At 71.5% G+C, this 57121-nt stretch carries 52 protein-coding genes (2 of these 52 running past the window's edge); 14 read left to right on the forward strand and 38 right to left on the reverse strand.

Features of this window, described 5'->3' with window-relative positions:
• From OG381_RS48680 to OG381_RS48745, 14 genes are all read right to left on the reverse strand, one after another.
• On the reverse strand, positions 1–727 hold the 5' portion of the coding sequence (locus OG381_RS48680; protein ID WP_327722840.1) for a cation:proton antiporter. Its footprint begins 620 nt before the window's first position; the window shows 727 of its 1347 coding nt (coding positions 1–727); its start codon is at positions 725–727; the stop codon falls past the left edge of the window.
• A 26-nt stretch (positions 728–753) separates the two neighbouring features.
• Positions 754–1170 carry a nitroreductase/quinone reductase family protein gene (locus tag OG381_RS48685; protein WP_327722841.1) on the reverse strand — a complete coding sequence of 139 codons (417 nt, stop codon included), beginning with the start codon at positions 1168–1170 and terminating at the stop codon, positions 754–756.
• Positions 1171–1194: 24 nt separating this feature from the next.
• Complete coding sequence (locus OG381_RS48690) at positions 1195–1749, reverse strand: flavin reductase family protein (RefSeq protein WP_327722842.1); 555 nt, start codon at positions 1747–1749, stop codon at positions 1195–1197.
• Positions 1750–1786: 37 nt separating this feature from the next.
• Positions 1787–3286, reverse strand: a complete 1500-nt coding sequence (locus OG381_RS48695; protein WP_327722843.1) for an FAD-binding oxidoreductase — start codon at positions 3284–3286, stop codon at positions 1787–1789.
• A gap of 62 nt (positions 3287–3348) precedes the next feature.
• Entirely contained in the window at positions 3349–4983 is a 1635-nt protein-coding gene (locus tag OG381_RS48700) for an MFS transporter (protein ID WP_327722844.1), read from the reverse strand.
• A gap of 114 nt (positions 4984–5097) precedes the next feature.
• Positions 5098–5913, reverse strand: a complete 816-nt coding sequence (locus tag OG381_RS48705) for a dienelactone hydrolase family protein (RefSeq protein ID WP_327722845.1) — start codon at positions 5911–5913, stop codon at positions 5098–5100.
• A 92-nt stretch (positions 5914–6005) separates the two neighbouring features.
• On the reverse strand, positions 6006–6371 hold the full coding sequence (locus OG381_RS48710; protein WP_327722846.1) for an antibiotic biosynthesis monooxygenase family protein: 366 nt from the start codon (positions 6369–6371) through the stop codon (positions 6006–6008).
• Positions 6372–6398: 27 nt separating this feature from the next.
• Positions 6399–7004, reverse strand: coding sequence for a nitroreductase/quinone reductase family protein (locus OG381_RS48715; protein WP_327722847.1), 606 nt, complete (start codon positions 7002–7004; stop codon positions 6399–6401).
• A gap of 12 nt (positions 7005–7016) precedes the next feature.
• Complete coding sequence (locus tag OG381_RS48720; RefSeq protein ID WP_327722848.1) at positions 7017–8711, reverse strand: NAD(P)/FAD-dependent oxidoreductase; 1695 nt, start codon at positions 8709–8711, stop codon at positions 7017–7019.
• 59 nt (positions 8712–8770) lie between these two features.
• Positions 8771–10033 (reverse strand): ketosynthase chain-length factor, encoded by a 1263-nt coding sequence (locus OG381_RS48725; RefSeq protein ID WP_327722850.1) that lies wholly within the window; start codon positions 10031–10033, stop codon positions 8771–8773.
• A complete protein-coding gene (locus OG381_RS48730; RefSeq protein WP_327722989.1) occupies positions 10030–11289 on the reverse strand; it encodes a beta-ketoacyl-[acyl-carrier-protein] synthase family protein in 1260 nt (419 codons plus the stop codon). The genes OG381_RS48725 and OG381_RS48730 overlap by 4 nt, the downstream gene beginning before the upstream one ends.
• Positions 11286–11609 (reverse strand): TcmI family type II polyketide cyclase, encoded by a 324-nt coding sequence (locus OG381_RS48735; RefSeq protein ID WP_327722851.1) that lies wholly within the window; start codon positions 11607–11609, stop codon positions 11286–11288. The genes OG381_RS48730 and OG381_RS48735 overlap by 4 nt, the downstream gene beginning before the upstream one ends.
• A 234-nt stretch (positions 11610–11843) precedes the next feature.
• The gene (locus tag OG381_RS48740; protein ID WP_327722852.1) at positions 11844–12695 is read right to left on the reverse strand and encodes a hypothetical protein; all 852 of its coding nucleotides are present in this window, start codon (positions 12693–12695) and stop codon (positions 11844–11846) included.
• Between the two features lie 175 nt (positions 12696–12870).
• On the reverse strand, positions 12871–13626 hold the full coding sequence (locus OG381_RS48745) for a response regulator transcription factor (RefSeq protein WP_327722853.1): 756 nt from the start codon (positions 13624–13626) through the stop codon (positions 12871–12873).
• 282 nt (positions 13627–13908) lie between these two features.
• On the opposite strand from OG381_RS48745, the gene OG381_RS48750 reads away from it, so the two are divergent.
• The 6 genes from OG381_RS48750 (at position 13909) to OG381_RS48775 (ending at position 22149) form a co-directional block, all read left to right on the forward strand.
• Positions 13909–15339 (forward strand): hypothetical protein, encoded by a 1431-nt coding sequence (locus OG381_RS48750; RefSeq protein ID WP_327722854.1) that lies wholly within the window; start codon positions 13909–13911, stop codon positions 15337–15339.
• 239 nt (positions 15340–15578) lie between these two features.
• A complete protein-coding gene (locus tag OG381_RS48755) occupies positions 15579–16364 on the forward strand; it encodes a response regulator transcription factor (RefSeq protein ID WP_327722855.1) in 786 nt (261 codons plus the stop codon).
• Positions 16361–17131, forward strand: coding sequence for a sensor histidine kinase (locus tag OG381_RS48760; RefSeq protein ID WP_327722856.1), 771 nt, complete (start codon positions 16361–16363; stop codon positions 17129–17131). Before OG381_RS48755 ends, OG381_RS48760 begins: the two co-directional genes overlap by 4 nt.
• A gap of 133 nt (positions 17132–17264) precedes the next feature.
• Positions 17265–17930, forward strand: a complete 666-nt coding sequence (locus tag OG381_RS48765) for a response regulator transcription factor (RefSeq protein WP_327722857.1) — start codon at positions 17265–17267, stop codon at positions 17928–17930.
• Between the two features lie 263 nt (positions 17931–18193).
• Complete coding sequence (locus tag OG381_RS48770; protein ID WP_327722858.1) at positions 18194–20557, forward strand: ATP-binding protein; 2364 nt, start codon at positions 18194–18196, stop codon at positions 20555–20557.
• Entirely contained in the window at positions 20557–22149 is a 1593-nt protein-coding gene (locus OG381_RS48775) for an AMP-binding protein (protein WP_327722859.1), read from the forward strand. Before OG381_RS48770 ends, OG381_RS48775 begins: the two co-directional genes overlap by 1 nt.
• Before the next feature lie 178 nt (positions 22150–22327).
• On the opposite strand, the gene OG381_RS48780 is transcribed toward OG381_RS48775, so the two are convergent.
• The 18 genes from OG381_RS48780 to OG381_RS48865 all read right to left on the reverse strand — a co-directional run bounded on the left by OG381_RS48780 (position 22328) and on the right by OG381_RS48865 (position 39854).
• Positions 22328–23242, reverse strand: coding sequence for an RNA polymerase sigma-70 factor (locus OG381_RS48780; RefSeq protein WP_327722860.1), 915 nt, complete (start codon positions 23240–23242; stop codon positions 22328–22330).
• A gap of 59 nt (positions 23243–23301) precedes the next feature.
• The gene (locus tag OG381_RS48785) at positions 23302–24057 is read right to left on the reverse strand and encodes a sigma factor-like helix-turn-helix DNA-binding protein (RefSeq protein WP_327722861.1); all 756 of its coding nucleotides are present in this window, start codon (positions 24055–24057) and stop codon (positions 23302–23304) included.
• 398 nt (positions 24058–24455) lie between these two features.
• On the reverse strand, positions 24456–24722 hold the full coding sequence (locus tag OG381_RS48790; RefSeq protein ID WP_327722862.1) for a hypothetical protein: 267 nt from the start codon (positions 24720–24722) through the stop codon (positions 24456–24458).
• A gap of 556 nt (positions 24723–25278) precedes the next feature.
• Entirely contained in the window at positions 25279–26508 is a 1230-nt protein-coding gene (locus tag OG381_RS48795) for a cytochrome P450 (protein WP_327722863.1), read from the reverse strand.
• Between the two features lie 34 nt (positions 26509–26542).
• On the reverse strand, positions 26543–27457 hold the full coding sequence (locus OG381_RS48800; protein ID WP_327722864.1) for an aromatic prenyltransferase: 915 nt from the start codon (positions 27455–27457) through the stop codon (positions 26543–26545).
• A 29-nt stretch (positions 27458–27486) separates the two neighbouring features.
• Positions 27487–28560 (reverse strand): polyprenyl synthetase family protein, encoded by a 1074-nt coding sequence (locus OG381_RS48805; RefSeq protein ID WP_327722865.1) that lies wholly within the window; start codon positions 28558–28560, stop codon positions 27487–27489.
• Positions 28561–28746: 186 nt separating this feature from the next.
• On the reverse strand, positions 28747–29211 hold the full coding sequence (locus tag OG381_RS48810) for a TetR/AcrR family transcriptional regulator (protein WP_327722866.1): 465 nt from the start codon (positions 29209–29211) through the stop codon (positions 28747–28749).
• A gap of 14 nt (positions 29212–29225) precedes the next feature.
• On the reverse strand, positions 29226–29699 hold the full coding sequence (locus OG381_RS48815) for a TetR/AcrR family transcriptional regulator (RefSeq protein WP_327722867.1): 474 nt from the start codon (positions 29697–29699) through the stop codon (positions 29226–29228).
• A 33-nt stretch (positions 29700–29732) separates the two neighbouring features.
• The gene (locus tag OG381_RS48820; RefSeq protein ID WP_327722868.1) at positions 29733–30662 is read right to left on the reverse strand and encodes an aromatic prenyltransferase; all 930 of its coding nucleotides are present in this window, start codon (positions 30660–30662) and stop codon (positions 29733–29735) included.
• Positions 30663–30709: 47 nt separating this feature from the next.
• Entirely contained in the window at positions 30710–31780 is a 1071-nt protein-coding gene (locus OG381_RS48825) for a methyltransferase (RefSeq protein WP_327722869.1), read from the reverse strand.
• Positions 31781–31843: 63 nt separating this feature from the next.
• Positions 31844–32977, reverse strand: coding sequence for a methyltransferase (locus OG381_RS48830; RefSeq protein ID WP_443062079.1), 1134 nt, complete (start codon positions 32975–32977; stop codon positions 31844–31846).
• Positions 32974–34548 carry a class I adenylate-forming enzyme family protein gene (locus tag OG381_RS48835; RefSeq protein ID WP_327722870.1) on the reverse strand — a complete coding sequence of 525 codons (1575 nt, stop codon included), beginning with the start codon at positions 34546–34548 and terminating at the stop codon, positions 32974–32976. Before OG381_RS48835 ends, OG381_RS48830 begins: the two co-directional genes overlap by 4 nt.
• Before the next feature lie 84 nt (positions 34549–34632).
• Positions 34633–35007, reverse strand: a complete 375-nt coding sequence (locus tag OG381_RS48840; RefSeq protein ID WP_327722871.1) for a DoxX family protein — start codon at positions 35005–35007, stop codon at positions 34633–34635.
• 53 nt (positions 35008–35060) lie between these two features.
• Positions 35061–35960, reverse strand: coding sequence for an aromatic prenyltransferase (locus OG381_RS48845; protein WP_327722872.1), 900 nt, complete (start codon positions 35958–35960; stop codon positions 35061–35063).
• Between the two features lie 41 nt (positions 35961–36001).
• Positions 36002–36997, reverse strand: coding sequence for a class I SAM-dependent methyltransferase (locus OG381_RS48850; RefSeq protein WP_327722873.1), 996 nt, complete (start codon positions 36995–36997; stop codon positions 36002–36004).
• Complete coding sequence (locus OG381_RS48855) at positions 36994–38160, reverse strand: DegT/DnrJ/EryC1/StrS family aminotransferase (protein ID WP_327722874.1); 1167 nt, start codon at positions 38158–38160, stop codon at positions 36994–36996. The genes OG381_RS48850 and OG381_RS48855 overlap by 4 nt, the downstream gene beginning before the upstream one ends.
• 6 nt (positions 38161–38166) lie before the next feature.
• Positions 38167–38721, reverse strand: coding sequence for a cupin domain-containing protein (locus OG381_RS48860; RefSeq protein WP_327722875.1), 555 nt, complete (start codon positions 38719–38721; stop codon positions 38167–38169).
• 65 nt (positions 38722–38786) lie between these two features.
• On the reverse strand, positions 38787–39854 hold the full coding sequence (locus OG381_RS48865; protein ID WP_327722876.1) for a type III polyketide synthase: 1068 nt from the start codon (positions 39852–39854) through the stop codon (positions 38787–38789).
• A 450-nt stretch (positions 39855–40304) separates the two neighbouring features.
• Here OG381_RS48865 and OG381_RS48870 point away from each other — a divergent pair, with 450 nt between their 5' ends.
• Positions 40305–41624, forward strand: a complete 1320-nt coding sequence (locus OG381_RS48870) for a multidrug effflux MFS transporter (RefSeq protein ID WP_327722877.1) — start codon at positions 40305–40307, stop codon at positions 41622–41624.
• Positions 41625–41726: 102 nt separating this feature from the next.
• Here OG381_RS48870 and OG381_RS48875 read toward each other — a convergent pair whose 3' ends face one another.
• The 6 genes from OG381_RS48875 to OG381_RS48900 form a co-directional block, all read right to left on the reverse strand.
• Entirely contained in the window at positions 41727–42392 is a 666-nt protein-coding gene (locus OG381_RS48875; RefSeq protein ID WP_327722878.1) for a DUF4097 family beta strand repeat-containing protein, read from the reverse strand.
• Between the two features lie 184 nt (positions 42393–42576).
• A complete protein-coding gene (locus OG381_RS48880) occupies positions 42577–42927 on the reverse strand; it encodes a DUF3099 domain-containing protein (protein WP_307038208.1) in 351 nt (116 codons plus the stop codon).
• A gap of 137 nt (positions 42928–43064) precedes the next feature.
• Positions 43065–44840 (reverse strand): cytochrome bc1 complex cytochrome b subunit, encoded by a 1776-nt coding sequence (gene qcrB / locus OG381_RS48885; RefSeq protein ID WP_327722879.1) that lies wholly within the window; start codon positions 44838–44840, stop codon positions 43065–43067.
• 319 nt (positions 44841–45159) lie between these two features.
• Positions 45160–46686 (reverse strand): FAD-dependent oxidoreductase, encoded by a 1527-nt coding sequence (locus OG381_RS48890; RefSeq protein ID WP_327722880.1) that lies wholly within the window; start codon positions 46684–46686, stop codon positions 45160–45162.
• Between the two features lie 689 nt (positions 46687–47375).
• Positions 47376–48815 carry a 3-carboxy-cis,cis-muconate cycloisomerase gene (pcaB, locus tag OG381_RS48895; RefSeq protein WP_327722881.1) on the reverse strand — a complete coding sequence of 480 codons (1440 nt, stop codon included), beginning with the start codon at positions 48813–48815 and terminating at the stop codon, positions 47376–47378.
• Complete coding sequence (locus OG381_RS48900; RefSeq protein ID WP_327722883.1) at positions 48812–50866, reverse strand: FAD/NAD(P)-binding protein; 2055 nt, start codon at positions 50864–50866, stop codon at positions 48812–48814. Before OG381_RS48900 ends, pcaB begins: the two co-directional genes overlap by 4 nt.
• 456 nt (positions 50867–51322) lie before the next feature.
• On the opposite strand from OG381_RS48900, the gene OG381_RS48905 reads away from it, so the two are divergent.
• The 7 genes from OG381_RS48905 to OG381_RS48935 all read left to right on the forward strand — a co-directional run.
• Positions 51323–51865 (forward strand): hypothetical protein, encoded by a 543-nt coding sequence (locus OG381_RS48905; protein ID WP_327722884.1) that lies wholly within the window; start codon positions 51323–51325, stop codon positions 51863–51865.
• A complete protein-coding gene (locus OG381_RS48910; RefSeq protein WP_307038220.1) occupies positions 51862–52056 on the forward strand; it encodes a hypothetical protein in 195 nt (64 codons plus the stop codon). Before OG381_RS48905 ends, OG381_RS48910 begins: the two co-directional genes overlap by 4 nt.
• A gap of 112 nt (positions 52057–52168) precedes the next feature.
• A complete protein-coding gene (gene mvk, locus OG381_RS48915) occupies positions 52169–53158 on the forward strand; it encodes a mevalonate kinase (RefSeq protein WP_327722885.1) in 990 nt (329 codons plus the stop codon).
• On the forward strand, positions 53148–54176 hold the full coding sequence (gene mvaD, locus OG381_RS48920) for a diphosphomevalonate decarboxylase (protein ID WP_327722886.1): 1029 nt from the start codon (positions 53148–53150) through the stop codon (positions 54174–54176). Before mvk ends, mvaD begins: the two co-directional genes overlap by 11 nt.
• Complete coding sequence (locus OG381_RS48925; protein WP_327722888.1) at positions 54173–55264, forward strand: phosphomevalonate kinase; 1092 nt, start codon at positions 54173–54175, stop codon at positions 55262–55264. Before mvaD ends, OG381_RS48925 begins: the two co-directional genes overlap by 4 nt.
• A complete protein-coding gene (fni, locus tag OG381_RS48930; RefSeq protein ID WP_327722889.1) occupies positions 55261–56355 on the forward strand; it encodes a type 2 isopentenyl-diphosphate Delta-isomerase in 1095 nt (364 codons plus the stop codon). The genes OG381_RS48925 and fni overlap by 4 nt, the downstream gene beginning before the upstream one ends.
• Positions 56352–57121, forward strand: the 5' portion of a protein-coding gene (locus OG381_RS48935) for a hydroxymethylglutaryl-CoA reductase (RefSeq protein WP_327722890.1). Its footprint extends 292 nt past the window's final position; 770 of the gene's 1062 nt are visible here — the first part of the coding sequence; the start codon lies at positions 56352–56354; its stop codon lies beyond the right edge, outside the window. Before fni ends, OG381_RS48935 begins: the two co-directional genes overlap by 4 nt.

Raw genomic sequence — 57121 nt, forward strand, 5'->3', positions numbered from 1 at the left:
CGTACTGCGTGTGCGTGACGCGCAGCCGGTCGCTGATCGTGGCGAGGACGGGGCGTACCAGCCACAGCATGACGACCAGGTAGACCGCCGACCAGGCCATCACCGTCAGGAATCCGGCGGTGCCGGTGGCGGTGGTCAGGGCGACCACGACGGCCAGCATGCACCAGGCGAGCACGTCGTCCGCGGCCGCGAGGCCGAGGGCCAGGGTGCCGGCGCGGGTCTTCTGCAGACCCTGCTCGGCGATGATCCGGGCCAGGACCGGGAAGGCGGTGATGGACATCGCGACGCCGAGGTAGAGCGCGAACTCGGTGAACGGCACGGTCTTTCCGTTGACCACGTCGTGCGAGCCGTAGATCAGCCAGGCGAGCCCGACGCCGAGCGCCATGGGCAGCGCCAGCGAGCTGATCCAGATGGTGCCGGTGGAGCGGAAGCGGCCTTTGAGGGCGCCGCCGTTGAACTCCCAGCCGATGATGAACATGAACAGGAGCAGGCCCACCTGGGAGACGACGCCCAGATGGGGGCGTATCTCGGCGGGGAAGAGCCGGTCGGGCAGGTCGCCGGGGAACAGTCCGAGCAGGCTCGGTCCCAGGCAGATGCCGACGGTGATCTCACCGATGACGGCGGGCTGTTTGATACGGCGGCACAGGGCGGTGACAGCGGCCGCCAGGGCGAGGATCAGGGCGATGCCGCCGATCGCCGTGACGGTGATCCACTCGGAGTGGGGCACAGCGCTCTCCTGTCAGGGGGCGGCGGTCATGGCCGGACCGGCGCGGTCGTGGATGTGGCGGCATCGACGGGGCGCAGTTCGATGAAGTCGAAGGCCTTGAAACGGCGCAGCAGGGGCCGCAGCGGCGCCGGTACGACGGACTGCTGCGGGTCGGTGAAGACCTGCGGCCGGTCCAGGCGGATCAGCTTGCCCCGGGTGTGCAGTTCGCAGCCGCCGCCGGCGATGGTGTTGCGCACCCAGTCGGACTGGGGGCCGTACGGCAGCGACATGACGTAGTTCCCGTCGCGCTTGAAGACCTTGACCGGGGTGCGGTAGACGCGCCCGGACTTGCGTCCCACGTGCAGGACGGCGCCGAACCCGGGCATGCGGGTCAGGACGGGGCCGACGAAGCGGTTGGCGAAGGTGCGGTTGAAGCGGGCCAGTCGCCGTTGGATGGCGGACATCCGGAACTCCTTAAGCGTGCGGGGTCAGACGTCGAACATGGGGTGGGTACCGCGCTGTTCGGCCTCCAGGGAGCCCATGGAGCCGCGGAAGAAGATCAGTGGTTCGGACTCGCCATTGGACACGCCCAGTTCGGCGACCTTACCGATGAAGATCGTGTGGTCGCCGCCCTCGACGGCGTTGACCAGGCGGCAGGACAGGAACGCCATGGCGCCGCTGAGGACGGGCACGCCGGCGGTGGAGTAGTGGTGGTCGACGCCGTCCAGGTTCGCGGTGTGCCTGCCGGCGAACGCCCAGGCCAGCGGCTCTTGCCGGCCGGCGAGGAAGTTCACCGTGTAGGCGCCGGACTCCTCCACCACCGCGCGCAGGCGGGACGCCTTGTGGAGGCAGAACAGCACCAGCGGCGGGTCGAGGGAGACCGAGGTGAAGGAGTTGACGGTGGTGCCGGCCGCCTGTGAACCGCTGCCGCTGGTGATCACGGTCACGCCGGTCACGAACATGCCGCACACATTGCGCAGCACCTTCCCGTCGATGGGACCGTCGGCCCGCTGTTGCAGGATGCCTGGCTGTGTCGTGGTCATGGGCGCCCCCTGGGGGAAGAAGGCCCCGGCGAGGGGCTCAGCGGATGCTCTGGGCGTACTTGAACAGGCCGTACGGGTCGTAGAGGGCCTTGGTCGCGGCGAGCCGCGGGTAGTTCTCGGCGTAGTAGGACCGCTTCCAGTCCTTCAGGGCCGGGTCGATGAAGTTCTGGTAGGTCTCGCCGCTGGAGTAGGCGTCGATCGCGGCGAACCCGCGGTCCACCCACAGCCGGGCGGCCGCCCGGCCCTCGTCGGTCGGTGAACTGGGGATGGTGGCCAGGTAGTTGGTGGTGTAGAGGCTGTCGCGGTGCACGTAGGCGGTCGCCGTGCGGGCGAGGTCGGAGGCGGCTCCGCCCACCGGGAGGACCTGGAGCTGGTGGATCTGGCCGGCCTGGCGGTCCGCGTCGAACACGGCGAGGGCCGCCGCCCACCCGTTGCGGGCCATGGGGGTCTTGAACATGCGGCTGCGTTCGAGGCCGAACGCGGGCCGGGTCAGCTGCCCTTCGGGGTGCAGGTCGGCGGCCCGGTGGCACTGCTCGGTGGTTTTGGTGGCGCAGCCGTAGACGCCCGTCATCAGCGAGCGGTGCGGCATGACGGCGTCCACCCGGGAGGCGGGCGGCCCGGTCAGGGTGAGCAACCGGCCCACCTCGTCAGCGAGTTGGGCGGCCGTGCCGGTGGAGACCAGCCGGATCGCGGGCACCGGGGCGGCGCCGGGCGCCGCGTCGGGGAGCGTGATCACGCACGCGCCGCCGATGGCGCGGGGGGCGTCCACCAGCCAGCGGGCGTATCCGTCGAGCATGTCGAGCGCCTTGTCGTAGGCGAAGACGAGCGTCGCGGTGGCCACGTCGGTGACGGCGGAGGCGGTGGCGGTGTACGAGGTGACGACGCCGAAGTTGCCGCCGCCACCGCCGCGTATCGCCCAGAACAGATCGCCGTGCCGCTTCGGTGCGGCGGTCACGATCCGGCCGTCGGCCAGGACGACGGTCGCGGAGGTCAGGGCGTCGCAGGCCACGCCGAGCGGGCGGGTCAGAAAGCCGAGGCCGCCGCCCTGGAAGAAGCCGCCGGCCGCGACGGTGGGGCCGGCGCCGCCGACCACGGCGAGCCCCGCGGGGGCCAGCGCGTTCAGCAGGTCGACGTTCTGGGCGCCGGGCCCGAACGTCGCCGTGGTGCCGGTGAGGCTGATGGAGTTCAGCCGGGACACGTCGACGACCAGGCCGGTGGTGGTGGAGTAGCCGCCCAGGCTGTGGCCGCCGCTGCGGATGGCGACGGGCAGGTCGTTGTCCTGCACGAACGTCAGGCACAGGGCGACGTCGGCCGCGCTCGCGCAGTACGCGACGGCCTGCGGGTCGATGGTGTCGAACTGCTGGAGTTCGAGTTGTTTGGCGGTGGCGTAGGAGGCTTCGCCGGGCAGCACGAGGGTGCCCGAAAGACGGCCGCGCAGCTGCTCCCAGGGAGCGGCCGCGCGGGCTGGGGAGGGGTGGAGGGCGGCGAGCGCGAGGGCTCCGCCGGAGGCTCCGAGGAGTGTTCTTCGACTGATCATGTCCGGTCCCAATACAAGCGCCCCCGGCCCTTGAGGGGCCGGGGGCGCGGACGGTGGTGCGGTCAGTGCGCGGCGGTGGCGTCCTTGGCGGGCGCCGTCTCCGGCTGCGCGGGCGGCACGCCGTGGCCCATGCCCGAGGGGGTCGGCCCGCCCTTGAGGGCGAGGCACAGGGCCGCGCCGGCGAACATCGTCAGGGCGGGCACCAGCATGGTGGGCTGGAGCGCGTCGACGAATCCCTGGTGGAAGACCTTGCCGGCCAGTTCCTGAATGGTGTTGGCGACGTCCTGCGGTACGTCCGCCGGCAGCGAGGCACTCTGCCGGGTGCCGACCTCGACCTGCTGGGCGCCGTCGGCGAACCCGGAGACGAAGTCGGCCCGGTAGTCCTGGGGCAGCGACTGGGCGGCGGTGGCGGCCTCCTCGCGCAGCGCGGAGACCAGCTTGGCCTGGAGCACCGCGCCGATGACGGCGCCGGCGAGCACGGAGCCGACCTGGCGCAGCGCGTTGTTGACGCCGGAGGCGGCGCCGGTCAGGTGCGGCGGCACGTTGCGCATCACCTCGGCGCCCATCGGGGCGAAGGTGCAGCCGGCGCCGAGCCCGGCGACGAAGAGCGGGCCGACGAACGCGGTCCAGGAGCTGTCGGTGTCGGCGACCATGAAGATCCAGGTGATGCCGATGCCGAACATCGACAGGCCCGCCGTCAGGATGTACTTGCCGCCGAACTTCTCCGACAGGATGCCGGCCGGGCCGGCCGTGAACATCGAGCCGAGCGCGAGGGGCACCAGGACCAGGCCGGTCTTGATCGGGCTGAAGCCCAGCACGGACTGCAGGTAGATCGTGGTCGGCAGGAGGATGCCGAGGACACCGAAGGACACCGCGATGCCGACGAGGTTGACGACGGAGAAGTTGCGGTCCTTGAACAGGGAGAACGGCAGCAGCGGCTCGTTGTCCTGCTGGCCGCGCTCGTACATCAGGAACGCGCCGATCAGGACGGCGGCGGAGACGAGCAGCGCCCAGATGAAGCCGTTCCACTCGTAGCGCTCACCCTCGATGAGGCCGAAGGCCAGGCAGAACAGCGCACCCGAGGCGATGATCACGCCCATCAGGTCGAAGCGGTGCTTGACCACCCGCACGTTCTTGGGGATGAGCTTGAAACCGAGCACCAGCACCAGCAGGCCGACCGGGATGTTGACGAAGAACACCCACCGCCAGTCCAGGTGCGTGACCAGCAGACCGCCGAGCGTCGGGCCGATCGCCCCGGAGACACCCGCGACCGCGCCCCACACGCCGTAGGCGGCGCCGCGCTTCTCGGGCGGGAACACGTCGGTGATGATCGACAGGGTCTGCGGCATCAGCATCGCGGCGCCCACCCCCTGCAGCGCGCGGAACGCGATCAGCTGGGAGGGGTCCTGGGCCAGACCGCAGGCCAGGGAGGCGAGGGTGAACAGGGCCACGCCGGACAGGAAGAGGTTGCCCTTGCCCCGGATGTCACCCAGCCGCCCCGCGGTGATGATCAGCGTGGCGAGGACCAGGGTGTAGGCGTTGACGACCCACAGGATCTTGTCGAGCGAGGCACCGAGGTCGTCGGTCATGTCCGGGATGGCGATGTTCACGATCGTCAGGTCGACCAGGGTCATCACGAACCCCAGGCACAGGACGCTCAGAACCGCCCACGGGTTGGTCTGCCGTTCTTGAGTCATGTTCCTCTCCTTGTCGCGGCGTCTAAGGCGCTCACGTTGTGTGGCGGTGCACCCAAGAGGGCGGTGCCGGTCCGGGTGTGACATGCACGAGCGACGGTGAGACGCACGTCACATTCAGGCCGTGGGGGTGAGGCGTTCCCGCAGGAAGGCGACGACCCGGGTGCGGGCGGCAAGGGCCTGGTGGCCCGGTGCCTCGCGCACCTCGACGGTCAGCACGGAGTGGGCGCTCTTGGCGAAACCGCCCGTGTTGCCGGGAGCGGAGTCGAGTTCGATGACCTCGAAGGCGTCCCCGAGCCGGGCACGGAGCGTGGCGAACCGCGCGGCCGGGGAGATGCCGTCCTTGCTGAAACGCAGACCCAGCACGCACAGTCCCTCGCCGCGCGTGCGGGCCACGACGGCGTCGAGCTCCTCGGCGGCGAGCCCGGCATCGGCCTTGCGGGTGCGGCTCGTCGGGAACGGCACCGAGGGCTGGCTGACGACGGGCGCGAGGACGGCGGGATCGACGGCGGCGGCCAGCGCGAACCCGCCGGTGAAGCACATGCCGATGACGCCGACGCCGGGGCCCGGGGTGCGCGCGGCCAGGTCGCGGGCGAGCGCCCGCAGATAGTCCGCGACGGGGCGGCGGGCGTTCGTGGCGAAGGCCCGGAACTCGGCCGACACGCACAGCCGGGCCACCACCCCCAGGGTGTAGGGCGGGGAGTCCGCGCGGCCGGGGGTCCCGAACAGGGAGGGGACCGTGACCGTGAACCCCTCCTTGACCAGGTGCTCGGCCAGGCCCAGCACCTCGGGCGTGATGCCGGGGATCTCCGGGACGAGGATCACCCCGGGCCCGGCCCCCTTCTCGTACACGTCGTGGGTGACGGAGCCGGCGGTGAAGGAGCGCCGGCTCCATCCGGTCAGGTCAGAGGTCGGTGCGGTGCCGGTCGTCACGGCGAACTCCTAGTGAGGCAGGCGCGGTTGGTGGCCGCGCTCTGGTCGTCGTACGACGTGGGCCGTACGACGACCAGGGCGGTGCCGGCCGGTCAGGCGACGCAGATGCCCTCGACGGCGATCTTCTCGTAGACGTGCGGGTAGGCCGTGATGCCGTCGGGGTACTTGGCCGCCGACTGCTGGAACTCCGGCTTGCTGAACGCGGCGAACAGGGCCTCGGTGGACTCCCACACGGCCACGTTCACCAGCAGGCGGCTGCCGGCGATGCCCTTGTGCAGCTGGGTCTGGATGCAGCCTGGGCTGCCCTTCATGTACGCGGCGTCCTCCTGCCAGATCTTGAGGAACTCGTCGTACAACTCGGTCGGCACGTCGAAGACGTTGACGAGTGTGATCGGCCCGCTCTTCTCCTGGAACTGCTTGATGAGGGGGGTGGCCGGGTCCAGCGCCTCGATCTTCATCTGTTTCCTTCCTGGTGGCGGGGGTGCTCAGAGCTCTTGCGGGTCGAGGTCGTCGGGGGTGATCTCCAGGACCGGGATGGGGCGGGCGGCGCGCTTCTGGAACTCGGCGATGAACGGGAAGACCTCGCAGAACTCGCGCCACCTGCGGTCGCGTTCGTCGCCGGCGAGGATCCGCACGGTGGCCGGGAACTGCTCGGGGCCGATGTCCACGGTCACCTGCGGGGTGGCGCGCACGTTGTGGAACCAGGCGGGGTGGCTGGCCTGCGGGCCGCCGGGCACGTCGAAGTGGCCGGGGGCGGCGCACACGATGTAGCGGCCGTTGTCGTAGACGTAGCCGACCGGCAGGGTGCGTGCCAGGCCGGTCTTGCGGCCGGTGGTGGTCAGCAGCATCGCGTCGAGGCGCCCGAAGTGCCCCATGATCTTTCCGCGGGACTTGCGGTACAGGAACAGATGCAGGTGCAGGAAGGACTTGTTGACCTTCTTGACGTACTTGTTCGGCGGCTTGGAGTACAGGTAGACGTTGAAGCGGGTGAACGCCTGCACCAGCGGGTTGGTGTCCTCCATCTGGGGGCGGGTGGCGGACCAGGAGGACAGCGCCGCCTCGTCCTCGGGTCGTGCGGTGGTCTGGGACATGGCCGTCCTTCCTTAGAGCGCCTTCTTGCCCTGAAGTGCCGAGCGCAGGCCGCTCCTCACCAGGGAGCGGGCGATGTCGCGCATCTCGCCCTCGGGGGCCTTGCGCAGCGACCAGTTCATGAACTTGGCGACCATCGCGGTGGTCGGGTACACGAACCGCGTGGAGTCGTCGTCCTTCCAGCCGAACACCGGGTTCAGGCCCTCGCACTCACGCAGCGCCGTGAAGATCGTGTCCGCCGCGGTGTCCCCGTCCAGCTCGCCGATCTCGTACTTCTCGCAGACCTCGGCGGTCAGTTCGAGGATCTTCTTGAACTCGTCGTGCGGCCACCACAGGCCCGGGTACGGGGTGTTCTCCAGCTCCTTGAGGTGCTGTTCGTTCCCGTCGAGTTCGTACTGCGCGCGGGCCCGGTGCAGCCGCATCACGCCCGGCGTGAGGAACCCACCCCACACCCGGAACACCGCGTTCCACAGACGGAAGTGGGAGAAGGAGATGTAGGAGGCGTTGACGAGGTCGTCGTTGTACTGGAGCAGACCGCGCTCCAGCTGCTCGACGTACTCGAACCGCTCCACCGACCAGTCGTCGTCCTTGACCGACTCCAGGATGCGCGTGCACAGCGAGTACACCACCTCGAAGGTGTTGGACAGGCCGCGCGAGTACAGCGGGTCCAGGAAGCCGGCCGCGTGCGACATCAGGCACCAGCGCGGGCCGATGGACCGGCTGGAGGAGTACTGCAGGCGGTCCGTGGAGATCCACTCACGCACCCGCTTGGCGCCCACGAACTGCCGCTTGACCGCCGGGTACTTGTCGAGGAATCCCTGCCACTCCTGCTCGGGGGTGAGGTCGGTGGGCTTGGGGTAGGTGCGCTCGTCCATGGTGATGCCGACCGAGCACATCGGGTTCTTGGAGCCCTTGACGTTGTCGAAGGGGATGATCCAGAACCAGCCGCGCTCGATGAGGTGGTGCAGGGTGCCGCCGTGCCACTGGGCGGGCGGCCGCTTGCTGACCGGGTGGTGCGAGACGTCGTCGAACGGCTTGACGCCGATGTAGTGCGTGAACATCGAGCGGGCGTGGTGCTTGAAGCGGGCGGGCTGCTCGCGCAGGGCGAACTTCTCCGCCAACGGGGAGCGGAAGCCGCTCGCGTCGATGAGGTACTTGGCCCGGAACACCTCGCCGTTGCGGCCGGTGATGGTGACGCCGTCGTCGTCGAAGTCGAGGTCGGTGGCGAACCAGTTCTGCCGGGTGACGCAGCCGTACTTGGCGGCGACGTTGAAGTAGTACTGGTCGCTGTCCTGGCGGAACAGATGGCTGGCGTCGGTGAGGACCTTGGGGATGACGAACATCGTCGCCTGCTCCGGGTCCGGCTCCCGGCCCTCCTCGTGCTTGATGAACCCGAAGCTCTGCTTCTTGCCGTGGTGCGGGCCGATGTTGTCGGCGACCGCCTTGGCGCTGAGCAGATGGCCGAGCTCGGGGACGTCGAAGCGCGACTTGAGAATGTGCAGCCACTCGATGAGCTGCGGCGTCATCGACTCGCCGACCGCGAACCGCGGATGCTGCCCGGCGTCGACGAGGACCACCTTGGTGCCCTGGCGGGCCAGGATCGCCCCGGCGACCGAGCCGGCCAGGCCCGATCCCAGGATGAAGACATCGCAGTGCTGGACGTTGTCGGACCTCTTGGCCTGGCCCTTGGCCATCACCTTGCTGGCCATACGCGCCACCCTCTCTTCTGACGTTGTCTGAGCCGTGTGTGTCGGGGCGCGGCCGGCGTTCACGAGGTGCTCCGGCGCACGACCATCGCGGAGTTGAAGCCGCCGTAGCCGCGGGCGAGGACCAGCGCGGTGTCCACCCGGGCCCGGCGCGCCTCGCCGGTGACCAGGTCCAGGCGGTAGGCCGGGTCGGGGGTGACGTGGGCGGTGGGCGGGATCACGCCGTCCCGGACGGACAGCAGGGCCGCGGCCACGTCCAGGGAGGCGGCGCCGGACAGCAGACGTCCGGTCATCGTCTTGGGCGCGGTCACCGGGACCCCTTCGGGGCCGAAAACCCGGGTCACCGCGTCCGCCTCGGCCCGGTCGAGCTCGGGGATCGCGGCGGCGTCCGCGAACACCACGTCGACGTCACCGGCATCGGCGTGGGCGTCCGCGAGTGCCTGGCGGATCGCCCGCTCCAGGCCCGGCTCGCGGCCGGTGCCGGGCGGCGGGTCGAAGGTGGCCGCGTATCCGGCGATCTCGCCGTACACGCGGGCCCCGCGCTCCCGGGCCGCCTCGGCGTCCTCGAGGATAAGCAGGGCGCCGCCCTCGCCCGGCACATGGCCGGCCGCCTCGATGTCGAAGGGCAGATAGGCGCGGCCGGGGTCGTCGCTGGTGGACAGGCGGCCGGCGGCGAGCTGCGCGACATGCCCCCACGGGCAGATCGAGCCGTCGACGCCACCGGAGACGATCAGCTTGCTGCCCTTGCGGATCATCCGCCGGCCCTGCGCGAGGGCATCGAGGCCCCCGGCCTGGTCGGAGACGACGACGCCGCTGGGGCCGCGCATGCCGTGCCGGATGGAGATCTGGCCGGTGTTGACGGCGTAGAACCAGGCGAAGGACTGGTACGCGCTGACGTACTGGCCGCCCTTGCTCCACAGCGCCTGCAGTTCGCGCTGGCCGAACTCGAAGCCGCCCGAGGAGCTGGCGGTGACCACGCCCATGTCGAAGGGCGCCCAGTCGCCGGGCGTGACGCCCGCGTCGGCGAGGGCCCAGTCGGCGGCGACCAGCGCGAGGCGGGTCATGTGGTCGGTCTGCGGCAGCAGCCGGCCCGGCAGATGGTCCTCGGCGACGAAGCCGGGGACCTCGCCGGCCAGGCGGGCCGGGTAGCCGGAGGCGTCGAAACGTCCGATCGGGCCGATGCCGCTGCGGCCCTCGACGGTGGCGCTCCAGAAGTCGTCGGTGCCCAGGCCGTTGGGGGCGGTGACGCCCAGTCCGGTGACGACGACGCGGGTGGTCGTGGCCGGGCCGGCGGTGGCCGTGCTCAGGGCCTCGGTCGTCTTCATGCCGCCCTCCGCAACACCATCGCGCTCTGGAACCCGCCGAATCCGCTGCCGACGCTCAGGACCGTGTCGGTGCGCTGTTCACGGGCGTGCACCGGCACGTAGTCCAGGTCGCAGTCGGGGTCGGGTTCGTGGAGGTTGGCCGTCGGCGGCACCACGTTGTTCTCGATCGCGAGGACCGAGGCGGCGATCTCCAGGGAGCCGATCGCGCCGAGCGAGTGCCCGACCATGGACTTGATGGAGCTGACCGGGGTTTCGTAGGCGTGCGCGCCCAGGCTGTGCTTGAACGCCGCGGTCTCGTGCCGGTCGTTCTGCTTGGTGCCCGAGCCGTGGGCGTTGATGTAGTCGACCTGCTCGGGGTTGATGCGCGCCTCGTCCATCGCGAGCCGGATCGCCTCGGCCATCTCCAGTCCGTCGGGCCGCAGCCCGGTCATGTGGAAGGCGTTGCAGCGGGTCGCGAAGCCGGCGATCTCGGCGTAGATGTACGCCCCGCGCCGCTCGGCCCGCTCGCGCTCCTCCAGGACGAACATGGCGGCGCCCTCGCCGAGGACGAAGCCGTTGCGGGTCCGGTCGAAGGGGCGGGAGGCGTGCTCGGGGTCGTCGTTGCGGGGGGTGGTCGCCTTGATGGCGTCGAAGCAGGCCACCGTGATGGGGGAGATGGGGGCGGCCGCGGCGCCGGCGAACATGACGTCGGCGCTGCCCTCGCGGATCAGTTCAGTGGCGTATCCCACCGAGTCCAGGCCCGAGGTGCAGCCCGTGGAGACGACGGCGGCGGGGCCCTCGGCGCCGACCTTCCAGGCCACTTCGCTGGCGAAGGAGCTCGGGACGAAGTAGTCGTACAGGTGCGGCACCGCGTAGCGGTGGTCGACCAGGTCGAGGCGGCCGCCGTCGGAGACGATGCGGTACTCGCGGTCCAGGGCCATGGTCGCGCCGACGCCGCTGCCCACGGTGACGCCCGTGCGGTGCGGGTCGAGGTCGCTCAGGGCCAGGCCGCTGTCGGTGAGGGCCTCGGCGGTGGTGACGACCGCGAACTGGGCGGCGCGGTCCATGCGCCGGACCTCCTGCGGGCTCAGGCCGTGCAGTTCGGGGTCGAAGTCGACCTCGGCGGCCACCCGTGAGCGGAACGGTGTCGCGTCGAAGGAGGTGATGGTGCGGGTGGCGGTGCGGCCGGTGCTGAGCAGGTTCCAGAAGTCCTTGGTCCCGACCCCGCCGGGGGCCACCACACCGATGCCGGTGATCACTACCTGGCGCGCCATCAGGAGGCCCAGTGGTAGAAGCGGGTGGCCATCGCGTCGGCCGGCGAGCGCCAGGTCGCCGGGTCGTAGGCCTCGATGTACGGCTTCAGGTCGTCGCTGACCTGCACGAACCGCGGGTGGGTCTTGGCCTGTTCGATGTTCTTGCCGCCCTGGTCGTCGTCGAAGTCCTGGAGGTGGAAGTACAGGCCGCGGTAGGCGAACAGCTCACGGCGCCGTGTGCCCATCAGGTGCGGCATCTCGGTGCCGTCGAACTCCTGGAAGATCCGGGCGACCTCACCGATGGACGCCGGGTCCATCCGCGCCACGATCAATGTGCTGTGCATGGGCTCTCTCCCTGGGGGAAATTCCGGATGCGTTTCCGAACAAGAACTCCGCGATCTCGTGGACTGCGCGGAAAGGGAATCGGGAGCGCACTGGGCGGGAATTTCTTGAATTCGCATCGCCGTGCGGACAGTTCACCGGATCCTCACTTACAGCTTCTTCGGTCCCCGACCGAATAACAACGCGTATCCGTGCAGATCCATGTCAGAAATTCTTCAAGGGACTGCGGCGGACCGTCAGATTCCGGCGTCGCTGCCGGCGGCGCGACGGCGCGCGAAGCACGCGTGGACGTCCGACTCCGCGTAGTACGTCCGCCCGGCCGTGGACCGCCTGCGCCAGCGCTGTTCGCTGGCCAGCCGGTAGACGGTGCCGGTCGGCGTGGACCACAGCCGGGCCACGTCCGAGGCGGTCAGCCAGCGCTCCTGCGCAGGGCCGTCGCCCGCCCGCCGCATGGCACGGCGCAGCTCGGTCCACAGTCGGCCCGGCCAGATGTGCGCCCCGTCGGCGTCGCACCGGATACCGGGGCCGGACTCCACGTCACGGCCCCGCAGTTCGGTGACCAGGCGGCCCGGACAGCCCGGCATCACACAGGGGCCCAGGCTCACCCGGCGCGGCGGTTCGCTGTGCGCCACCCGGTCCGCGGCCCGGACCAGGCGGGCGACCTCGCGGGTGGCGTCGGCGACGGCGGGGTGGGCGGCGAGCCAGGCGGCGTGCCGCACCAGGAGGGCGGCGAGGGCGGTGACCGTGCGCTGCGGGGTCGGTGCGCCGCGCTCGGCGACGACGAGGCCGCTCCACGAGCTGAGGGTGGCGGTGATGTCCGCCCGCACATCGGCGGCCGCGGCGTTGAACGGCAGCCCCGAGGGCACCGGCCCGCCGCTGGTGCGCTCCTGTCCCTCACCGGTGGCGCGGCCGCCCAGGACCTCCTCCAGTTCGGCGTGCAGGGCGGGCAGCCGACGCAGCCGCGCCACGAACAGGTGCAGACACTCCCGGCACAGGCGCAGCCGCGGCGCCGCGGGCTCGGTCTCCTGGACGGCCTTTTTGCGGCAGTCGTCGCCCTCGCAGCGGATGCGCGGTGTGGTGGACGTCATTTCTGGTCGGTTCATTGGGTTCATTCGAATCCCCCGTGGACGGTGGACGAGACATGTCACCTTTGCTGCCCTGCACCCGGAAAGGCGTACGTCAGGGACGTACGCCTTCGGGCACAGGCGATGAACGCGTGAATGGGAAGTGCCGAATGCGAAAAAGTGCGAGGAACGCCGGCGTTCAGGCCCGGCCGATCCGGAAACCCACCCCGTGGACGGTGATGATCCAGTCCCGGGAGCCGAGCTTGGTGCGCAGGCTGCTCACATGCGTGTCGACGGTGCGCCGGGACCAGGAGTCGGCCCACACCTCGCGCAGCAGCTGCTCGCGGGTGACGACCGTCTCGGGCCGTGCGGCCAGCAGGTACAGCAGGTCGAACTCCTTGCGGGTCACCGCGATGGTGCGGCCGCCGAGGCGGACCTCGCGCAGCGCCGCGTCGATGCGCAGCGCCCCGATCGACAGCACCCGGCGTTCGATGCGGGGCTGCACGCGGCGCATCACGGCCTCGATACGGGCCAGGAGTTCTCTGAGCCCGCAGGGTTTGACCAGGTAGTCGTCAGCGCCGGCCTGGAGGCCGAGCACGACGTCGAGTTCACTGCCGCGGTCGCTGAGCACGACGACCGCGGTGCGGCCGGCCGCGGTCAGCTGACGGCACACCTGAAGGCCGTCGACGTCGGGCAGGTCGGGATCGAGGAGCACGATGTCGACGTCGGCCTCGCCGTAGGTCTCGAGCGCGGCATAGCCGTTGCGGGCACGCTCCACGTGGTGCCCGTGCCGGCGCAGTGCCTCCGCCAGCGGTGCCGCGTCCTCGGCGCGGGCGTCGACGATCAGGACACGCCAAGCCGTGTGCGCCGCCGGAGCGGCGCGGGCCTCTGCTTCGAACACCTCGCGGCGCGGTGGTGCCTGTGGGTTCAGCAGGTCGGCTGACGCCTGACGCATGACTCACCTCCACATCAGCCGGAATCGGAGCCTCGTACGGTTTCAGCCACCGTAAGCAACGTCGTGCCAGCTGCCGGTCAGCTCAACCACAGGAGAGGCTCAACGGCAGGCATGGGGTTGGCCAGCCCTGCGGCGGGGCCACGGCGTGCGGGCTTGCAGAAGGTTGACGTAGCGGTGCGGTGCAGCTGACACAGCCGTGCGGTCGGGCTGTCATGGCACCGCCGATGCTGACACCAGTACCGGTGTGATCACCGGCCACGACCACGACGACGGGGTGGAGCCATGGACGCGAGCACGCCGGCGGTACGCCGGCCGACCCGGAACGGCGCCCCGGACGCGCCGCGGCACTTCGCCGTGTGGGCGCCGGCCGCCACGCATCCGCGCACTCCCCCGCTGTTCCCGGTGGAACGGCTGCTGCACGCCGTCGACGGCCGGGACAACGGCCGCGCCTGGGTGCCCGGTTCGGTGCGCACGGTCCGTATCGGCCGCGATGTCACGGGCAGCGCCATGTCCTGGTCGACGTACCTGGGCGAGCTGCGCGACGCCGGGCGCTCCCCGCGCGGCATCGTCGTCGATCTGCCCGCCGCCACCACCAGCGTCGAGCGCGCCGCCGACCTGGTCCTGCCGCTGCTGCGCGCCCTGTGCACCTCGACCGGCCCCGACCCGCTGCACCTCGCGTTCCTCGTCACCGGCCGGGCCCGCCCCGAACTGGCCGCCGCGTTCGGTGCGGTGGCGCAGATCGCCGGTGTCGAGGACGGGCGGCTGAACGCGGTGTCGGTACGGGTGGAGACGCCGCCCGGCTGGGCCCGGGACCCCTTCCATGTCGCCCGCGCCGAACTCGCCCTGCCCCGGCCGGGGTTGGCGGAGGTCCGCTACACGGACACCGGGCGCGAGGTCCGGGTCCTGCGGGCCCGCCCGGCACCCGGCGGCCCGGCCGCACCGGTGGGGCCGCGGCGGGGCGGGCGCTATCTGGTCGGGGGCGGCGGCGACGGTGGGGGTGAGCGGCTGGCGGTGCGCCTGGTGCGGGAACTGGACGCCCGGGTCGTGCTGTTCGGCGGCGGGGACGGTCCCGGACAGGGCGACGGTGCCCTCGCGGGCGTACGGGGAGACAGCGGACGGGACGTAGCCGGGGCGCGCACACCCGGGCGCCCGAGCCCCTGCACGGACAGGGGCGGGCGCGGCGACGGGGCGCTCGTACGGGTGCCCGGGCAGCCGGGTCCGTACGGGAACGGCGCCCGCGCCGGGCGGGGTGGCGGGGTTCTCGTACGGGCGCCGGGGCGGCCGGGGCGGTACGCGGACGTCCGCGGGGCCGTGCATGCCGCGCTGCGGGAATTCGGCGGGCTGGACGGGGTGGTGCACTGTCCCGGCGGGGGCGAGGCGCGGCTGCTGGGCGGGCTGTCCGCCGGGGCGGCCCGGGAGACGGTCGCCGACGCCGTCAGCGGCGCCACCCACCTCGACCGGGCCACCGCGGGGCTGCCGCTGGAGTTCTTCGCGCTCGCCGTCGACACCGACCCCTATCAGGCCCTCGCGGGCGCCTCGGTGCCCGCCGCGATCGCCCGCGCGTTCGGCTCGGTCGCCGCCGCCCGCGCCCGGCTCGCCGCCACCGGCGCCCGCCACGGAGCCTCGTTCGCCGTCTGCCGGCCCGGGGACCTCGCCCACCTGCTCGGCCGCGGCCGCGACGCGTGGTCGGGACCCGCTCCGCGGGCCGCCTGACCGGCCGCTGCGACGCCGATCTTCCCAGTGGCATGACAAGGTGCCGGACCGGGCCGCACGTCCCCTGGCAACAGGCCCGCTCCCGCCGTCCGCCATGACAGGGCTCAGCCACGAAACTTCCGGTCACGCGCACGGTTTCGCCCCACCGTGTGGCGGAATGTTGACGTCCGTCGCGCCCGCTCAGCAACCTCAAGGACTCCGGTCATGCGTACGAATTCCTTGAGAGGAGCGTGAGCGCAATGGACGTACTGGTTGTCGAGGACGATGACGGAATGGCCGAGGCACTTCAACAGATGCTGCATCTGCACGGCCACGACACCCGCCGCAGCGACACCGGTACCGACGCCCTGGCGAGCCTGCCGGGCACCAAACTCGTCCTGCTCGACCTGAGCCTGCCCGACCTGGCCGGACACGAGGTGTGCCGGCGGATCCGGGAGAACTCCTGTGTGCCCATCGTCGTCCTCAGCGGCAGCGACCACGAACTGGACCGGGTGACGGCCCTGTACGCCGGGGCCGACGACTTCGTGCCCAAGCCCTTCAGCCGGCATGAACTGCTCGCCCGTATCGAGGCGGTGCTGCGCCGCAGTACCTGCTGCTGCGGACGGCCCCAGGAGGACGCGGCCGCCGACCTGGCGCCGCTCCCCGTACCGGTGCCGCGTCCGCGCCGTACCCCGCCGGAGCCGGCAGGGGAGCCGGCCGTGGCCCCGGACCAGCTGCGCGCGGGACCGCTGTGGCTCGACACGCGCACCCGCCGGGTGTTCCTCGACGACAACGAGGTCCGGGTCACCCGCAAGGAGTTCGACCTGCTCGCCATGCTGCTGGAGGAGCCGGGCACGGTCATGCAGCGCGAGGACATCATGGCCCGGGTGTGGGACGAGAACTGGTTCGGCTCAACCCGCACCCTCGACGTCCATGTCGGGTCCCTGCGCGGGAAACTCGGCAGCACGCGGTGGATCGAGACGGTACGGGGGGTGGGGTACCGGCTGACGGTGCCGGCGGCCATCGGCTCCGGGGCCGAACGATGAACGCCGGCGGCTACGGTGCGACCGTCCTGCCGCACGACACGACCGGCCGTCCGGACGACGCGGGGGTGCGTCCGTACGGCGTGGAGGCGCTTGCACAGGACTCGGCTGAGGTGGCCGGTGGCCCGTACGGTCTCGCGGCGGCCGCCGCGCATCAGCTGCGCGGGCCGTTGTCGTCGATCCGGCTGCGGTTGCAGATGCTGGGCGAGCGCCGGCCCGATGTCGCCGAACTCCCGGGTGTGCTGGGCGAGGTGGACCGGCTGGCCGCGCTGCTGAACCAGATCCTCGACTGGGGCGCCGCGGGGCAGGGGCCGCCGCCCGAGCCCGTCGAGGTGCTCGACGTCGCCGCCGCCCGGGCGGACGCCTGGGGTGTGCTCGCCGACGCGCGGGACGTCCGTATCGACCTCACCGGGACCGCCGCGACGGCCCTGCAGACGCACGGCGCGCTGGAACACGCCCTGGACGTCCTGCTCGACAACGCGGTGCGGGCGGCCCCGCCCGGCACCACCGTCACCTGCTCCGTACGCGTCGCCGGGCAGCACGTCCACGTCAGCGTCACGGACGAGGGCCCCGGCATGACGGACGCCGAACTCGCCCACGTGGGGCACCCCTTCCGGCGCGGGACGTCCGGAGCCACGCGTGAGGGCAGCGGGCTCGGACTGGCGATCGCCGCGTCCCTGCTGCGGGCCTCCGGCGGCCTCCTCGGCCTGGGCCGTGCCGTGTCGGGGGGCCTGACCGCCACGGCGGTCCTGCCGTTGGCACCCGACTGAGGCCGCGCTGATCCGCCGAGGGCGGCGAGATGCGCCGACGCACACATGCGGCGCAGCCCCAACTCAGCCTTGGCAAAAGGTAGTTGCCCCCCACGCGCGCCGACCCACGGCGCCCTGCCCCTGGAGCCCGGACATGGCCATCGAGGTACTCCTCGCCCACCCTCACCCCTCCGTACGGGTCGCGCTCGCCGGGCTGCTCGGCGGGGAGTCCGACATCGAGGTCGTGGGTGAGTGCGGCGACGGCAGGCGGGCGCAGGACCTTGCCGGGCGGCTGCTGCCCGACGTCCTTGTGACGGGGCTTCGGTTACCGGGGCTGGACGGTGTGGAGCTCACGCGCCGGCTCGTCGGGCGGGCCGGACCGCACGGGGTCCGTGTCGTCGTCCTCGCCGACGTCGCCGCCGGCTCCCTCGCCTTCGAGGCGCTCGGGGCGGGTGCCCGCGGACTGCTGTGCCAGGACACCGACACCGGCGAACTGCCGCGCGCGCTGCGGCTGGTCAGCGAGGGCGGGGCGCTGGTCTCCCCGCGGCTGACCCGCCCCCTGATCGACGCGTGTCTGCGCGGTCCCGGCCTCCCCGACGTGCCCGCCCTGGACCACCTCACCGCACGCGAACGCGAGGTGCTGTCCCTGGTCGGCACCGGGCTCTCCACCCAGGAGATCGCCGACCGGCTCGTCGTCGCCGAGGTCACGGCCAAGACCCATGTCCGCCGCACCATGGTCAAACTGGGCGCCCGCACCCGCACCCAGCTCGTCGCCATCGCCTACGAGAGCGGCATGCTCCGCCCCCGCGTCCGGTCGTAGGGCCCACCGGTCCGACGGGTCAGGCCCGCCCAAGCCCACGCCCGCTCGGCGCCCAGGCACGACCGGCCTGTTTCCGGCATCCCCGCGCGACGTCGTCTCAGCCCCGTCTTGAGTCGTGTTCAAGCGCGTCCAGCGATTCTCGAAGCACGGCTCGGCGGGACGGGGCACGGGAAGGGGCCCCGGGGAACCGGGCGCGCACACCGCGGGATGTCCTGAATCCGGCGCTGCGCTACGCGGCGCCGGGCGGCTGTACGGGGGAACGTATGTCAACGGATCTGTGGACGTACCGACCGGCGGCCGAGATGGTGGGCCGGGAGTTCGATCTGATCGGCGTCCAGGGCAGGCTCGAGGACCCTTCCGTAAGGCTGATCACCCTGACCGGACCCGGCGGAGTGGGCAAGAGCCGGCTGGCGGCCGAGGCCGCTGCCGGGGTCGCGGAGCTGTTCCCGGGCGGGATCCACAGCGTCGATCTGCCGGCCTGTCTGGACCTGGAGTCGGTGCTCGAGAACATCGACAAGACCGTACGGGACATCACGGAACGCACGTTGCTGCTGCTCGACGGCGTCGAGCACATCGCGGGCGGGCTCGCGGTGCCGCTCGCCCGGCATCTCGCCGGCACACCCCTGCTCACCGTCCTCGCCACCGGTCAGGAGATCCTGCGGACCTCCGGCGAGTGCGTCCTGCCGGTGCCCCCGCTGCCGCCCCCGGGAGAGCTCCTGGAAGCCGATGTCGCCGACGTCCAGGACAATCCGGCCGTCCAGCTCCTCGTCCGCTGCGGCCGGCAGGCCAACCCCGCCTTCGCGCTCACGCCCGAGAACGTCGGCGCCGTCGTCGGCATCTGCAACCTGCTCGAGGGCGTCCCGCTGGTCCTGGAGCTCGCCGCACGCCGACTGCGCCTGTACCCGCCGCAGGAACTGCTCGGCTGGCTGCGGCGGGGCGGCGACAGTCATCTGCCGGGGCCTGTCGACGTACCGGAGCGGCAGCGTTCCACCCTCGCGATCGCCGAGTGGAGCTGCCGCGGCCTGAGCGCGCCGCAGCGGTCGCTGCTGGCCCGACTCGCCCTGTTCCAGGGGGGTGTCACCCTCCCCACCGCCGAGAAGGTGTCGCCACTGGGGGCGGCGGAGACCACCGTCGCGCTGGAGACCATGCTCGACCGCGGACTGCTCACCCTCGAGGAACAGCCGCGCGCCGACAGCCGCCTGACGATGCCGCGCACCGTCCGCGCCTACGGTCTCGCCCTGCTGGAGGAGGCGGGCCCGGAGCGGGCCCTGGCCGCCCGGCAGGCGCACGCCCACCACTACCGGCGCCTGCTGCCCGCTCTGGAGGGCCGCTTCCAGGGCTCGGAGCAGCAGCGCTGGCTGCGGGTCGCGGTCGCCGAGCACGACAACGTGCTCGCCGCACTGCGCCACCTCGAGGACGAGGACGGCACCGGCACCGGCACGTCCGAAGGACACGAGAAGGGGAGGGAGGAAGGAGGCGGGGGCCGCGTGCGTCCCGAACGGGCGGCGGCGCTGCTGGCAAGGGCGGGACTGGTCACCGCCTGTCTGCAACCCTGGCTCGTCCGCGGCGAGTTGAGGGAGGGGCTGCGCTGGTTCGACGCCACCGGGCAGGCCCTGAAGGGTGCCGAGTGGGGCGAACGGGCCGAGGACGAGGAGTGGCTGCGCACCCGCGCCCGCCTGTACTGCGGCGCGGGCGTACTCGCCGCGGCCCTCGGCGACCACGACGGGGCGGCGCACCGCCACCGCCGGGCCGTCGCCCTGTACAAGCGGCTGCGTGATCCGCAGGCCGCCGCCCTGCCCTCCGCCCGCCTGGGACACGCGCTGTTCCGGTGCGGCGAGCGGCCCGAGGGCCGGGCCCTGCTGTCCGCGTCCCTCACCGCCCTCGACGCCCACGGCGACACCGCCGGATCCGCCGAGGCGGCCGCCGCGCTCGCCGAGGTGCTGCTCGCGTCCGGCGAGACGCAGCAGGCGGGTGCCCTGCTGGAACGGGTCGCCCGTGTCCAGCGGCAGAACGGCGCCGTCCGCGATCTGGCCCGCACCCTCCACCTCGGCGCCCGGCTGTCCCTGTGCGAGGGGGACGACGACAGCGCCCGGGTGGCGTTGCGGGAGAGCATCGGCCTGTACGAGTCGATCGGCGAGCGCACCGAACTGCCCGCCGTCCTGGAGATGTTCGCCCTGCTGATCCTTCAGCGGGCGGGCCGGCCCCAGCCCGCCGCCCGGCTGCTCGCGGCGGCCGGAGCGCTGCGGTCCCGTACCGGGGCGGGCGTGGAGCGGGAGCGTGCGGACCGGCTGCGGGCCGCCGTCGACGAGCTGCGCCGCCGGCTGGGCGGGGCGGTGTTCGCCACCGCGTGGGCCGAGGGGCTGCGGCTGCGTCCGGAGGCGATGGCCGCCGAGGCGCTCGGCACGGCCGAGCCGGGCCGGGCCGAGGACGGCGGGGAGAGTGTCGCGCTCACGCCGCGCCAGTTGCAGGTGGCGCTGCTGGTGGCCGACGGCATGACGAACCGGCAGATCGCACAGCACCTGGACATCGCCGAGTGGACGGTGGTCAACCATGTCCGCAACGTGATGCGGAAACTGAGCTGCACCTCCCGGGTCCAGGTCGCCTGGGCCGTGGGCAGGAGCCGGTGATGGCGGACTGCGGGCAGGAGACCATGACGGCGACACTCGGCGGGTCGCCGGGCGCGCTGCCCGACGGCGACGGACCGCTCGCGGACCTCCTCGGGTACCTGGAGCCGCCCGCCGAGGTCGCGCGGGCCTTCGTCGAGCGGGGCTGGTGGCGCACCGAGACCGTGCTGCACGACGTGCACCGCGGTGCGGCACGCCATCCGCACCGCACCGCGATCGTCTCCCACCAGGCGCACCGTCCCGCCCCGAGCCGCGTGACACGCATCTCCTACGGTCAACTCGCCGCCTGCACCGCCCGTTTCGCGCACGCCCTGGACGCGCTCGGGGTGCGCCCCGGCGACCCGGTCGCCTTCCAGCTGCCGAACCGCTGGGAGACGGTGGCGCTGCTGCTGGCCTGTCTGCGCACCGGCGCGGTGGCGGTGCCGGTGATGACCGGGTACGGGATCCGGGATCTGGAGGCGGTGCTCGCCGCGGCCGAGCCGCGGCTGTGCGTCGTGACGGATCTGTGGGAGGGCGCCGCGCCGGCCCGGGTCCTCGCCGACCTCGCGCCCGGGCTGCCGTGGCTGCGTCACCGGGCCGTGCTCGGGGACGCCGTGGACGCGGGCGCGATCGATTTCGTACGACACTTCGTGCACACCCCGCACGAGCGGTACCGGTCCGCAGGGTGGCTGCGGCTGCCGTCGCGGCCCGCGGACCGGGTCGCTCTCGCGGTCACCTCGCTCGGTCTGCGGGCCGCGCACAGCATGGCGCTGCACACGCCCAACTCACTGCACGCGGGCCTGCCTTCGGTGACGGGAGCGGCCGAGGCCGCGTTCTCCGCGGTGCCGCTGGCGTCGTTGCCGTCGCTGCTGCACGCGGTGATCGGTCCGCTCACGTGCGGGGGGACGGTCGTACTGCAGGACGTGTGGGATGCGGAGACCGCGCTCGGGCTGATGGCCGCGGCGGAGGTGAGCCGGGTGTACGCGACGCCCGCGCAGTGGGAGGAGCTCGTCGCCGCGCGGGAACACCGGCCGCGGGAGGGGTCTGAGCTGCACGGCGCGTTCACCTCCGACGAGGCCGGCGCCTCCACCGCGCTCGGCCGGCGGGTCCACGCCGCGCTGGGGGTGCCGCTGCGGGCGCTGCCGCGGCCTGCCTCCGACGCCGGGCGGCCCTCGCCCCGCGGGCCCGCCTCGCCGCTCGCGGTGTGGCGGCGCGGCAGCGGAGTCGGCCTGACCTGGCAGGAGGACGGCGAGGTGGTGGACCTGGACGAGGCGGGGCATCCGCGGCTGCGCACCGAGGAGGTGGGCGGAGTGTTCCTCGTGCCGGTCACCGAGATCGAGGCGCTGCTACTGGGGCATCCCCGGGTGGCCGAGGCCGCGGTCGTCGCCCGCGCCGACCCTCGCCACGGCGAACTGGCCTGCGCCGTCGTGGTCCCCGACGGCACCCCGCCCACCCTCCTGGACCTGCGCACCCATCTGTCCGCCCAGGGCGTCCCACCCGCGCACCTGCCCGCCGAACTCATCCTCCTGGGCGGCCTGCCCCGCACCGACACCGGCGAACTGCGCCGCCGCCACCTCCAGGACACGCTCGCCCACCGACCGGCTCGGGCGGCGTGAGGGGGGCGCGCGACGTAGCCGGCCGGGCCCGGCGGCGCGGTGACCGGGCCGGCCCCGGGCCGGAACCGACACGGCGGTGCAGGCCGGTTCGGCGCATGTGCAGGTGCCTGCCCAGGCCCGGTGGGGTGGGTCTCGGCCGTGGTGGCCGGGGTGGGTGGCGGGTGGTCCGGTGGGGTGGTCAGTTCGTTGTGCGGCGGGCCTCTCGGTTGATCGCCCAGGCGTCGGCCACCGGGCCCAGGTGGCCGAGCTTGTCGGGGTTGGTGACCGAGCGGATGGTCCGGATGCGGCCGTCGACGATGTCCAGCGTCCAGGTGTTGAGGACCTTGTTGTCCCGGTCGCGCAGGATCGCACCGGGCTGGCCGTTGAGCTCGCGGGCCTCCACGACGCCGTCCACCCGGGCGAGCGTGGTGACCAGGGAGGCGAGCAGCCGTGCCACGTGGTCGTCGCCGACGACGGTCCTGGCCAGCTGCGGGCCCTTGCCACCGCCGTCCCCGACCAGCTCCACGTCGGCGGCGAGCAGTTTGCGCAGACTGTCGACGTCGCCTTCCTTCAGGGCGTCGAAGAACCGCCCGGCGAGCGCCTCGCACTCCTTGCGGTCGGCCTCGAACCGGGGCCGGCCCTCGTCCATGTGCCGACGCGCCCGCACCGCCAACTGGCGGCACGCCGCCTCCGAACGCCCCACCGCGTCCGCGATCTCCGGGAAGCCGAACGCGAACACCTCCCGCAGCACGAACACCGCCCGCTCCAGCGGAGAGAGCCGTTCCAGCAGCAACAGGGCCGCCATGGACAGCGATTCGGCGAGCTCCGCGGAGCGTGCCGGGTCCTCGTAGGAGTCGGTGAGCAGGGGTTCGGGCAGCCAGGTCCCGGCGTAGGTCTCGCGCCGGACGCGGGCCGAGCGCAGCACGTCCATCGAGATCCGGGTCACCGTGGTCGACAGGTAGGCCTTCGCCGACCTGGGCACGGTCGAGGAGGCGTCCCAGCGCAGCCAGGTGTCCTGAACGGCGTCCTCGGCCTCGCTCACGCTGCCCAGGATGCGGTAGGCGATCGCGAACAGCAGCGGACGCAGTTCCTCGAACTCCTCGGTCCGTGTCACGCGGGCTCCTCCTTTTCTACGGTCCTACGGTCCCGTCCGGCCTGGCGGCTCTTGTCGGGTCAGGTCGGCGCGGGGGTGTCCGCGGTGGACGGGTCCGAGTCCCTCACCCAGCGGATGGTCTGGATCCGCCCGTCGAGGATGTCGAGGGCGAGGGCGCTGAGGACCGTGCCGTTGCGGTCGCGGAAGACGGCGCCGGGACGGTGGTCCACCTGCCGCGGCTCCAGGGTGACGCCGACCTTGACCAGTGCCGGGACGATCGTGGCGAGGACCCGGGCGACGTGTTCCGCGCCGGCGATGCGCCGCGGCCAGGCCGGGGCCGTCCCGCCGGCGGCGCTCGCCCTCGACACGGCGGCGGACAGCTGGTGGCACGCCGCTTCCGAGCAGCCCACGGCGGACGCGATCTGGGCGGGGCCGCATCCGAAGACCTCCCGCAGCACGAACACGGCGCGCTCCAGCGGGTTCAGCCGTTCCAGCAGCGACAGGGCGACCGTCGGCGGCGCTTCGGCCGGCTCCGGCGGCCGCGGGGGGTCCTGGCGGGAGCGGTGGTGGGGGTTGGCGCCCGGTGAGGGTTCGGGCAGCCACGGCCCGGGGTGGCGGTCCCGCCGCGGGCGGGGCCGGCGCAGGGCGTCGAGGCAGATCCGGGTGATCGTGGCGGTGAGGAACTCGCGGTCCGAGGCGGGCTGTTGGGGGGTGGCCTCGTAGTACAGCCAGGCCTGGTGCACCGCGTCCTCGGCCCGGCCCGCGCTGCCCAGCATCCGGTGGGCGATCGAGAACAACAGGGGCCGCGCCTCCTCGAACGCTTCGATCCGGCTCATGCGGGCCCCTCCTTGGATCCGAGCGGGCGTCAGGCCGCCGACGCCATCGCGCATCTCACGGTCGGCGGCGGGGTCGGCTTCCTGAGAATGCTCCGCGACGACCGCGCCGGCCCCGCTGTCAGCCGGGGCACCTGTGCGGTGGGGCCTTCGCGTGCGGCCGTGCCCGGATCGAGCCGGCGGGAGTACGTCGCAGCGGAGGGCTGGGGCCGCGGGACGGACGTCCGCCGACATGCCCGCCCGCCTCCGGGGGGAGGGAGGCGGGCGGGTCGGCGTGCAACTCCACCTTAGGGGCGGCGCGAGTTCATGTCCCGTGCGCGCTACGGGGGTTCGAGCACGGCTGCCGCGGAGGTCGAGGGTCCGGCGCGGCACCGGGGCCACGCGCCGCTCGCCTCGCATCGTCAGTGACGGTCCTGGCCGGCGTAGACCGCGAGGAAGGCGGCGAGCCCGCGCACCGCGCCGCCGCTCGGGCCGAGCGCGGTGAACGGGACGCTGTGTCCGAGTCCGGCCGACAGCGTGCTGTGTGCCCGCAGCGCGGCGGCCACCAGACGGTCGCCGCCCGGCGGGCACCGGCCGTGGTCCGGTCCGGCGCCCGCCATGGAGCGGGCCTCGGCCCAGGCCTGAGAGGTGAGGTCGACGGTCCGTGCAGGTGTCGTCGGAGTCGGCATGACGGCCCTCCTCGGCTGGTCGGGGGGGTACGGAGTCGGCTGGTCGGGCGCGGAATCGCCTTCACCGGGGCACGCGAGCGGACGCCCTGGGCGCGTGAGCGAGCGGCCGGGAGTCGGATGCGGACGACCGGGGTACGAAAGCGGCTGGTCGGGTGGGCGAGCGGTCGGGCGGGGTGTACGAGCGACCGACCAGCCGGCCTGAGGCGGCAGCGGCTGGTCAAGAAGAGTGTGCGGATGGGGAGTCAGCGCAGTTGGGGGGATCGGGAAGTCAGAAGCGGACGGCCGGGGCACGAAAGCGGCTGGTCGGGTGGGCGAGCGGTCAGGCGGGGTGTGCGAGCGGCCGACCCGCCGTGGCTGGGGGTGGCAGCGGCTGGTCAAGAAGAGCGTGCGGATGGGGAGTCAGCGCAGTTGGGGGGATCGGGAAGTCAGAAGCGGACGACCGGGGTACGAAAGCGGCTGGTCGGGTGGGCGAGCGGTCAGGCGGGGTGTACGAGCGGCCGACCCGCCGTGGCTGGGGGTGGCAGCGGCTGGTCGGGAAGAGCGTGCGGGTGGGGAGTCAGCGCGGTTGCGGGGTCATCAGGAGTCGCTGGGGGTGCAGGGTGGTGTGGGCGGCCGGGCGGATCCTGGTGCCCGGTGGGAGGGTCAGCTGCCATTCGCGGGTCACCGCGCCGAGCAGGGTCTCGAGTTCCTTCCAGGCGAACGGCTCCCCGACGCATCCTCGGGCCCCGGCGCCGAAGGGGATGTACGAGGCGTCCTGGGCGGTCGGGCTCGCGGTGAGCCAGCGGTCCGGGTCGAAGCGGTGCGGGTCCGGGTAGCGGTCGGGGTCCCGGTGCAGCAGGTAGGAGCTGAACATCACGTGCGTGCCCGCGGGGAACGTGCGGTCGCCGAGGGTGATGTCCGAGAGGGCCTTGCGGCAGGTGATCCACACGGGCGGGTAGAGCCGCAGCACCTCGGCCAGGAACCGCAGGGTGTAGCCGGGCGGACCGTGGCCGTGGCCGGAGGGGGCGCCCGGGCATCCGCCCGCCGTGCGCGCCAGGTCCTTGAGGACGTACTCCTCGATCTGGGGGTGCTCCGCGAGCACGTACAGGGCCCAGGACATCACCGATGCCGTGGTGACGGTGGCCGCGATCAGCATCATGACGGCCTCGTCGCAGATCTCGTCCGCGCTCAGCGCGGGGGTGCCGGTCCGCTCGGCGTCCGACAGGAGTGCCGAGAGGTAGCCCGCCGTGGCGTCGGGACGGTCGGCGAGGCACACGGCGAGCTGGGACCGGAAACCGGTGAAGGCCCTCGCCAGCCGCCGGGCGGGCCCCCGTTGCAGGGCCGCGCGTCCGTGCAGCGGCTTTCCGATCATCTCCCGGGCCAGGACGGTGAGCTGTTCGACGAGCACGCTCTCCGTGTCGCCCGGCAGACCGTCGAAGAGGGTGCTCACCGCGATGCCGCTCGCCGCCCGGCACATCGCCGCCTGGACGTCGACGGGCTGTCCGGGACGCCATGCGGCCACCGCGTCCCGGGCCGTCTTCTCCATGCCGGGGGCGTGGTCGGCGGCCGCCGCCGTGCGCAGATACGGATGCGCCAGTCGCCGGTAGTGCCGGTGCAGGGCGTCGTCGTCCGCGAGCAGCCCCGCCTTGCTGAGGATCCTGGCCTTCTGGAAGAGCTCGCCCTTGCCGTAGTGCTTGCCGTCCTTGACGAGGACGCGGCGGACCAGCTCCGGATCCGTGACGAACTCGGCGGCCACGCCGTCCACCGACACGGTGCGGACCGGGCCGCCCTTCAGCAGTCGCTGCATCCGGCCGAACCGGAACTCCACGGGCCCACGCGCGCTACGCGACGTCGGCGGCATGATCGATGGACGGCATCAGGTCCAGTCGGCTGCGCGTGCGGAACCGGTAGTACGACTGGAGCTTGTAGTACTCCTCGCCCGACGACGTCATGGCCGCGTACACCATCTTGGGATCGTCACGGCCGTAGGCGACGTTCTTCACGAAGTGCTCGATCTTCGGGCCGAGCCGGGCGGGCAGCGACAGCGGGTCCTGGGTCTTCACGCTGAAGGCGATGCGTTCGATCCGCGGGGAGTCCCAGCTCAGCGTGGCGTAGAAGCCGAAGGACTTCTCGCAGAACCTGAGCATCTGCTCGCTCGGGTCGGGCATGCCCATGGCGCGGTGCATCGCCAGGACCTCGGACGGCCGGCGCAGTTCGTCGGGGAATCCGGTGAAGTACAGGTTGACGGTGCCGCCGCGGTAGTCGATCGCGACGACGTCCACCTTCTCGGCGAGGCCGCGGTCGGCGAAGAAGGCGAAGTTCTCGGTGAGGCTGGGCGGCATCGACGGCAGGTCGCGGAGCTTGGCGAGGCTCTGGGAGCTGCCGCCGGGGAAGTACACCCAGATCTTCCGGAAGCCGCCGACGATCCCGAAGTCGATGCCGTAACTGTCGATGGGGCAGTGCCGCTGGATGTCGGCGAGCAGGGACTCCGCGGGCCGGCCGGTCTCGGTGATGAAGCCGTGGGCGCGGGCGCGGAGGTAGGGGTCGATGCTCCGGGGGAGGGTGAAGCGGCAGTCGAACTCCCCTTCGTGGTGGGAGTTGGTCGCCACCCGGAAGGCGATGATGGCCTCCGGAAGCGCGTCCTCGTACGCCGCGAGGACGGGCCAGACCTTCTCGCGCGAGCAGGACACGTCGATGAGCGCCGCCGATTCCTCGACGCCGGCGAAGAGATCCGCCGGCTGCGCGGTTCCCGACATTCTTCCTCCAGGTGTCGTGCTCGGGCGGGTCACTTGTTCCGGTAGGCCACGCGCAGGGCCATGTTCGTCAGCTCGCTGCGCCACACCGGGTCGACGGGCGCGTCGGCGATGGCCGCGCAGCCCTTGTCGACGAGGCCGGCGATGTGCCGTTCGACGTCCTCGGGGACGCCGGTGTCCAGCAGCCGGCCGCGTACCTCGTCGGGGGTGTGGCCGGGCTCGGTGATGAGGCCGTGGATGTGGGCGTCGCGCTGCATGGCCCAGCCGAGGAGCAGGGTCATCTTGTGCTGGCTGAAGTCGAGTCCGGCCGTCTTGCCGGTCTGGGCGGAGTCGCCGAACGCGTCGAGCAGGTCGTCGCGGAGCTGGAACGCCTCACCGACCGCCTCGCCGTACTCGGCGAGGGCGGGTGCGAGGTCGGCGCGGCCGGCCGCGCTCGCGCCGACGACCAAGGGGCGGTGGATGGTGTAGCGGCCGGACTTGATCAGGGCGATCAGCCGGGAGAGCGCGGGGTCGACGGAGAACTCGGCGGCCGCGGCGACGTCCATGTACTGGCCGATCATCACTTCGGAACGCAGGTGGTGCCATTCGGGGCGGGCCGCGGCCGGAGCCTGGGACATCAGCTCGTCGGAGTAGACCAGGGCCAGGTCACCGACGAGGAGGGCGACGCCCTCACCGAACCGGCGCGACTCGCCCTGCCAGCCGCGGCTGCGGTGCAGCGTGGCGTGCAGGAGGTGGACGGCGGGCTTGCCGCGCCGGGTGCGGGAGTCGTCCAGGACGTCGTCGTGGACCAGGGCGGAGATGTGCAGCATCTCCAGGGCCGCGGCGGCCGCCACGATCCCGGGGTCCTCGGGGTCGCCGCCGGCGGCGAGGTAGCCGGCGAGGCAGAACGCCGGGCGGACGAGTTTGCCGCCCGCCTCGACCAGGTCGGACAGTGCGTCGATGGCGACCACCGCCCGCTCGTTCACCTCGGCGTAGCGGGCGCGTTCGGCCGCGAGGAAGGAACTGAGCCGCTCCTGGACCCGCTGGAGCAGCTCCTCGACGGTGCGCCGCGCCACGGCGGCCGATTCCTGGCCCTGGGCGGTCCGGGGGATCACTTCAGTGGTCACGACACATCTCCTTGTGCGGGTGCGGTGCTCGAGCACGTGAGGCGGGGTCAGGAGGACTCGGCAACGGGTGGGAACGGGGGAGCACCGCCCGCGGAGGGCCCGGGGGCGGTGCGGGTGACGCGGTTCAGGGCGTGTCACCGGTGGGCGGTGGTACGGGGCCGAGCGGCAGGGCGGGGCTGGACCGGGTCAGCCCAGGTAGCGCTGGATCGTCGGCTTGAGCAGCTGGATCAGTTCCTCGGCCGGTACCGACGCGATCGGCTCCAGCTTGACGACGTAGCGCATCAGGACGGCGCCCCAGACCTGCCCGGCGGCCGCGTTGATGTTGACCGCCGGCACGCCGAAGGTCTCGGCCGCCTGGTAGATGTCCATCCCCTCGACGCCGATGGACTTGCCGGCCTGCGCGAAGAGCTGGTTGGCGAGGAAGTGGCGCATCTGCTCCGCGCCTTCCTCGCCGTTGACCGCGGCCTGGAGGATCCCGAGCAGTTTCGGCCGTACCTCGGGGTTCTCCCACAGCGCGAAGGCCCCGCGGAGCAGGCCCTCGGCCAGGTGTTCGCGCGACCCGGCGAGCGCGGCCGCGCCGGCCTCGCCGAGTGCGCCGCCCAGCGTGTCCCAGGCGACGCCGCGTTCCTTGGCCTCGATGGCTTCGGACATGTCCCCTCCTCAGATCACTGTGCTGCGCCCAGGTAGCGGTGGAGCGTCGGGTTGATGAGCTTGATCAGGTCGTCGACCGGTATGGACGCGATCGGCTCCAGCTTGATGACGTAGCGCATCAGGACGGCGCCCCAGACCTGCCCGGCGGCCGCGCCGAAGTTGACCGGCGGCACACCGAGGAACTCGGCCATCTGGTAGATGTCCAGGTCGGTGGCGCCGATGGACTTGCCGGCCTGCGCGAAGAGCTGCTCGGCGATGAAGCGGCGCATCTGCTCCGCGCCTTCCTCGCTGTTGACCGCGTCCTGGAGGATCCCGAGCAGCTTCGGGCGTACCTCCGGGTCCTCCCACAGCGCGAAGGCGGCGCGCAGGGCGCTCTCGGTGAGCTGCTCGCGCGGCCCTTCGAGGGCGGCCGCGCCGGCCTCGCCGATCACCTCGCCCAGTGTGTCGACGGCGGCACTGCGCTCGTCGATCTCAACGGTTTCGGACATGACTCCTCCTGGCGTTCCTCAAGATCCCTGATGTCACTGCTCGGCGCGCCAGGCGGCTACGAGCTGTTCGAACGTGGCGGCCAGCGGCAGGTTGTTCCAGAACGAGGCGGGCCGGCGGAAGTACACGGCGAGCTTGTGGTACTCCTCCTTGCGCGAGATCGTCTCGCCGTAGACGAGGACGCGCGCACCGTCGTACTCGTAGGGGGCGTTCTTCGCGAATTCCGAGATCTCCGGGAACAGCGTCGTCGGGTACGACTCGGGATTCGGGCTCACCACCGAGAAGCAGATCCGGTCGATGTCCGGGGAGTCCCAGCTGAAGGTGGGGTAGATCGAGAAGGAGTTCTGGACGAACTCCAGCAGCTCCGGGGTGCTCGGTTCGGGCAGTCCGGTGTCGCCGAGCACCGAAAGAACGGTCTTCTCGTCGAGGCCCCCGGCCATGAAGTAGATGTTCACGGTCTTCTTGGTGTAGTCGATCCCCACGATCGACACACGCTTTTCCAGACCGATGTCCGCGAAGGTGCGGGCGTGCTCGGCCAGGCTGCTCGGCATGGACGGGAGTGAGGCGAGGACCGAAAGGTCGCCCAGGTCGTCCAGGGGGAAGAAGATGTACGTCTTCTTGAAGCCGCCGACGACTCCGCACTCGATGCCGTAGAAGGTGACAGCGGAGCTCTCGAGGATCTCCGGGATCAGGTTGGCGACGGGGTGGTCGGTCTTCTCGATCCAGCCCTCCCGCACGGCTATGTCGTACGGGTCGCCCGCCTCGAGGGGCACGGTGAAGTTGTAGTCGATGTCGCCCCGGTGACGCTCGCCGCCGGCCATGGCGAGGACGACCAGGGACTCTTCCGAGACCCCGTCGCCGAACGCGTCCAGGACCGAGCGGACCTTGTCCCGGGGGACGTCGATGTCCAGCAGGCCGGACGCTTCCTCGATCGCGGAATACACGGCTTCCGCTTTTTCTGACACGGACATTGATCCTCCAGGCTTGAGCCTTTGTTTTCGTTCAAGGAATGTCAGGCGACCTTCGTCGCGGACAGGACGGCTTCTGCGGTGAGGGCGTGCGGGGGCAGGTTCTCCCAGTCGTCCATGACCGCCTTGGTGACCTTGAGCCCGGATTCCTCGAGCCAGCTCTGCCAGGTCGAGAGCTTCTGCGGACCGCCCTTGCCCATCGTGCAGCCGACGAAGAAGCTGGAGTAGAAGTCGACCGTGTAGTTGTCGGGGTCCTTGATGTCCTCGGGGAACACCGGCACCAGCACGTGCACCTGCGCGCCGATCTGCAGCGACTTGCTGACGCGGTCGAGGATCCGCAGGACGTCGCTCTTGTCGAACATGGGCAGGAAGTGCTTGATCAGGACGACGTCGAAGCCCTCGGGAACACCGTCGAAGACGTCTCCGCCGATGAACGAGCAGACGTCTTCCACCCCTTGGGCCCGGAAGTTCGCCAGGCATTCCGCTTCCTTGTCGGGAAGGTCGAAGGTGGTGACCCGCAGTCCGGGCGAGCCTTTCAGTTTGAGGGTGTCGACGGCGCCGAGCCCGGTGTTCCCGGCGAGGTCGAGCACGTTGGACCCGGCCGGGATGTCGATGTTCTCGAAGAACCACGGGTCGACGTGGGCGGTGACGGTGTCCATCAACCTGGCCCAGGGCTCGCGCAGTTCCGGCAGCTCGCCGAGGGCGCCGTAGAGGTCGCCGTCGTATCCGTACAGCTCCTTCAGGGCGACGACCTCGCCGGCGCGGACGGTCTCGGTCAGATAGAACAGCTGCCGCAGCGTGACCGCCTTGATCATGTACAGATCGGCGAGCGCCTGGTCGATCAGCTTCTCGGAGACGCCCGCGAGCCCGTCGAGCCGGTAGCCGCCGGAGGTCTCGTCCTGGGCGACGAAACCCTCCTTGACCATGAGCAGGAGCAGCTGTTCCACGGCGTCCGGCTTGGCGCCGGCCACCTCGCCCAGCTCGGCCGCCGTCAGGCCGGGCGTCTCCCGCAGCGCGTCGATGATGCCCAGCTCGAAGCAGGACACCAGCGTCATGAACCGCGACGGTCCCACCATGTACTCGCGGAATCGCGCCAGCGTCGCTTCCGGTGTCATTGCAACCGACCTCTTTCAGTAGCGATGGGGATCCGGCTCGCGGCCGAAGCGGCCGTACGCGTGTCAGGCGACCTTCGTCGCGCTGAGGACGGCCTGGACGGGAATGACGTCCGGGGGGATCTCGGCGGCGCTCTTGGTGACCGCGCTGGTCACCTTGAACCCGGCCTGCTCCAGCAGGCTCTGATAGACCGACAGCTTCTGCGGACCACCCTGGCCCATGGCGGCGCCGATGAAGAACGCCGGGAAGAAGTCGACGTTGTAGTTGTCGGTCTGCGTGATGTCCTCGGGGTAGACCGGCACCAGGATGTGGATCTGGCCGCCTTCCTCGAGTGAGTCGTTGGCCCCCTGGAGGATTTTGAGCACGTTGTCCTTGTCGAACATGTCCAGGAAGTGCTTGATCAGGACGACGTCGAACCCCTTGGGGATCTCGTCGAAGACGTTGCCGCCGATGAACGACAGGTGCTCCTCGAGGCCTTCGGCCCGGAAGTTCGCCAGCGCCCTGGACTCCTTGTCGGGCAGGTCGAAGGTGGTCACCGTCAGACCGTCGGAGGCCTTGTGCCGGTAGGTGTGGATCGCCCCGAGGCCGGTGTTGCCGGCGACGTCGAGGACCCGGGCGCCGGCCGGGATGTCGATGTTGGCGAAGAACCAGGGGTCGATGTTGGCGGTGACCGTGTTCATCAGCTTGAGCCAGGACTCGTTGAGGTCCTGGTGGTCGGCGACCGCGTCGTACAGGGTGCCCTCGGCGCCGTAGAGCTCCTTCAGGCCGACGACGGTGCCGGTGCGCGCGGACTCGGTGAGGTAGTACAGCTGTCTGAGCGCGGTGACCTTGATCAGGTTCATGTAGGCCAGGGCGCGGGCGAGGTCGCTCTCGGCGACCTCGGCGAGGCCGTCGAGGCGGTAGCCGCCGGAGGTCTCGTCCTGCGCGACGAAGCCCTCCTTGACGAGCAGGAACAGCAGCTGTTCGAGTGCGTCCGCCTTGGCGCCGACCTTCTCTCCCAGCTGGGCCGCCGTCAGGCCGGGGGTCTCGCGCAGCGCGTCGACGACGCCGAGCTCGAAGACGGACAGCAGGGTCATGAACCGCGACGGTCCCACCATGTACTCGCGGAATCGGGCGAGCGTGGCTTGCGGTGTCAAGGCGTTGGTCCCCTTCGGATGAGTGGATGTCCCGGCCGCGGCGGTGTGCTGGTCACCGCTCACGCCTGCTCCTGGAACCGCTGGGCCAGCGCGCGGCGCTGGACCTTCAGCGTGGCGGTCCTGGGCAGCTCGGCCTGCGGGATCTGCACGGGGTCGGCGAGCTGGGGGAACTCGGCGACGGCCGCCCGCCAGCGGTCCAGGTCCAGCGGCTTGTCGTCGACGGTGCAGATCACCGGGACGGGTTCGGAGTCGGGGCCCTGCACCACGACCAGCTCGGTCAGCTCGTGCAGTTGGCCCAGGACGACGTCCTCGATCTCCAGGGAGCTCTTCACGCCGGGGATCATGTCGATCTCCCGGTCGAGCATGTGCAGGCAGCCGAACCGGGTGCGGTAGCCGACGTCGCCGGTCCGCCACCACTGGCCGTCGCGGTTGGCGTCGTAGCGGTCCTGCTCGCCGTAGTAGGTCTTGGCGATGCCGTCCCAGGCGACCTCGATGGAGCCGGGGTTGGTCTCGGAGGGGGTGTTGCCGTCCCGGCTGACCACGCGGATCCGCGCGGCGCCGTACGGCATGGCCCAGCCGACGCAGCGGCCGTTGGCCTTGTGCGCGGAGTGGCGGAAGTAGGCGCGGCCGACGGCCGGACCGACCTCGCTCTGCCCGTAGATCTGGAAGAACAGGGCGCCTTTGCGGCCGGACGCCTTGAGCAGCCTGCTCATGGTGCCGGGGTGGATGGCGTCGAAGGTGCTGCTGAAGACCTTCACCGAACCGAACGGGGCGCGCGGGTCCTCGGCGAGCTCCTCCCACTCCATCAGGGAGTTGGGCAGTGCCTCGACGAAGGCAGGGCGGTGCTGGACGAACTGCTCGGCGACCTCGGCGGGGCCGGTCTCCCGCATGAGGAGGACCGGGTACTCCTTCAGCAGGGCCAGGGACATCGCCGCGACCATCCGCGAGTGCACGAAGGGCACGTTGATCGCGACGGTCTGCTTCTTGCGCATCAGGGACAGCAGCCGCCACTGCGGTACGAGGCGGATGCCCTGGGTGCGGGGCGTGTGCACGACGAGCTTGGGGATTCCGGTGGTGCCGGAGGTGTGGGTGATGACGGCGGCCTCGTCGATGGGCCGCACGACGGGCTTGACCCGGGGGCTGCCGGCGAGTTCGGCGAGCGAGATCGACCCGGGCCGGTGGTCGGCCGAGGTGATGATCCGCCGGGTGAGGTCGGTGAGGGGCACGTCGGCGAGGACGTCGAGCTTGGCGCCGTCGGTGAGCAGGGTCGGCTGGTCGACCCGCTCCAGCAGGACGCCCACGGTCGTGGGGTCCAGCGCCGGCGACAGGTTCACGACGACGCCGCCGATGCGGGAGACGGCGGCGGCGAGCATCCAGTGGTCGGCGTTGGCCGTCTTGTAGATGACGACGCGTTCGTCGGTGCGCACCCCGGCCGCCCACAGTCGGGCCGCCAGGTCGTCGACGTGGTCGGCGTACTGGGCCACCGTCAGACGCCGTCCCGCCTTGGGCAGGACGCCCAGGTCGTGGTCGAGGCTGATCGGGGTCGACGGGTTGACGGCGGCCGCCATCTGCGGCAGCAGGCCGATGTGAAGACCGCGCTTCTGTATCGAGTGATAGGCCACAGAGCCCTTCATCTGGGCTGTCTCCTTTGTGGTGGGCGGTGAACGTTCGGGCGGTCGCCGGCGCGGTGCGGGACGCAGGGGACAGACCAGGAGGGCTCAGAAGGAGTGCGGGCCGAAGCGGCCCCATGCCACGAAGGCGGCTACGGCGAGCAGGACCACGTTCACCACGATCGCCTGGGACTCGTGGCGGCGCAGGTGCGTGAGGGCGGCGCCGATCATCAGCAGCACCAGGCCCGTCGCGGCGAGCGGCACCAGCACCGGCGCGATGTCGAGGGCGGCGGGCAGGATCAGGCCCAGCCCGGCCAGCACCTCCAGGGCACCGATCGTCTTGACGCCGCTGTCGCTGAAGTCGTCGACCCAGCCGTAACCGCCCGCGGCCAGCTTCGCCTTGGGCTGGGCCAGTTTCTGGGCGCCGCCCGCCAGGGCGACCGCGCCCAGCACTCCCGCGACGATCCACAGAGCAATGTTCATGAGAGTTTTCCTTCGACAGGTTCGGCTGGGGTGCGGCGGTGGCCGGCGTGCCGCTACTGGCTGTCGGGCACCAGCAGGGTGGTCTCCACCTGGGGTCGCCATCGGTAGTACGACTGGAGCTTGTGGTACTCGCCGCGCGGCGCCACCGTGATCGCGTAGACGAACTGGTGGCCGTCGGTGCGGTACGGGGAGTTCTTCAGGAAGTCCTCGATGTCCGGCTCGATGGTCACCGGAAGGGAGAGCGGGTCGTCGGTCATGGCGGCGATGGTGATCCGCTGGACCTTCGGGGAGTCCCAGGTCAGGGTGGCGTAGATGCCGAACGCCCCGGTGGCGAAGCGCAGCAGCCGCTCGCTCGGCGCGGGCAGCCCGCTCTCCTCGAGGAGCGAGGTGAGCGTGCCGGGCTCGAAGACGGAGGCGGGGGCGGCCCCGAAGTACAGGTTCACCGACCGGTGCCGGTAGTCGATGCCGACCAGGCTCACCTTGTCGGCCACGCCGTACCGGGTGAACAGGTCGAGGTTCCCGGCCGCGCTGGCCGGCATCGACTCCAGTGCGACCAGCTCGGACAGCGGCTTGAGGTCGTCGAGCGGGAAGAAGGACCAGGTCTTCTTGAAACCGCCGACGACCCCGAAGTCGATGCCGCTGAAACCGATGGGGAATCCCGCGTGGAGTTGTGCCAGCAGGCTGCCGACGGGGTGGTCGGTCGCCTCGATCAGGCCGTTCGCCAGCGCGACGGCGTACGGGTCCAGGTCCGGCGGGAGCATCGTGAAACGGCAGTCGAGGTCCCCCGCGTTGCGCTCCCCCGTCGCCACCCGGAAGGCGACCACGGCCTGCTCGAGCGTGTCCCCGTAGGCGGACAGGATCGAGCGGACCGTCCGGGCCGAGCAGGGCACTCCCACCAGTCGGGAGACTTCCTCGATGATCGAAAGGTCTGCCGGGTCGGTGTTGTCCCGCATGTTCCCACCGTTCGTTGTCGGCACTGCGAACTGGCCTTCTGCTAGCGGGCGATGACCATCGTGGCGGGCGGCGCGGCGTGGAACGACACGTCCTCGAAGCCTGCCTTGATCAGCCAGTCGCGGTAGTCGGAGCGCCGCCAGGTGCCGCCCTCGTTGCTCTTGAGGAGCATCTCCAGGGCGAACAGCAGCGGGAACGCCGGAGCGGCGCGGTCGTCGTCGACGACGTAGTCGGCGACCACCAGCGCGCCGCCGGGCTTGAGCGCCCTGCGGAGCCGGGTGAAGACCTCGATGTTGCTCTCGGCGTTCTCCTGGTGGGCGATGTGGGAGTAGACGGCGATGTCGTACAGCCCGGTGCCGAAGTCGGTGGTGTGGAAGTCACCGTCGAGCGTGGTGAAGCGGTCCCCCACACCCTGCTCCCCCACCAGCCGGCGGGCGATCACGTTGATCGGCTCCCAGTCGAGCTGGACCGCGCGGGCGGCCGGGTTGGCCTTCAGCCAGATCGACGAGTAGATGCCCGAGCCGCCGCCCACGTCGAGGATCGAGATCTCACCGGCGTCCGCGATGCCGAGCGCCTCGACGCCGGCGTCCGCGGCGGGAACCGACACCGCGGCGATGGCGGGGACGATGCCCTCCCAGTGCGGGTTGTCGGCCACTTCGGTCTCGCCGCCGGCGAGTGGGCCGCCGATGCGGACGACCTCGGGGAGGTCGGTGAGGCTGCCCGTGTGCTGGAGCTTGAGCTTGGCGAAGCCGGCCAGGGAGGCGGGCTTGCCCTCGACCAGGAACGCGGACGCCTCGGGGGTGTTGCGGTAGCGCCCGTCCTCGAGCAGCACCAGCTCCACGCTGACCAGACCGTCCAGGAGGCTCTGCGCGCCCCGCTCGGAGATCTCGGCGCGGGCCGCCACCTGGGCGGCCGTGCTCGCGCCGTTCTCCAGGTGGGTGAAGACGCGGTGGGTGGCCGCGGCGCCGATGACACCGGTGTTCCAGTAGCCGTTGATCAGCCTCATCACACCGTCCGGTGCAGGCTGGTTGTTCGTCATGCCGCTCCCTTCAGGGTCCGGGCGGGCCGGGCGTGGGTGCGCAGTGCGGTGCGCAGGACCTCGGAGACCCGCTCGACCTGGCTCATGGTCAGCTCGGCGTGCATGGGTATGCCGAGGTTGCGCTGGAAGAGGTCCGCCGAGACCGGGCACACCTGCTGCGCGTCGAAGGCGGGCTGCACATGGTTGGCCCAGGTGCCGTGCAGGGTGCCGATGCCCTGGGCGCGCAGTTCGGTGGCGACGGCCCCGCGGTCGACGCTCGCGTCCAGCGTCACCAGGTAGGACTGCCAGGCGTGGGTGCGGTCCGCCGGCACGTGCGGCACCGTCAGCAGCTCCTCGTCGGCGAAGAGTTCGGCGTAGCGGGCGGCGACGGCGCGCCGGCGCTCCATTAGCTCCTCGATACGGCCGAGCTGCACCGTCAGGATCGCCGCGGCGATGTCGGACAGCTTGAAGTTGTAGCCGATCTCGGTGAACTCGGGGATCGGCAGGCCGATGACCTGGCCCATGTCGAAGATGCTGCCGATGCCGAAGGCCGACAGCTGCCGCGCCTTCGCGCCGATGGCCGGGTCGGTGGCGATGAAGGCGCCGCCCTCGCCGCTGGTGGCGCCCTTGCGTCCGTGGAAGGACAGACAGGCCACCTCGGCCAGCGAACCGGCCTCGCGTCCCTGGTAGGTGGCGCCGACCGCGCAGGCGGCGTCCTCGATGAGGAACAGCCCGTGCCGGTCGGCGATGGCCTGCAGTTCCGTGTAGTCGGCGGGCAGGCCGACGGTGTCGACGGCGATGATGCCGACGGTCCTGGAGGTGACGAGGTCCGCCACCGACTGCGGGTCCACGGTGCCGGTGTCGGCGCGCACGTCGGCGAAGACCGGGGTCCCGCCGACGTAGCGGACCGCGTGCGCGGGGGCGGGGAACGTGTAGTCGGCGACGATGACCTCGTCGCCCGGCTGTACGCCGAACGCGAGCATCGCCAGGTGCAGGGCGGCGCCGCAGTTGCTGACCGCGACGGCGTCACCGGCTCCGTAACGTTCCTTCAGCTGGGCCTCGAGGGCCTGTCCCTTGGGTCCCTGGCCCGCCGCCCATCCCGAGGCGAACACCTCGGCGACGGCGGCCAGTTCCTGCTCCCCGAGGCTCGCGAAAACCAGGGGGATCTTTTCGTTGTCGCTCATCTCTGATTACGCTCCGCGCGGTTCGGAGGACTGGGGGTCGAGAAGGGCAGGCGGCTGGTAGCGCTGCGGGGTGATCTGGCTGACGTCGTAGCGCCTGCGCATCTCGTCGATGGCGTCGGGGTTGATGCCTCCGGCCGCCCAGATCTCCGCGATCTCCTCGAAGTACAGTTCGTGAACGGGTGACGGGTAGCACTGGAACAACATGCGCGCCGGTTTGTCGGAGGCATTCCTGAAGGCGTGCGGGGTTCCGGACGGCACGAACATGGAGGCACCCTCGGTGGCCCGGACGACCTTGTCCCCGTCGGGGGACTCCCATTCGTGCCAGTCCTGTTCGGTGCGCCGGGTCGGCTCGAAAGCCAGGAGCTGGAGCTCCCCTTCCAGGACGTAGAAGAATTCCTGCGCATCGCTGTGGACATGCGCCCCGACATCGAATCCGGGCGGTACGACCACCTCGAAGATCGATATCGCGGAGCCGTCTTCCTTTGTGGCCTTGAAGGTCACTTCCTGCGCCTTGGTGATCAGCTTTCGCCCCTGACCGGGCGGGAGGATGAGGCCAGTCATGGGGTCAGCTTCCTTTGTCCGCGCAGAATTTCACTTGAGCGAGGTTCCGGTGCCTTGCGTCGGGCTCAGTCCAGCTCTGCGGGGGCGTCGGCGTTCCAGCGGCCCAGCGCCATCTCGGCGGTGATCCCGGGGCCGAAGCCGGCGATCATGCCGGTGGCGTCCTGGGCCGGGGTGTCCTCCTCGAACAGCCTGCGGGCCGCGTCGAAGACGACCGCGCTGGCGATGTTGCCGTACTCGGTGAGGGTCGCCCAGCTGTGGCGGAACACCGTGCGGTCGACCTCGAGGAACTTGGCGAGGTCGTCGAGGATGCGCGGACCGCCGGCGTGGACGATGTAGAAGTCGAGCTTGCCGGCGTCCCAGCTGTGGTCCTTGGCGAACTCGCGCAGCACCGGCGCGAGCGGCTCCATCGTGCCGGGCACCCGGCGGTCCAGCTGGAAGTGGAAGCCGGTGTCCTTGACCGCGTAGGAGATCCAGTCCTCGGTGTGCGGGATGAGGTAGGAGGCGTTGCGCTCCAGCTCGATGCCGACACCGCCGTTGCCGCGGACCACGGCGGCCGCGACCGCGTCGCCGAACAGCCCGTCGGACAGCAGCGAGCCGATGTCGTCCGCGTCGGGCTGGTAGCACAGCGAGCACAGCTCGCAGGAGACGATCAGGACGTTGGAGCCGGGGTGGGCCAGGCAGAAGTCGTGGGCACGGTTGACCGCCGCGCCGCCCGCCGCGCAGCCGAGCTGGGCGATGGGTATCTGGCGGGTGTCGGAGCGGAAGCCGAGCTGGTTGATCAGCCAGGCGGTCAGCGACGGCATGCTGAAGCCGGTGCACGACACGTAGATGATGGCGTCGATGTCACGGGCCGCCACGTCGGCGTTGCGCAGGGCGTCTTCGATGACCGGCGGGGTCAGCTTCCTGGACTCGGCCTCGTAGATGCGGTTGCGTTCCGTCAGGCCCGGGTGCCCGAGGGTCTGCTCGATGGGCTGGACGATATGCCGCTTCAGGACCCCGGTGTTCCGGATCAGCCGGAGCGCCAAAGGAAGCTGCGGCTTTCCCGCATGGGCTTTCGCGGCGAACTCGAGAGTCTCTTCGATGGTGATGACGTGTTCCGGCGCGCTCACCGCGGGCTTGCATAGCCTGGGCATATCTGGGCTCTACTTTCTCTAGAGTCTGCCTTCTGTACGTGACGAATCTGCGCACAGCTTCCGAAGCGGGCGCAGCACACGGGAGAAAACACCGCGGCGCGCGGGAATTGATGTGCGGGGAAACCTGTGCCGACCTGGCACGGCCCTGGTCCCACCAGTACAGAACCGGTGGACACTGGCTCAATCCGCTGCCCTGGAAATGATTTTGGGCAGGGAAGGCGTGCAGGAATAGTGACACGGCCGAACTCCCCGCGCCAAGGCCGCTTCAAAGTCATCCGAGCCGCTCCGAGGGAAACTCGAGCAGGGCACTGACGAGTCTCGACTTCGGCAGATCAACGGCCTTGTCGCGGTATCGCCTCGCTTCAGGCGCCACTCGGGCGCTGCCGGTTCTGTAGCGGTCTGCTGCGAGCATCGGCCCTAGCCACGAAACGAACTGGACGCGGAGGGCGCATGTCTCAGCAAGCCGAGGAAGCCACCGCCAAAGGCAGGCGATTCCCGGGGGCGCGGTCCCCGGCGAAGGGCAGACGGGACACGGCCGGTCCGGACAGGTCGGTGCGCTGGACCGGGCTCCTGGTCACGTTCCTCCTCGGTGCTCTCGCCGCGGTGCCGCCGATGTCGATGGACATGTATCTGCCGGCCCTGCCGGAGGTCACGCACAGCCTGGGGGCGTCCGCCTCGACCGTCCAGCTGACGCTCACCGCGTGCCTGATCGGCATGGCGGCCGGGCAGCTCGTGGTCGGCCCGATGAGCGACCGGTGGGGCCGGCGCGGCCCGCTGCTGGCCGGGCTGATGGTCTACGTCGTCGCCGCCGCGATGTGTGCTGTGGCCCCCAACGTCGAGTCGCTGATCGCCTTCCGGGTGCTCCAGGGGCTCGCGGGGTCGGCCGGGGTCGTCATCGCCAGGGCCGTCGTACGCGATCTCTACGACGGTCTCGCCATGGCCCGGTTCTTCTCCACGCTGCTGCTGATATCCAGCGTCGCCCCGATCATCGCGCCCGTGATCGGCGGACAGGTCCTGCACTTCACCAACTGGCGGGGCATCTTCGTCGTCCTGACCGGGATCGGTATCGCGCTCACCGTGCTGGTGTGGCGCCGGCTGCCGGAGACGCTGCCGCCCGAGCGGCGCCAGCGCGGTGGGGTGCGCGGGGCGATGTGGATCATGCGCGGGCTGTTCATCGACCGGGTCTTCACCGGGTACCTGATGACGAACGGCTTCGCGTACGGGGCGCTGTTCTCGTACATCGCCGCCTCGCCGTTCGTGATCCAGGACATCTACGGGGCGTCGCCGCAGACCTTCTCCCTGCTGTTCGGCCTGAACTCGCTCGGTCTGCTGGTCGCCGGCCAGATCAACGGCAAGGTCCTGGTGGGCCGGGTCCGGCTGGACAAGGTCCTCGGGTACGGGCTCGCGCTGCTCGCGGCCGGCGGGCTGGCGCTGGTGCTGGTGACGCAGGGCGTCTTCGGTGATCCGGGTACGGTCCAGATCGCGGCCTGTCTGTTCGTCATGATCTCCTCGCTGGGTCTGATCCTGCCGAACACCAACGCGCTCGCCCTGATGCGCACCCCGCATGCCGCGGGTTCGGCTTCCGCGCTGGTCGGTACGTCGTGCTTCGTGATGGGCGCGATCGCCTCCTCGCTCGTCGGGATCGCGGGCAAGGAGACGGCGGTGCCGATGGCCGTGGTCCAGCTGGGCAGCGCGCTGGCCGCGATGGTCTGCTTCCTGGGCGTGTGTCGTCCCTGGCGGAACCGGCCGATGGAGATGCCCAAGCGCTGAACCCACCGCAGGCGTCCGGGTCGTACGAACCAGGCGGCGTACTCCGACACGGTGTCGGTGTACGCCGCCTTGTGGTGGGGCGGGTGCGCTGGGCCGAACGGTTCAGAGGCTGCGGGCGGTGATGTCGCCGTGGGCGGTGGTGGCGTGGATGGTCAGGTCGGCGGCGCCGGCGTTGTGGAGGGTGTTGTCGATCCGGCCGTAGGAGGTGCCGGCGTCGAGGGTGGCGGAGGTACCGCGGGCGGCGCCGATGCTCACGTCACCCTGTTCGGTGCGCAGGGTGAGGGTGCCGCGTACGGCTTCGGTGATGGTCAGGTCGCCCTTCTGGGTGCGGATGTCCGCGTCCCCGGTCAGGCGGCCGACCGTGATGTCGCCGGCCTGGAGGGCGAGGCGGGCGCTCGCGGTCTCGTCGAGCTTGACCGGGCCCTGGGCGCTGTCGAGGGTGACATCGCCGAGGCGTCCGACGCCGCGCAGTTCGGCGCTGGCGGACGTCACCTCGACGCGGGAGCCGGCGGGCAGCTGGACGGTGACCTCGATGGAGCCGGAGGGGCCGAAGGCCTGGTTCTTCGCCTCGGGGGCCTGGATGCGCAGGACGCCGTCGGCGTAGGTGACGGCGGTCTGTTCGGCCGCCTTGACGTCGCGGCTCCTGGAGGCGTCGGCGGGCAGGATGTCGACCGTGGTGTCGGTGCGGTCCGCGGCGATCAGCTGGATGCGGCCGGCGGGGATGTCGAGGACGGCGGTGACGGCGGCGGGGGTGGTGAACTTCTGCATCGTGCTCTCCTGTGACTCGTTGTTTCCGATGCACGAAAAGCTACGTTGCATTCACAATACTGGCAACGAGTTCGTTGCGCACGAGCACAGTAACTGCAGGCCAGAGCAGGGAAATTGTTGCAGTGATCGTGGAAGTTAACGCAACGAATGCCGTCTGTTCGTTGCAATGGATTGAAGGCGAACGCTATGCCTCGCGTTCCGGCGGCAGGATCAGGGTCGGTTCGAGGACCACGCGGGTCTCGGGCTCGGCGACCGTCCGGGCCAACTCGGGCCGCGCTCCGCGCTGTTGGCGCCACCCGGCCTGGGCGACGACGACGGCGACGTAGGGGATGACGACCCCGCCGACCAGCGCGCCGACCGCGACGACGGGCCAGCGGTTCCAGGTGAGGGCCATCAGGACCACGCAGGCGCTGCGCACCAGCATCGCGGCGACGTAGCGGCGCTGACGGCCGCGCAGATCCTCGCTCAACCCGGTGCGGGCCCGGGTGATGGACTCGGCCGGGGGGCCGTCCCGGCGCCATGACGTGCGGTTCATCGGGCCTCCATGGATGGTCCGGCGGGACCGCCGGGCGGGATGGACGGCCGGCGGTGGAACGGCGGCGGCGCGGGTGATCGTCCCCTGATCACCCGCGCCGCCGTTGGGGCCCGGTTGCTGTGCGTGGTGCCGCCGGGTCAGTGCACTTCCTGGTCCGACTCCCGTCCCTCGACGGCCGGCCGGCCGCCGTTGCCCGCATGCCCGTTGGAGGAACCGTGCCCGTTGGGGGACCCGTGTCCGTTGGACGCGGCGTGCCCGTTGGACGAGGGCAGCGCGCCCGGCGCGTGGCCGAGGTGCTCCACGGCGTGCCGCATCTCCTGCGGCGTCGGGTGCGGGATCTGGTCGCCGTGCAGCCAGCGGCTGACCCGGTGACGCAGCATCTGCTTGCGGGCGTTCGGGTTCGGCACGCCCTCGTCGTCCTGCGCCGCGGGGGCCGGAAGGACCGCGGGGATGTCCCGGGACAGCAGGGTGTACTCCTGCTGGCGGTCGAGGCGTGCGTGGACCTCCACGAACTCACCGTGCGGCAGCCGCTTGATCCGTCCGGTCTCGCGGCCGTGCAGGAGTTTGTCGCGGTCCCGCCGCTGAAGCCCCAGACAGATCCGCTTGGTGACGATGTACGTCACCGCCGGGACGACGAAGACTCCGACCCGTACGGCATAGGTGATCGAGTTCAGGGACAGATGGAAGCGCTCGGCCAGGATGTCGTTGGCGCCGCCGAAGAACAGCACCAGGTAGAACGAGACGAACGCGATGGCGAACGCGGTACGCGTGGGACGTTCGCGAGGCCGGTCCAGAAGATGGTGCTCGCGTTTGTCGCCGGTGACCCAGGCCTCCAGGAACGGCCACAGGGCGACCACGGCCATCATGATGGTGGGCAGGATGACCGCCGGCAGCAGGACACCCATGTTGACGGTGTAGCCGCCGGGCAGGACGAACTCCCAGGCGGGCATGGCACGTAGCGCACCCTCCAGGAAGCCCATGTACCAGTCCGGCTGGGAGCCCTGGGAGATCTGGTCGGAGCGATAGGGGCCGTAGGTCCACACGGGGTTGATCTGGGCGATGCCCGCCATCACCGAGAGCACGCCGAAGACGAGGAAGAAGAACCCACCGGCCTTGGCCGTGTACACCGGCATCAGCGGATGGCCCACGACGTTGTTCTCGGTGCGCCCCGGCCCCCGGAACTGGGTGTGCTTGTGCACGACGACCAGGATCAGGTGGACGGTGACCAGGGCCAGGATGATTCCCGGGATCAGCAGGATGTGGATGCTGTAGAACCGTGGAATGACATCGGTGCCCGGATACTCGCCTCCGAACAGGAACAGCGTCAGATAGGTGCCGACCACCGGGATGGCGAGTGTGACGCCCTCGGCGATGCGCAGGCCGGTGCCGGAGAGCAGGTCGTCGGGGAGTGAGTACCCGATGAAGCCCTCCAGGGTGACCACGACCAGAAGCACGAAGCCGATCAGCCAGTTGACCTCACGCGGCCTGCGGAACGATCCGGTGAGGAAGTGCCGCAGCATGTGGATGCAGAGCGTGGCGATCATGACCAGGGCCGACCAGTGGTGCAGCTGCCGGATGAACAGACCGCCGCGCACGTCGAAGCTGATGCGCAGGGTGGACTCGTAGGCCCGGGACATCGGGATGCCCTGGAGCGGCACGTGCGACCCGTGGTAGGCGGTCTCCGACATGCTCGGGTCGAAGAACATGGTCAGCCAGATACCGGTCAGGATCAGGATGATGAAGCTGTAGAGGGCGATCTCACCGAACATGAACGTCCAGTGGTCGGGAAAGGCCTTTCGGATCAGAAACCGGAGGTTGTAGATCCCAAGTCGCCCGTCCACCCAGTCGGCTACGCGCTCGCCCTTGGGCGGTTCGGTGCGCGCACTGTTCGGCGCCCTTTCGGTCGTGCTCATACCCGCGCGCCCTCCCCTCGCCGCTCGGCCGTCACAGGCAAGGTGGCCTGCCGCGGCGCAAGCCGGCCGGTGCCCTGGAGCGGTTGAAACGCTATCCACGCGTCAGCGGACGGAACAACCGCGCTCAAGCGATACTCAAGTCTGAACTCAAGTGTTCCTTGAGTGAGTTGTGGGACGTCGTAGGACAAGTGGGCTTCGCTGGCGGTCAGTTGATCCACTCCTGTCATGACCTCGAGCGTATGTCCGGGCGATTTCGGCCGCGACGGCGTATTACGCGCCACCCGGCCGAAAAGCGGCGCGGACCTGGGATCCGGCGGGCTCATGAGCGTCGCCGGTCGCCGGCCGGTTGCGCGGCCGGCCAGTGGGCCGAGGAGCCGGTGGGCCGGGGCCGGGCCGCGGAACCGGTGGAGACGCCGATGGCGGGTGGCGTCGGTGCGACGGGGCGCCGCCTTCGGGCTTCGGGGCCGTGGGTGACGCTGGGCGGTGTCGTGGGGGCCGGATCGTGCCGGGTGCCCAGGGCGGCCCGCAGGGCGCGCGAGCGCAGGGCGGCGGGCGCGGCGAGACCCTGGTGCAGGTGGAGCAGGAGGGCGGCCGCGTGCGGGTCGGCGGTCGCGGCGGCCGCGAGCCGGGACGCGTACCGCCTGCCGAGCCGGGCCCTCAGCCCGGCCGGTGGGGCCGGGGCGCGGGTGCTCGACTGCCAGGCGGGGGCGATCCGGTGGGCGAGGGCCCGGCGCAGCCGGTGGCTGACGCCGACCGCGGTGCCGTGGGCGGCGAGCAGGTGGTCGAGGACCAGGGCGCACTCCACCGCGAGGGTCATACCGTGGCCGTGGGCCGGGTCGAGGGCGGCCAGCGCGTCGCCGACGACGAGGAACTGGTCGGGCCAGCGGCGCAGCTTCTCGTAGTGGCGCAGGCGGTTCTCGGTGCGGCCGCAGGTGTAGACGGGGCCGAGCGGGGTGGCCGTCTCGATGAGGTCGCGCAGCATCGGATGGCGCAGGGACGCGGCGGCGCGCAGCAGTTCCGCGTGGTCGGCGGGTGGCGGGGTGCCGTCGCCGGTCGCGATCGTCACCAACCAGCGGCCGCCCTCGACGGGGTTGAGGACGGCCTGGCGCGGATCGCCGGGCGAGGGCATGAGGAACAGGCTCTTGAAGTCGGCGACATGGCCGACGGGCGGCGCGTACAGGGTGGTGGCGTACGACGTCCCGGAGTCGGCCACGGATTCCGCGGGCGCCGCGTAGCCGAGTTCGGCGAGCCACTCGGGGGCCTGGGAGCCGCGTCCGGAGGCGTCCACCACGAAGTCGGCGCCGATGAGGCGTTCGGGGTTCCAGCCGTCGCACTCCTTGCGGTTGCGGCCGCGTGCCCAGACGCCGGTGACGGTGTCGTGGGGGCCGGGCTCCAGGGCGACGACCTCGTGGTCCTGGAGGAAGGTCACCTTGGGGTCGGCGTACAGCCGTTCCCGTATCACCGCGTCGAGGAGGTCACGGCCGGCGCTGAGCATCGACAGGTCCGTCGGGACGCGGGGCAGCCAGCCGGCCGGGCCGAGCAGCAGCATGTCCTCGGGGATGCGGATGTGGACCGCTCCGGCGCGCACGAGGTCCTGGCCGATGCCGGGGAACAGGTGCTCCAGGCCCTGCTGGGCGGCGGTCATGAGGCTGTGGGTGTGCCGTGCCTGCGGAACGCCGCGGCGACGGCCGGGGCCGCGGGGCAGCCAGTCGCGCTCGATCACGGTCACCCGGTCCATGAGGCCGGTCAGTGCTCGAGCCGCGGTCAGTCCCGCGAGGCTGGAGCCGATCACCACGGCGTGCCCATGGCCGCCGCCGCTCTCCACAACACGTGCGTCCAGACTCAACTCGGCCGCCTCCCCAGTGCGTTGTGCTTGCATCATGCGCCGCAAGTCGGCCCGCGGGACCGGTCTCGACACCGCCTCGAGCGGCCTTCGAGGCAGGCGCGAGGAGGACTTGAGCGAGGCGTGGGGCGAGCGGGGCGCGGACGCGCGCGGACCAGCAAGGTTGGACAGCCGCAGGCCGCACGCGGCCTGGCCGGGACAGCCGGGCTTGCCGATCTGCGCGCCACAGATGCTGCGGGTCTCGGGGCCACTGGATCCACCGGTCTCGGCACGGCCGGGACCTGCCTGTCTCGGCACGGCCGGGACCTGCCTGTCTCGACACGGCCGGGACCTGCCTGTCTCGACACGGCCGGGACCTGCCTGTCTCGGCACGGCCGGGGCCCGCCTGTCTCGACACGGCCGGGGCCCGCCTGTCTCGACACGGCCGGGGCCCGCCTGTCTCGACACGGCCGGGGCCCGCCTGTCTCGACACGGCCGGGGCCCGCCTGTCTCGACACGGCCGGGGCCCGCCTGTCTCGACACGGCCGGGGCCCGCCTGTCTCGACACGGCCGGGGCCCGCCTGTCTCGACACGGCCGGGGCCCGCCTGTCTTCGCGCCACCGAGGCCACGGCCGGCTTCAGGAGCGGTCGGTCGTGGGGCGCGGCCGGGTGCGTACGGCTGTCCTGCGGCGCCGTACGCACCGGCCCTGCCGTCAGGGCGCCGGGGCCCGCCCGAGCCCCGGCGCGGTCAGTGCCCGGTCCACCAGGGGACCGGCGACGCCCGTGTATCCGGCGGGGTCGAGGAGGGCGGTCGCCTCCTCCCGGCTCAGGACGCCCGCCAGTTGCGGAAGGTCGGCCAGTACCTCGGCGAGGGGCAGGCCGGCGCGGGTGGCGAGCAGGGAGGCCTGCGTGAGCAGTTCCTTGGCGGCCGTCTTGCCGATGCGGGGCGCCAGGACGGCCGAGACCCGCTCGGAGACGAGCTGGCCGCCGGTCGCCTGGAGGTTGGCGCGCATCCGTTCCGGGCGGACAGTGAGGCCCCGGGCGAGTTCGACGGCGGTGTGCGCGGCGCCGCCGGTGAGCCGCAGCGCCTCCCGCAGCGGCTGCCACTCCGCGTGCCACATCCCGGCCGACCGCTCGTCCTCGGTGGGCAGGCACTGCATCAACACGGTCGCCAGCGCGGGTACTTGGAGCGCCGCGGAGCGGATCAGGGTCGCCAGCACGGGGTTGCGCTTGTGCGGCATCGCCGAGGAGGCGCCCCGCCCGGCGACCGCGGGCTCGGCCACCTCCCCGACCTCGGTACGGGCCAGCACCAGCACATCCGCGGCGATCTTGCCGAGCGCCCCGGTGGTGTGGGCGAGCGCGGCCCCCAGGTCGGCGACGGGGGTGCGCAGCGCGTGCCAGGGCAGCACGGGCACGGCCAGCCCCGTCTCGTCGGCGAACGCGGCGCCGAGTTCGCCGAGTACGGCCGCGGGGTCCGCGCCCTCACCGGCGTACTGCAGATACCCGGCCAGGGTCCCGGCCGCGCCGCCGAGCGACACCGGGAGCCCGCCGTCGACGAGACGTTCCAGGCGCTCGACGGAGTCGAGGACCAGTGCGCGCCAGCCCGCCGCCTTCAGTCCGAACGTCGTGGGCACGGCGTGCAGAGCGAGGGTGCGGCCCGCCATCGCCGTGTCCCGGTGCGTGGCCGCGAGGCCGGCCAGCGCCTCCGCGACCGCGCGCAGATCGGCGACGATCAGCCGCAGCGCCCTTTGGGCCACCAGCATCGCGCCGGTGTCGAAGACGTCCTGGCTGGTCGAGCCGCGGTGCACGTACTCGGCGGCCTCCGGACAGCGTTCGGCGACCACCGCGGTCAGCGCCTTGACCAGGCCCACGACCGGGTTCGCGGTCTCCCGCGCGGCCAGCGCCAGTTCGCGTACGTCGAGCAGTTCCGCGCGGGCGGCCGCGGTGATGGCCGCGGCCGCCTGGGCGGGGACCGTGCCGCAGCGGGTCTGGGCGCGGGCCAGGCCCGCTTCCGCGTCCAGCATCGCCTGGAGCCAGGCGCTGTCGCCGACGGCCGCCTCGACGGGGGTGCCCGCCCGCACCGGGGAGAGCAGCCCGGCGTCCAGATGCGCGGACAGGGTTCCGGTCCGCGGGGATGTGTGCACGACGGTCATGCGCTCGCCCCCGCCCGCACGGTGAGCGGCTCCGCCACGGGACGGGCCAGTTCGGGCAGGGCGAGGACCGCCGCCGCGATGGCGTCGGAGTCCTCCAGGGTGACCGAGCCGACGCCGGGCCGGATACCGGCGGCGGTCACCCAGTGCACGGACTCGGTGGGCACGCCGTAGGCGAAGCGCCGCGGGTGCAGTACTCCCCGGGCGTCGATGACGTGGTAGGGCCGCTCGGACACGGCGAGGCCGCCGGTCTCGTAGTCCGCGGCGCCCGTGCCCTCCCCGTCGGGGATGCGGTACGGGTGGCACTGCCCGGTGCGCAGCAGCTGGTTCATCAGCGGGTCCGCGGTGCGCCTGAGGTCGATCTCGGGCAGGCGGGCCTCGATGAGGACCGTGGCCCGCACCCGTACGTCCGGTATCTCGCTCGACGTGCCGCTGAAGCTGGGGCCGAGCGGGTCGTCCGGGTCGGGGGCGACACGCATGCCGGGTCCGGTCACGTCGAGGACGCCGGCGTCCAGGAGCGCGGCCATCTCCTCTATACGGGAGGCCGGCGGGCCGATGGACAGATAGGCGTTGAGCGGTGTGTACCAGCCGTCGAGGTCGTCGCGGTGGGACGCGGCGGTCAGGCCGGCGTGGTCGATGGCGAGCCGCAGTTCGTTGCGCAGGTCCCGCAGGACGTCGAGGGCGGCCTTGACCGGTCCGCTGACGTTGCCCTGGCGGGCCAGGCGGACGTCGTCGTCGAGGTGGCCGCGCAGCCAGTCACGGAAGGCGGCCTGCTCGGTGAAGACGCGGTCGCCGTAGGGGCGGGCGACGCGCTTCCAGTCCCAGCGTTCGGCGGCGTCGACGCCGGTCGCGTCGAGGAGCACGTCCTCCTCCGCGCCCGGTTCGGCCTCCAGATAGGCCTCGACGAACTCCTCCACGACGTCGGGCAGTTCACCGCGCGACTCGAGCAGCGCGGCGTAGTAGACGCTGCACACCTCCTTGGAGATGAGCGGCCACAGGTCGGCGGCGAAGTCGATGGCCCCGTGGTGGGGAGTGCGGGCGCGCAGCGCCGCGATGTACCCGGTGGTCAGCAGCCGGGGGTAGTAGCGGCCGTGGGCGCCCTTCTCGTTCTCGCCGCGCGCCTGGTAGGGCACGCCGCGCCGGGAGCCGGCGTACAGGCGCGGTTCGCGGCCCGAGGGCCGGTAGACGAGGCGGCCGTCGACGCGGGTGAAGATGCCGCCCCGGCCGTGGGTGAACAGGGCCAGGTAGTCGAAGAAGTTGAGCCCGAGTCCGCGCAGCAGCACGGTTTCGCCGGGCCGGATGCCCGACAGGTCCACGTCGGCCGGGTTGGCCGGGGGCAGATAGGTCAGACCGCTGCTCTCGGCGTACTCGGTCAGCTTGCGTTCGGTGTCGGAGAGTTGGGCCGGTACATGGCCCTGTGCGAGGACGACCGCGGACAGGCCGGTCAGCCGGGTGCCGTCCTCGAGGACGATGGTCTGCTCCCCCGTCGGCCCGCCCGGGGTGTCGTCGTCGTGCAGGGCGACGGCCCGTACGGGGTGGGTGCGCACCGTCACGTGTGCGGCGGCGCCCTCCACGACCCGCTGGAACGCCCACGTCAGATAGCAGCCGTACAGGGCGCGGGTGGGGTAGGAGTCGGGGCCGAGGCGGCGGGCCTCGGCGAGGACTCCGTCGTCGTAGCCGGCCTGCGGGGCGGCCTCGAGGGTGTGCGAGACCAGTGCCTTGGCCCACTCGTACAGGCTCGGCCCCTCGTCCAGCGGGCCGTCGATGCGGACACTGGCGTCGGTGTAGACCGTGACCTGCGAGGACACGGTGTTCATCAGCAGATGCCGGGACTGCGTGGGGCGCCACACCCGTCCCGAGCCGGGCGGGTCCGGGTCGACGACATGCACGGTGACGGTGTCCCAGCGGGGCGACTTCCTCTCCTGTGCACAGAGCCGTTCCAGTACGGAAAGGCCCCGCGGGCCTGCGCCGACGAGGCAGACCTCCAAGTGCGCCGCCGCGTCACCGCGGGCGGACCGGGCGGATTCCCGGGCGTCCGGACAGCCGAATGGCATCGGATCGTCCAGGGCATACTGTGCGGCCGCCGTCACCGGCGGCCCTGCGGTGAGTGCGACGCTTACTGCGCGTTCGCCTCCATACGTACCGTCCACAGTGCCTCCTTCCTCCGCCACCGTCGGGGCAGGCGCTCAATCACCGCTCGGCCCTGGATGGAAATCCGCTTGAGGAATGGCGGGGGCAATGACCCGGCTTCGCCGGACCGCCGCCGGACGGGACATGGCACGCCACCTCCGGCGAGCCGCGAACGAGGCTGTATCGGGACTCCAGCACCGCTCGCTACGTTCGAGAAAAAGGCATCACAGGATCGATCCGGTCATTCGGACAGCACGGTCGCGGAGGGCGAGCCGCCTCATGAAGGAGATTCGTTGATGGTTCACCCGTGCCCCAGAAAACACACCCATGAGAGCCGCGCCGTCCCCGGATTCGTCCTTTGCGCCCCCTGTATCCGTCAGGTGGAACGCAATCTCCGTACACTCCCCGCCCTGCACCAGGAGTGTCTGCACCACGTTTCTCCGACCCACCGGCGGACCAACCCCACCCGGGTTTCGGGAAGCCGTAACCGGGACCACCTGAACATCTCGGTGCTCGACGCCAGGTACAACCTCCTCGCCACTCTCGAGTCGTGGTCGGAAATCGTGGTGGAGCAGCTCGGCGTCACCGCGCCGGCCCGCTCCGTTCCGCAACTGGCCCGGTTTCTGACCCAGCATCTGCCGTGGCTCGCGGCGCAGCCGCCGGCCGCCGACTTCGCAGGTGAGGTGGAGAGTCTGGTCGCCGAACTGCGCAGCACGATCGACCCCGACCCGCATGCGTTGCAGACGCTGATCCGGCAGTGCGTCGTGGACAACTGCGCCGGCACGATCAGCGCCTCGCCGAGGAACACCGGCGCATCGAAAAGCCGGAGCATCGCATGCTCGGCGGGGCATTCCTGGGAAATGCACGAATGGCTGACTCTGAGGCAGCTCATGGAGCAGCAGCGAAAGGGGGTCCCGGCATGACGAAACCGCCACGCCACCGGCTTGTTCCCACGAATGTGGCCGCACTCGCCGTGGGGGTGTCCGAAGCGACGATCCGCAAGTGGGTCAGCCGCGGGAAGATCACCCGCTATGGCGCGCCGAACTGCCGCTCGGAGTTCGACATCGAGGAACTCACTCAGATCGCGATGCGGCGTGGTTCCGCGACCCGGTGACGTTCGGGTATTTCCCGCATCACGTTCTGCCGTGCAAGAACAGCCAACCACCCGTCTCGAAGACTTTCGTGAAACGACAAGGGGAGTGAGTGCGTTGACGCTACCGACCTCAGTGGAGGGGGTTTCGGAAAACCGTCGGGCTCGCTCGGTCGGCATCGGTCGCGCCCACGCCAAGGCGATCCTGCTGGGCGAGCACGCGGTCGTGTACGGAACTCCGGCGCTCGCGCTGCCGATTCCACAGCTGACGGCCACGGCGAGCGCCGGATGGTCCTCCCACTCCTCCGACGCCCAGGGCGGCCTGTCCTTCACCATGACCGGTTCCGCCTCGCGGGCCGTGGTGACCCTGGCCTCCGACGGTCTGCAGCGGCTGGCCGCGGCGTTCAAGGAGCGCATGGGCGTGCCGGGCAGGCCGCATCTCGACGTGATCCTCGACGGTGCCATCCCGCCCGGTCGCGGGCTCGGCTCCAGTGCCGCGAACTCGCGGGCGATCGTTCTCGCCCTGGCCGATCTCTTCGGCCACGAGCTGTCCGAGACCACGGCGTTCGACCTGGTGCAGACGGCCGAGAACATGGCGCACGGCCGGGCCAGCGGTGTCGACGCCATGACCGTCGGCGCGGCGGCCCCGCTGCTGTTCCAGGCGGGGCGGGCCGAGGAACTGGCCGTCGGCTGCGACGGCTTGTTCATCGTCGCGGACAGCGGCACCGCGGGCAGCACCAAGGAAGCCGTCGAGTTGCTGCGGGACGGATTCCGGCGGGAGCCGGGAGCCGAGGAGAGGTTCCTCACGCGTGCCACGGAGCTTGTCGAGGAGGCCCGGCGGGCTCTCGCCGACGGCTCGCCGGCAGAGCTCGGCTCGCGGCTGACGGACTATCACGAGCTGCTGCGCGCGGCCGGCCTGAGCACCGACCGGATCGACGCCATGGTCGCGGCCGCGCTCGGCGCGGGCAGCCTCGGCGCGAAGATCACGGGGGGTGGTCTGGGCGGCTGTGTCCTCGCCCTCACCCAGCCCGAGCTGGCCAGCGAGGTCGCCCGGCGGCTGCACGACGCGGGCGCCGTCCAGACGTGGGTCGTTCCGCTGAGGAGGCTCGCCCCTCATGCGCTCTGAACAGCTCGCGCGACCGCGGGTGGCGGGCCGGGCGGCGGACGCCACCGCCGTCGCCCATCCGAACATCGCGCTGATCAAGTACTGGGGCAAGAGCGACGAGCGGCTGTTCCTGCCCCGCACGGACAGTCTGTCCATGACCCTGGACATCTTCCCGACGACCACCCGGGTCCGGCTCGCCCCGGAGGCGGACCAGGACACGGTCGTCTTCAACGGGGAGCCCGCGACCGGTGAGGCCGCACGGCGTATCGCCGCCTTCCTGGACCTCGTGCGGGAGCGGGCGGGCAGCGTCGAGCGGGCCGTCGTGGACACCGAGAACACCGTCCCCACCGGGGCCGGTCTCGCCTCCTCCGCCAGCGGCTTCGCCGCCCTCGCCGTCGCCGCGGCGGCCGCCTACGGGCTCGACGGCGACCCGCGTGCGCTGTCCCGGCTGGCGCGGCGCGGCTCCGGCTCGGCCTCCCGGTCGATCTTCGGGGACTTCGCGGTCTGGCACGCCGGCACCGACGACCTGAGCTCGTACGCCGAGCCCGTCGACGCCGCCGCGGGCCTGGACCCGGCGCTCGTCGTCGCCGTCGTCAACGCGGGCCCCAAGGAGGTGTCCAGCCGTACGGCCATGCGCCGCACCGTCGACACCTCGCCCCTGTTCGAACCGTGGGCCCTGTCCAGCAAGGACGACCTCGTCGACATGCGGGCGGCGCTGAGCCGCGGCGACCTGGACGCGGTCGGTGAGATCGCGGAACGCAACGCGCTCGGCATGCACGCCACCATGCTCGCGGCGCGCCCCGCCGTGCGGTACATGTCGCCGGCGTCCCTCACCGTCCTCGACGCCGTGCTCCAGCTCCGCCGGGACGGCATCGCGGCCTACGTCACCATGGACGCCGGGCCGAACGTCAAGGTGCTGTGCCGGCGTACGGACACGGACCGGGTGGCGACGGCCGTACGCGGCGCCGCTCCCGACAGCGCGGTGCACATCGCCGGGCCCGGCAAGGGTGCCCGTCTGCTCACCGAGGACGAGCGATGACCTCCCGGCGCACGGTCGTGCGCCGCGCGCCGGGCAAGCTGTACATCGCGGGCGAGTACGCGGTGGTGGACCCCGGCAACACCGCGATCCTGGTGGCCGTCGACCGGTACGTCACCGTCACCGTGTCCGACACGGACGGCGCCGATGTGGTGATCTCCTCCGACCTCTGGCCGCGCCCCGTGCACCGGCACTGGCAGGACGGCCGGCTGACCGGAGGCGACAGCGAAGCCGCCCACGTCGTCACCGCGATCGAGACCGTGGCCGACCTGCTCGCCGAACGCGGCCTGCCCGTCCCCCCGTTGAGCGTGTCGATCACCAGCACCCTGCACGAGCACGGCAGGAAATACGGCCTGGGCTCCAGCGGCGCGGTGACCGTGGCGACGATCGCCGCCGTCGCCTCGTACTGCGGGCTGGACCTCTCCCCCGACGCCCGGTTCCGTCTCGCCCTGCTCGCGACGGCCCGCATCGACCCCAAGGGCTCCGGCGGCGACCTCGCCGCCGGCACCTGGGGCGGCTGGATCGCCTACCGGGCACCCGACCGTGCCTTCGTGCTCGAGCTGGCCCGCACGCACGGCGTCGAGGAGGCGCTGCGCACGCCCTGGCCGGGCTTCGAGGTGCGTCAACTGCCGCCGCCCGACGGCCTGTCCCTCGAGGTCGGCTGGACCGGGAACCCCGCCTCCACCACCTCCCTCGTGGCCGGCCTGCACCGGCGGACCTGGCGCGGCACGCCCTCGCACCAGAAGTTCGTGGAGACCACCGCCGACTTCGTGGACGCCGCGATCGGCGCCCTCGAGGCCGGCGACGGCGACGGCCTGCTGCACCAGATCCGGCGCGCCCGCCAGGAGCTGGCCCGCCTGGACGACGAGGTCGGCCTCGGCATCTTCACCCCCGAACTGACGGCGCTGTGCGACGCGGCCGAAGCCGCCGGCGGCGCGGCCAAACCCTCCGGGGCGGGGGGCGGCGACTGCGGCATCGCCCTGCTGGCCGCCGACGCCCCGCACGACATCGCACACGTACACGGGCGGTGGGCCGCGGCCGGGGTGCTGCCCCTGCCCGTCCGTCCCGCCCCGGAAGGGAACCAAGCATGAGTAGCGCTCAGCGCAAGGACGACCACGTCCGGCTCGCCATGGAGCAGCAGCACGCGCACAGCGGACGCAACCAGTTCGACGAGGTGTCCTTCGTCCACCACGCCCTGGCCGGCATCGACCGCCCGGACGTGTCCCTGGCCACCACCTTCGCCGGCCTCACCTGGCAGGCGCCGCTCTACATCAACGCGATGACCGGCGGCAGCGCCAAGACCGGCGTCATCAACCGGGACCTGGCCATCGCGGCCCGCGAGACCGGGGTGGCCATCGCCTCGGGCTCCATGCACGCCTACTTCAAGGATCCGTCCTGCGCGGCCACCTTCCGGGTGCTGCGCGAGGAGAACCCGGACGGGTTCGTCCTGGCGAACGTCAACGCGACAGCGTCCGTCGACAACGCGCGGCGCGCCATCGACCTGATCGAGGCCAACGCCCTGCAGATCCACCTCAACACGGCGCAGGAGACGCCCATGCCGGAGGGCGACCGCTCCTTCGGCTCGTGGGCGGCGCAGATCGAGCGGATCGCGGCCGCCGTCGACGTCCCCGTGATCGTCAAGGAGGTCGGCAACGGGCTGAGCCGCGAGACGATCCTCGCCCTGCCGAGCCTGGGCGTGCGGGTCGCCGACGTCAGCGGCCGCGGCGGCACGGACTTCGCCCGCATCGAGAACGGTCGGCGCGAACTCGCCGACTACGCCTATCTGCACGACTGGGGGCAGTCCACGGTCGCGTGTCTGCTGGACGCGCAGGACGTCGACATCCCCGTGCTGGCCTCCGGCGGTGTCCGCACCCCGCTCGACGTGGCCCGCGCCCTGGCCCTCGGCGCCCGCGCCGTCGGCTCCTCCGGCGGGTTCCTTCGCACTCTCCTCGACGGTGACGTCTTCGCGCTGGTCGCGAAGATCTCCGCCTGGCTCGACCAGCTGGCGGCCCTGCAGACCATGCTCGGCGCCCGCACCCCCGCCGACCTCACCCGCTGCGACCTGCTGATCCACGGCGAACTCCGGTCCTTCTGCACCGACCGGGGCATCGACACGCGGCGGCTCGCCCAGCGCTCCAGCTCCATCGACGCCCTCCACGAGATGACGGGAAGCACACGATGACCGAAGCACACGCGATCGCCGGGGTCCCCATGAGGTGGGTGGGCCCCCTCCGCATTTCGGGGAACGTCGCCAACACCGAGACCCACGTCCCGCTCGCCACCTACGAGTCCCCGCTGTGGCCCTCCGTCGGCCGCGGCGCGAAGGTCTCCCGGCTGGCCGAGAAGGGCATCGTCGCCACCCTCGTCGACGAGCGGATGACCCGCTCGGTCCTCGTCGAGGCGACCGACGCGCTGACCGCGCTCACCGCCGCGCGGACCATCGAGGCGCGCATCGACGAGCTGCGCGAAGTGGTGCGCGGCTGCAGCCGGTTCGCCCAGCTGATCGGCATCCGGCACGAGATCAACGCCAACCTGCTGTTCATCCGGTTCGAGTTCTCCACCGGCGACGCCTCCGGCCACAACATGGCCACCCTCGCCTCCGACGCGCTCCTCGCGCACCTGCTGGAGACCGTCCCGGGCATCTCCTACGGGTCGATCTCCGGCAACTACTGCTCGGACAAGAAGGCCACCGCCATCAACGGCATCCTCGGCCGCGGCAAGAACGTCGTCACCGAGCTGCTCGTACCGCGCGACGTCGTCGCCGACGTCCTGCACACCACGGCCGCGAAGATCGTCGAGCTGAACATCCGCAAGAACCTGCTCGGCACCCTCCTCGCCGGCGGCATCCGCTCGGCCAACGCCCACTACGCGAACATGCTGCTCGCGTTCTATCTGGCGACCGGCCAGGACGCGGCCAACATCATCGAGGGCTCGCAGGGCGTCGTCAT

It is taken from the genome of Streptomyces sp. NBC_00490 (assembly GCF_036013645.1).
Taxonomy (GTDB): domain Bacteria; phylum Actinomycetota; class Actinomycetes; order Streptomycetales; family Streptomycetaceae; genus Streptomyces; species Streptomyces canus_F.

Coding starts and splice junctions, on each gene's coding strand:
- OG381_RS48685 (WP_327722841.1), bottom strand. CDS start 1,170: ATGTCCGCCATCCAACGGCGACTGGCCCGCTTCAACCGCACCTTCGCC.
- OG381_RS48690 (WP_327722842.1), bottom strand. CDS start 1,749: ATGACCACGACACAGCCAGGCATCCTGCAACAGCGGGCCGACGGTCCC.
- OG381_RS48695 (WP_327722843.1), bottom strand. CDS start 3,286: ATGATCAGTCGAAGAACACTCCTCGGAGCCTCCGGCGGAGCCCTCGCG.
- OG381_RS48700 (WP_327722844.1), bottom strand. CDS start 4,983: ATGACTCAAGAACGGCAGACCAACCCGTGGGCGGTTCTGAGCGTCCTG.
- OG381_RS48710 (WP_327722846.1), bottom strand. CDS start 6,371: ATGAAGATCGAGGCGCTGGACCCGGCCACCCCCCTCATCAAGCAGTTC.
- OG381_RS48715 (WP_327722847.1), bottom strand. CDS start 7,004: ATGTCCCAGACCACCGCACGACCCGAGGACGAGGCGGCGCTGTCCTCC.
- OG381_RS48720 (WP_327722848.1), bottom strand. CDS start 8,711: ATGGCCAGCAAGGTGATGGCCAAGGGCCAGGCCAAGAGGTCCGACAAC.
- OG381_RS48725 (WP_327722850.1), bottom strand. CDS start 10,033: ATGAAGACGACCGAGGCCCTGAGCACGGCCACCGCCGGCCCGGCCACG.
- OG381_RS48735 (WP_327722851.1), bottom strand. CDS start 11,609: ATGCACAGCACATTGATCGTGGCGCGGATGGACCCGGCGTCCATCGGT.
- OG381_RS48740 (WP_327722852.1), bottom strand. CDS start 12,695: ATGACGTCCACCACACCGCGCATCCGCTGCGAGGGCGACGACTGCCGC.
- OG381_RS48745 (WP_327722853.1), bottom strand. CDS start 13,626: ATGCGTCAGGCGTCAGCCGACCTGCTGAACCCACAGGCACCACCGCGC.
- OG381_RS48750 (WP_327722854.1), top strand. CDS start 13,909: ATGGACGCGAGCACGCCGGCGGTACGCCGGCCGACCCGGAACGGCGCC.
- OG381_RS48755 (WP_327722855.1), top strand. CDS start 15,579: ATGGACGTACTGGTTGTCGAGGACGATGACGGAATGGCCGAGGCACTT.
- OG381_RS48760 (WP_327722856.1), top strand. CDS start 16,361: ATGAACGCCGGCGGCTACGGTGCGACCGTCCTGCCGCACGACACGACC.
- OG381_RS48765 (WP_327722857.1), top strand. CDS start 17,265: ATGGCCATCGAGGTACTCCTCGCCCACCCTCACCCCTCCGTACGGGTC.
- OG381_RS48770 (WP_327722858.1), top strand. CDS start 18,194: ATGTCAACGGATCTGTGGACGTACCGACCGGCGGCCGAGATGGTGGGC.
- OG381_RS48775 (WP_327722859.1), top strand. CDS start 20,557: ATGGCGGACTGCGGGCAGGAGACCATGACGGCGACACTCGGCGGGTCG.
- OG381_RS48785 (WP_327722861.1), bottom strand. CDS start 24,057: ATGAGCCGGATCGAAGCGTTCGAGGAGGCGCGGCCCCTGTTGTTCTCG.
- OG381_RS48790 (WP_327722862.1), bottom strand. CDS start 24,722: ATGCCGACTCCGACGACACCTGCACGGACCGTCGACCTCACCTCTCAG.
- OG381_RS48795 (WP_327722863.1), bottom strand. CDS start 26,508: ATGCAGCGACTGCTGAAGGGCGGCCCGGTCCGCACCGTGTCGGTGGAC.
- OG381_RS48800 (WP_327722864.1), bottom strand. CDS start 27,457: ATGTCGGGAACCGCGCAGCCGGCGGATCTCTTCGCCGGCGTCGAGGAA.
- OG381_RS48810 (WP_327722866.1), bottom strand. CDS start 29,211: ATGTCCGAAGCCATCGAGGCCAAGGAACGCGGCGTCGCCTGGGACACG.
- OG381_RS48815 (WP_327722867.1), bottom strand. CDS start 29,699: ATGTCCGAAACCGTTGAGATCGACGAGCGCAGTGCCGCCGTCGACACA.
- OG381_RS48825 (WP_327722869.1), bottom strand. CDS start 31,780: ATGACACCGGAAGCGACGCTGGCGCGATTCCGCGAGTACATGGTGGGA.
- OG381_RS48835 (WP_327722870.1), bottom strand. CDS start 34,548: ATGAAGGGCTCTGTGGCCTATCACTCGATACAGAAGCGCGGTCTTCAC.
- OG381_RS48840 (WP_327722871.1), bottom strand. CDS start 35,007: ATGAACATTGCTCTGTGGATCGTCGCGGGAGTGCTGGGCGCGGTCGCC.
- OG381_RS48845 (WP_327722872.1), bottom strand. CDS start 35,960: ATGCGGGACAACACCGACCCGGCAGACCTTTCGATCATCGAGGAAGTC.
- OG381_RS48850 (WP_327722873.1), bottom strand. CDS start 36,997: ATGACGAACAACCAGCCTGCACCGGACGGTGTGATGAGGCTGATCAAC.
- OG381_RS48855 (WP_327722874.1), bottom strand. CDS start 38,160: ATGAGCGACAACGAAAAGATCCCCCTGGTTTTCGCGAGCCTCGGGGAG.
- OG381_RS48860 (WP_327722875.1), bottom strand. CDS start 38,721: ATGACTGGCCTCATCCTCCCGCCCGGTCAGGGGCGAAAGCTGATCACC.
- OG381_RS48865 (WP_327722876.1), bottom strand. CDS start 39,854: ATGCCCAGGCTATGCAAGCCCGCGGTGAGCGCGCCGGAACACGTCATC.
- OG381_RS48870 (WP_327722877.1), top strand. CDS start 40,305: ATGTCTCAGCAAGCCGAGGAAGCCACCGCCAAAGGCAGGCGATTCCCG.
- OG381_RS48875 (WP_327722878.1), bottom strand. CDS start 42,392: ATGCAGAAGTTCACCACCCCCGCCGCCGTCACCGCCGTCCTCGACATC.
- OG381_RS48880 (WP_307038208.1), bottom strand. CDS start 42,927: ATGAACCGCACGTCATGGCGCCGGGACGGCCCCCCGGCCGAGTCCATC.
- qcrB (WP_327722879.1), bottom strand. CDS start 44,840: ATGAGCACGACCGAAAGGGCGCCGAACAGTGCGCGCACCGAACCGCCC.
- pcaB (WP_327722881.1), bottom strand. CDS start 48,815: ATGACCGTCGTGCACACATCCCCGCGGACCGGAACCCTGTCCGCGCAT.
- OG381_RS48900 (WP_327722883.1), bottom strand. CDS start 50,866: ATGCCATTCGGCTGTCCGGACGCCCGGGAATCCGCCCGGTCCGCCCGC.
- OG381_RS48910 (WP_307038220.1), top strand. CDS start 51,862: ATGACGAAACCGCCACGCCACCGGCTTGTTCCCACGAATGTGGCCGCA.
- mvaD (WP_327722886.1), top strand. CDS start 53,148: ATGCGCTCTGAACAGCTCGCGCGACCGCGGGTGGCGGGCCGGGCGGCG.
- OG381_RS48925 (WP_327722888.1), top strand. CDS start 54,173: ATGACCTCCCGGCGCACGGTCGTGCGCCGCGCGCCGGGCAAGCTGTAC.
- fni (WP_327722889.1), top strand. CDS start 55,261: ATGAGTAGCGCTCAGCGCAAGGACGACCACGTCCGGCTCGCCATGGAG.